Below are 56,145 nucleotides of genomic sequence, written 5' to 3'. Positions count from 1 at the left end.
GCCGCCCGCCAGTCAGGCGCAGGTGCAGGCGCTGAACGACGTGCATATCGCCGTCTGCGCCGCCCCCGGTGCCAGCGATGCCGGGCTCGGTCCGCGACTGATTGCCCCGCAGGGCATGAAACGCAGCGTACGCGGCAAGGGCGCCAACACCCGCTACGTGTGCGACATCCTGCCGGACACCGAACCTGCCCATTCGCTGCTGGTGGTGGAGGTGCGCACGCCGTCCGGGCATTCCTCCAGCTACCCGCCGCACAAGCACGACACCGACGACTTGCCGCACCAGAGCTTTCTTGAAGAAACCTATTACCACCAGATCAACCCGCCGCAGGGCTTCGTGTTCCAGCGGGTCTACACCGACGATCGCAGCCTTGATCAGGCCATGGCGGTGGAAAACGGCGATCTGGTGGTGGTGCCCAAGGGCTATCACCCGGTCAGCGTGCCCTATGGCTACGAGTCGTATTACCTGAACGTGATGGCAGGGCCCAAGCGGGTCTGGCACTTCCACAACGACCCGCAGCACAGCTGGCTGATGGACCTTTAACTTTTCGGAGAACAAACCGCATGAGCACGACCCCGGTGATTGGCCACTACCTTGACGGCCACGTTCAGGACTCAGGTAGCGAACATTTCAGTGATGTCTTTAACCCGGCGACAGGCAGCGTGCAGGCCCGCGTCGCCCTCGCCAGCCAGCGCACCGTCGATGACGCTGTCGCCTCAGCTCTCAAGGCGTTCCCGGCGTGGTCGGAGCAGTCGTCTCTGCGCCGCGCCCGGGTCATGTTCAAGTTCAAGCAATTGCTGGATGAGCACCACGACGAACTGGCGCACATCATTTGCCGCGAACACGGCAAAGTGTTCGCCGATGCCAAGGGTGAAGTCACGCGCGGGATCGAAATCGTCGAGTACGCCTGCGGGGCGCCAACGCTGCTGAAAACCGATTTCAGCGACAACATTGGCGGCGGTATCGACAACTGGAACCTGCGCCAGCCGCTGGGGGTGTGTGCGGGCGTCACGCCGTTCAACTTCCCGGTGATGGTGCCGCTGTGGATGATTCCACTGGCGTTGGTGACCGGTAACTGCTTCATCCTCAAGCCCTCGGAGCGTGATCCGTCCGCCAGCCTGTTGATGGCGCGGCTGCTGACCGAAGCGGGCCTGCCCGACGGTGTTTTCAACGTGGTGCAAGGCGACAAGCGCGCAGTGGATGCGCTGTTACAACACCCGGACGTTGAAGCCATCTCCTTTGTCGGCTCCACCCCCATTGCCGAGTACATCTACCAGCAGGGCACTGCGCGGGGCAAACGGGTGCAGGCGCTGGGCGGGGCTAAAAATCACATGATCGTGATGCCGGACGCCGACCTCGATCAGGCGGCGGACGCCCTGATGGGCGCGGCATACGGCTCGGCCGGAGAGCGCTGCATGGCGATTTCAATTGCCGTGGCGGTGGGGGAGGTGGCCGATCAGTTGATTGAAAAACTGCTGCCGCGCATCGACCGCCTCAAAGTCGGCAATGGCGCGCAGCCCGACAGCGAAATGGGCCCGCTGGTGACGGCGGAGCACCGGGCCAAGGTGGTCGGGTTTATCGATCAGGGCGTGGCCCAGGGCGCACAGCTGATCGTCGATGGTCGTGCGCTCAAGGTGCCGGGGGCCGAGCAGGGCTTCTTTGTCGGCGCCACGCTGTTCGACCGGGTCACGCCCGAGATGAGCATTTACCGGCAGGAAATCTTTGGCCCGGTACTGGGGATTGTCCGCGTGCCGGATTTCGCCAGTGCGGTGGCGTTGATCAATGCGCATGAGTTTGGCAACGGCGTGTCCTGCTTTACCAGCGATGGCGGCGTGGCGCGGGCGTTTGCGCGCACGATCAAGGTCGGCATGGTGGGGATCAATGTGCCGATTCCAGTGCCCATGGCCTGGCACTCCTTCGGTGGCTGGAAGCGCTCGCTGTTTGGCGATCACCATGCCTACGGCGAAGAAGGCATCCGCTTCTACAGCCGCTACAAAAGCGTGATGCAGCGCTGGCCGGACAGCATCGCCAAAGGCCCCGAATTCAGCATGCCAACCGCCAAATAATCATCGGTCACAGCCCTGCGGTTGCCGCAGCGGCTGTGCAAGTTCAAGGGTGCAGACATGACGACGACACGACTGACCATGGCTCAGGCGCTGGTGAAGTTTCTCGATAACCAATACGTCGAGGTGGACGGGGTCCAGAGCAAATTTGTGGCCGGGGTGTTCACGATTTTTGGCCACGGCAATGTGCTGGGGCTCGGGCAGGCGCTGGAACAGGACAGCGGCAGCTTGCTGGTGCATCAAGGGCGCAACGAACAGGGCATGGCCCACGCCGCCATCGGTTTTGCCAAGCAACACCGGCGGCGCAAGATCTACGCCTGCACTGCCTCGGTGGGCCCCGGCGCGGCCAACATGCTGACCGCTGCCGCGACGGCCACCGCCAACCGTATCCCGCTGTTGCTGCTGCCGGGGGATGTGTACGCCAGCCGTCAGCCCGACCCGGTCTTGCAACAGATCGAGCAGTTCCATGACTTGAGCATCAGCACCAACGATGCCTTTAAAGCCGTGAGCAAATACTGGGACCGCATCAACCGCCCGGAACAATTGATGAGCGCCGCCATTCACGCGATGCGTGTGCTCACCGATCCTGCCGAAACCGGGGCCGTAACCCTGGCCCTGCCGCAGGATGTTCAGGCCGAGGCCTACGATTACCCGGATTACTTTCTGCAAAAACGCGTGCACCGCATCGACCGACGCCTACCGACCGCAGCGATGCTGGCCGATGCACAGGCGATCCTGCGGCGCAAGCGCACGCCGCTGATCATCTGCGGCGGTGGCGTCAAGTACGCGGGGGCGAGTGCCGCGTTGCAAGCGTTTGCCGAGCGCTTCGGGATACCGTTCGCAGAAACTCAGGCCGGCAAAAGCGCCATCGTGTCGGCGCACCCGCTGAACATGGGCGGCATCGGCGAAACCGGGTGCCTGGCCGCCAACCTGCTGGCGCCGCAGGCTGACCTGATTATCGGCATCGGCACACGCTATACCGATTTCACCACGTCCTCCAAATCGTTGTTTCAGCACCCGGAGGTTGAATTTCTCAACCTCAACGTTAGCCCCTGCGATGCGCTCAAGCTCGATGGCGTGCAATTGATTGCCGATGCCCTCGCGGGGCTGGAAGGGCTGAGTGAGTGCCTGGCGGCCAGCGGCTACCACGCGCAATGGGGCGAGGCGCCGCATCAGGCCAGGGCGCAGTTGGAGGCCGAGGTGGAGCGTGTGTTTAAGGCCAATTATCAACAACCGGATTTCACCCCCGAAATCAGCGACCACATGGACCCGGCGGTGCTGCGCGAGTTTATCGAGCTGACAGGGTCGTGCCTGACCCAAAGCCAGGTGCTGGGTGTACTCAATCACACCCTTGATGACACAGCCGTGATCGTCGCGGCCGCTGGCAGCCTGCCCGGCGATCTGCAACGGGCCTGGCGCAGCAAGGGCGTGAACACCTATCACGTGGAGTACGGCTATTCGTGCATGGGCTATGAAGTGAACGCAGCGTTGGGGGTCAAGCTGGCCGAACCGGCGCGCGAGGTCTACGCGTTGGTGGGCGATGGTTCCTACATGATGCTGCACTCCGAGTTGGCCACCTCGATTCAGGAGCGCCAGAAAATCAACGTGGTGCTGCTCGACAACATGGCGTTCGGCTGCATTAACAACTTGCAGATGGGCAACGGCATGGACAGCTTCGGCACCGAGTTCCGCTTCCGCAACCCTGAAACGGGCAAGCTGGACGGTGGCCTGGTGCCGGTGGACTTCGCCATGAGTGCAGCGGCTTATGGCTGCAAGACCTACCGGGTGACCACCGTTGAGCAACTCCACGCCGCGCTGGCCGATGCGCGTCGGCAAACCGTGTCCACCCTCATTGATATCAAAGTGCTCCCTAAAACCATGATCCACGGCTACCTGTCGTGGTGGCGCGTGGGCGTGGCGCAAGTGTCTACCAGCGCCCGCACGGCCGACGCCGCGAAACACCTCAACCGTCAGCTCGCCCGCGTGCGGCAGTACTGATTGCAACGCTCTCTTATTACATTGACCAGGAGTCTGCACATGTCGTTGAACACTCAAGCCTTGAAGTTGGGCGTGATCGGGACGGGCGCGATTGGCCGTGATCATATTCGTCGTTGCAGCCAGACCCTGCTTGGCAGTCAGGTGGTGGCGGTCACGGACATCAATCAGCAACAGGCGGCGCAGGTGGTTGCCGAACTGGGCTTAAGTGCCGAGGTGTACCCGGACGCGCACGCGCTGATTCAGGCGGCTGATGTCGAGGCCGTGCTGGTGACGTCCTGGGGGCCGAGCCACGAAGAGTACGTGCTGGCGGCCATCCGCGCCGGCAAACCGGTGTTTTGCGAAAAGCCACTGGCGGTCACGGCTGCCGGTTGCCGCAACATCGTCGACGCGGAAATTGCCCATGGCCACCGGTTGGTGCAGGTCGGCTTCATGCGCCCGTACGACGCCGGTTATCAGGCGCTCAAGGCCGTCATCGACAGCGGGCAGATCGGCGAACCGCTGATGCTTCACTGCGCTCACCGTAACCCGCGGGTGGGTGAGCACTACACAACCGACATGGCCATCACCGACACCTTGATCCACGAACTGGACGTGCTGCGCTGGTTGCTCGACGACGATTATGTGTCGGTGCAAGTGGTCTTCCCGCGCAAAACCAGCAAAGCGCTGGCGCACCTGCGCGACCCGCAAGTGGTGCTGCTCGAAACCGCCAAGGGCACGCGCATCGATGTGGAAGTGTTTGTGAACTGCCAGTACGGCTACGACATTCAGTGCGAAGTGGTGGGCGAAACCGGTATTGCCAAACTGCCCGAGCCGTCGCACGTGCAACTGCGCAGCGAGGCCAAACTGTCGAACGCGATTCTGATGGATTGGAAAGACCGCTTCATCGCCGCTTACGACGTGGAGCTGCAAGCCTTCATTGACGGCGTGCGCGCCGGGCAGGTGAGCGGTCCTTCGGCATGGGACGGCTTTGCCGCAGCGGTGGCAGCCGATGCCTGCATCCAGGCGCAACAGAGCGGGGCGATTGTCAACGTTGAACTGCCGCCACGTCCGGCCTTTTACGGCTGATCTCAACGCCGTGGTCGCCCCTGGGCAGCGTGAGGCTGCGAGCGGTTCAACAGACGCCACCTCACGCGCCTGGACCTCGGCCACAGGCCTGTCAAGGAGTGTTCACATGCGCATCGGACTGGTTGGATTTGGCCACGCAGGTCGTTTTTTTCATGCGCCGTTGATCACCAGCCTGCCGGGGGTGACGTTGGTCGGCGTGGTCACGCGTTCGGCTGAGCGTCGCCAGCACCTGGCCAGCGCGTACCCCGGCGTGCGGGCCTATGACAGCCTGGGGCAGTTGGCTGAGGCCGGGGTTGACCTGTTGGTGATCGCCACGCCGCTGGACGGTCGGCCTGAGCAGGTGATGCAAGCCATCGAGCTGGGGCTTGCCGTGGTGAGTGAAAAACCCTTCGCCGCTGACGTGCAGCAAGCGCAACACCTGGTGGCAGCGGCGCAGCGTCACAACGTGTTGCTGAGTGTGTATCAGAATCGGCGCTGGGATTCGGACTTCCTGACCGTGCGCAAGCTGATCGAGGCCGGTGCGTTAGGAGCGGTCACGCGGTTTGAATCGTTCATTGAACGGTTTACCCCTGCGTCAGTGGGCAATGCCAGCGGCGGCGGTCTGCTGCGCGATCTGGGCAGTCATCAAGTGGATCAGGCGCTGCAACTGTTCGGCCCGGTGGTGTCGGTGTACGCCGAGAGGGCGTGCAGCCCCCAAGCCCCGCACCTGGACCACACCTTCTTCATGGCGTTGACTCACCGCAACGGCGTGCTGTCCCACCTGGGCGCCAGCGTGCTGCAAAACAGCCCGCGCCCGCGCTTTCGGGTCAGCGGCACCTCTGGTTGCTACAGCGTTGAGGGGCTGGACGGGCAGGAAGCGGCGCTGCTCGCAGGCCGCTCCCCCACAACCTGTGGCGAGGATTGGGGGGCCGAAGAGCATCGGCGCTGGGGCTGGTTTGAACAGGGCGAAGAACGCGAGCGAGTGCCGAGCGAGCATGGCGGCTGGGATCAGTTTTACCGGCAAATGATCGCCGCCGTTGAGGGGCGAGGGCCTGTGCCGGTGTTGCCGCAAGCGGCTGTGCAGGCGCTTGAGGTGCTGGATGCGGCGCGGCTGAGTGCGCAGCGGGGTGAGGTCGTGACGTTGGCCCATGATGAAAATAGAAAATAGAACGCAATAAATTCTAAAATCGATTGATATGGAAATTATTTTCCAATAGAGTCGATTTCAGCACAGTGTCACCAAGTACCGCATCTATAAAACCAACAAGAATGTGGAGACTGCCCCAAATGAAACCCAGCTTACGAATCGCTTCCCTTGCGCTCTCGATCCTGTTCGCCAGCGGCGCGGCCCTGGCCGATGTCAACATTGGCGTGAGCATGTCCCAGTTCGATGACACCTACCTGACGTACTTGCGCGAGTCGATGAACGACAAAGCCAAGACCTACCCCGAAGGAGTCAAATTGCAGTTTGAAGACGCCCGCGCCGACGTAGTCAAGCAACTGAGCCAAGTTGAAAACTTTATCAGCCAAAAGGTCGACGCGATCATCGTCAACCCGGTGGATACCGCATCCACCGAGCGTATTACCAAAGCTGCGGTTGCCGCGGGCATCCCGTTGATCTACGTCAACCGCCGCCCGGACAAAACCGATCTGCCGCAGGGCGTGGCCACAGTGGCCTCCGATGACCTGGAGGCCGGGCGCATGCAGATGCAGTACCTGGCCGACAAAATGGGCGGCAAGGGGAACATCGTGATCCTGCTCGGTGATCTGGCCAACAACTCCACCACCAACCGCACCAAGGGCGTGAAAGCAGTACTGGCCCAGTACCCCGGCATCAAGGTCGATCAGGAGCAAACCGGCATCTGGCTGCGGGACAAGGCCATGACCCTGACCAATGACTGGATCACCCAGGGCCGTGAGTTCGATGCCGTGGTGTCCAACAACGACGAAATGGCCATTGGCGCCGCGATGGCGCTCAAGCAGGCTGGCATCGCAAAAGGCAAGGTGTTGATTGCCGGTGTCGACGGTACTGAAGACGGTGTGCGGGCGGTCGAGAAGGGCGATTTAACCCTTTCGGTGTTCCAGGACGCCGCCGGGCAGGCCAACGGCTCGGTCGAGACGGCGCTGAAGATGATCAACAAAGCGCCTTACGAGCAGGCGGTCTGGGTGCCGTTCCAGCTGATTACCCAAGACAACGTCAGCACGTATAAAAAGTAGTCGTCCATTCACCCCCACAACAACAATAAGCGGCGAGGCTCAACCTTGCCCGCAGTCCCGGCCCACACCGGGGCACCTGAGGAGTACTGGCTATGCTCGCGTCAGCGACTGTTTCAAGGACCCCGGCCGTGGCGACTGCCGCCCCGGCCACCTCGGCGGAGGCGCCCTACCTGTTGGAAGTAGTGAATGTCAGCAAGGGCTTCCCTGGTGTGGTTGCCCTGGATGACGTGCAGTTGCGCGTGCGAGCGGGCACCGTGCTGGCGCTGATGGGGGAGAACGGCGCGGGCAAGTCCACGCTGATGAAAATCATCGCCGGTATCTACCAGCCCGACGCGGGGCAGTTGCGGTTGCGTGGCCAACCCGTCGCCTTTAATGGGCCGCTGGCGGCCTTGCAGGCCGGGATCGCGATGATTCATCAGGAACTCAACCTGATGCCGCACATGAGCATCGCCGAGAACATCTGGATGGGTCGCGAACAGCTCAACAGCCTGCGCATGATCGATCACCGCGAAATGTACCGCTGCACCGCGCAACTGCTGGAGCGCTTGCGCATCAATCTTGATCCGCAGGAACTGGTCGGCCACCTGAGCATTGCCGAGCGCCAGATGGTTGAAATCGCCAAGGCGGTCTCCTATGACTCGGACATCCTGATCATGGATGAGCCGACCTCGGCCATTACCGACAAAGAGGTCGACCACCTGTTTTCGATCATTGCCGACCTCAAGGCGCAGGGCAAAGGCATCATTTACATCACCCACAAAATGAATGAAGTGTTTGCCATCGCGGATGAAGTGGCGGTGTTTCGTGACGGTGCGTACATCGGTCTGCAACGCGCCGACAGCATGGACAGCGACAGCCTGATTTCGATGATGGTGGGCCGTGAGCTGACGCAGTTGTTCCCGGTGCGGGAAAACCCGCTCGGGCAATTGCTGCTCTCGGTTCGTGACTTGCGCCTGGACGGCGTGTTTCACGGTGTGTCGTTCGACCTGCATGCCGGGGAAATCCTTGGCATTGCCGGGCTCATGGGGTCGGGCCGCACCAACATCGCCGAAACCCTGTTTGGCATCACCCCGTGCGATGGCGGCGAGGTTCAGCTCGACGGTCAGGCGGTGCGCATCACCAGCCCCAATCTGGCGATTGAGAAGGGCTTCGCGCTGTTGACCGAAGACCGCAAGTTGACGGGGCTGTTTCCTTGCCTGTCGGTGCTGGAAAACATGGAAATGGCGATCCTGCCGCAATACGCCGACAACGGTTTTATCCAGCAAAAAGCCTTGCGCGCATTGTGCGAGGACATGTGTAAAAAGCTGCGGGTCAAAACCCCGTCGCTGGAGCAATGCATCGACACCCTATCGGGGGGGAACCAGCAAAAAGCCCTGCTGGCACGCTGGTTGATGACCAACCCGCGGCTGTTGATCCTCGATGAACCGACCCGCGGCATTGATGTGGGGGCCAAAGTCGAGATTTACCGGCTGATTTCATTCCTCGCCAGTGAGGGCATGGCGGTGATCATGATTTCTTCGGAGCTGCCTGAAGTGCTGGGCATGAGCGACCGGGTCATGGTCATGCATGAAGGCGAGCAGATGGGCACCCTCGATCGCGCCGACGCCACCCAGGAACGGGTCATGCAACTGGCCTCGGGCATCACGGCGATTCATTAACCATTTCAGGGCGCCGGCGGCGACTGCGCCGGTAGCTCCGCAGAGTGAGAGGGCACATGTCCATGAACGCAATAACGGATAACAAACCCGCCATGGCACCCAGCAAATCCCGGCGTCGTTTTCCGACCGAATTGAGCATCTTTCTGGTGCTGATCGGCATCGGGCTGGTGTTCGAACTGTTCGGCTGGATCGTGCGTGACCAGAGCTTTTTGATGAACTCCCAGCGCCTGGTGCTGATGATTCTGCAAGTGTCGGTGATCGGTTTGCTGGCGATTGGCGTCACCCAGGTGATCATCACCACAGGGATCGACCTGTCTTCGGGGTCGGTGCTGGCCTTGTCGGCCATGGTGGCCGCGAGCCTGGCGCAAACCTCGGATTTCAGCCGGGCCGTGTTCCCGTCACTGACCGACTTGCCGGTCTGGATTCCGGTGGTCGCGGGGCTTGGGGTCGGGCTGCTGGCCGGTGCCATCAACGGCAGCATCATCGCCATCACCGGCATACCGCCCTTTATCGCAACGCTGGGCATGATGGTGTCTGCCCGTGGGCTGGCGCGTTATTACACCGAAGGCCAACCGGTCAGCATGCTGTCTGATTCCTACACGGCCATCGGCCATGGTGCTATGCCAGTGATCATCTTTCTGGTGGTGGCGCTGATCTTCCACATTGCCCTGCGTTACACCAAATACGGCAAATACACCTATGCCATCGGTGGCAACATGCAGGCGGCGCGGACCTCGGGGATCAACGTCAAGCGTCACTTGATTATCGTCTACAGCATTGCCGGGTTGCTGGCAGGCCTGGCCGGGGTCGTGGCATCGGCACGGGCGGCCACGGGGCAGGCGGGCATGGGCATGTCCTACGAGCTGGACGCCATTGCCGCGGCGGTGATTGGCGGCACCAGCCTGGCCGGGGGCGTGGGGCGGATTACCGGCACGGTGATTGGCGCGCTGATCCTGGGCGTCATGGCCAGCGGCTTCACCTTTGTGGGGGTCGATGCCTACATTCAGGACATCATCAAGGGCCTGATCATCGTGGTGGCGGTGGTGATCGACCAGTACCGCAACAAGCGCAAACTCAAACGCTGACCGCGCTGTGTAGCTTTTTCCGATCACATCGGCCTAAAAAAACCTGAGCATCGGTGGCAATAACGCCCCTGATGCTCAGGTTTTTCGTGCATTAAAAGGGGGCGATTTCAGTGTTTGCATGGAATTTCCTGCCATCCGCGTACTCCATTAGGCCCTGGGGGACAGGTTTTTCGTCTTTTTCCAGGTTTTGCTGGACAAATAGCTGTCATTTCAGTTGCTGAGTCGATAACTCGGCCGTAGACTGCCGCCCCTCGTAAATTGAGTGCCGGGTGGCGCTTGAAATAGATAGCACCTAACTGGTTGGGATGAAGATCGGTCAGGACGCTCCCTAATTCGCCTTAATGCACGTATTTTTTATAGAGAAATCAATGACAAAGGATAAGTTGCTGGCCATGCCGGCGGATGACTACATGAATGCCGAGCAACATGCTTTTTTCACTGAGCTGTTGCAAAACATGAAGGTCGAAACCCACGAGCGGATTGAGCAGAATCGCATCGCGATCGAGAGCCTGGACACCCCGGCCGACCCTGCAGACGCCGCTTCGGTTGAAGAAGAGCGTACCTGGCTGGTCAACGCGATTGACCGTGACCAGCGCATGCTGCCTCAGCTGGAACAAGCGCTGGAGCGCATCAAGGACGACAGCTTTGGCTGGTGTGACGACAGCGGTGACGCCATTGGCCTCAAGCGCCTGTTGATCAGCCCGACCACCAAATACTGCATCGAAGCTCAAGAGCGTCACGAGCAAATCGACAAGCATCAGCGTCAGGCCTGATCCTGACGTTGCCGGGCCGCGCAAAGCGGCCCCGGTAGCGCTTTTGGCCAAGCCGCCGTTCTGGCTGGCATTCGGCATCTTCTTGTGACACCTGCGTTCACACCCGGCCAACATTGAGCTGGCTGGCGACTTTTTGCACCCTTATATTGGCTCGCGCACTGTGCGTGAGGACGACTTATAAGAGGGGCAAAGGCGTGATGAGCAATTCCAGCAACACAGGAGGCGTGTTGCGGGTCGGTGTCTTTTTTGATGGAACGGCCAATAACCAGTACAACAGCGAATCGGGGCAGGCGCGTCTGGCGCAAGGCTTGATGATAGACGCCGCCAGCAGTTACGGCAGTGTGCCCACCAATATCGCCCTTCTTCATCAGCACTACCCCGTGCAGCCCGCCTTTGAGGCGGATGGGCACAGGGTCACGTCGCTCTATATCAGCGGAATCGGAACCACGACCGGTCAGGCCGATTCGCGCTTTCCGGCGCAGACGTACGGCCGCGGCAGTACCGGGGTGGTGGGCAAGGCGCAAGAGGCCCACGCGCGTTTGCTGCACTGCCTGCTGGAGGCCGTGAAGGCTTTACCGTCCCGTGCGCTGCAGCGCCTGGAGCTGGATATTTTCGGTTTCAGTCGCGGTGCGGCGGCTGCGCGGCATTTTGCCAATGAAGTGCAGGCCACCCGGTTCGACACCCGGTTGGCGCTGGCGCCGGGGTTTAACTGCGAAATCAATTTTATCGGGCTGTTTGACACGGTCGCGGCGATGGGCGGCTTGGTGGATTTGGGCGATATCAGCGATGACGTGAATCCGGGTCTTAATCTGTATCTGGGCCCGGACAGTGCGCGTCAGGTGGTGCAAATGAGCGCGCGGGATGAGCTGCGGCGCAACTTTGCCCTCACTCGAATTGCGCCGCAGTGGCCGATGGACGTCGCCGTTCCGGGCGCGCATGCAGATGTGGGCGGCGGCTATGCGCCGTACATGCTGGAGCAAGTGTTTCTCACGCGCTGGGAGACAAACCTGGTCAGCCCGGGGACTGCCCCCATGCTGACCCGCGCGTGGAAGACCACGGAGGCACAGTTGCCGTTTTGGCAGGCCAAAGACTTGCTGGACGAGCGTGACCCGGCGGCATTGCTGGAAATCCGCACGGCATCGCATCAGCAAGGCACGCGCCGAGATCCGCTGCAGCGCGTGCAGGCAGCCATTTACATGCAGCGGCGTGTGGATGGGCATTTGTCACGGGTGTATTTACGGGTCATGCACGCTCTGGCCATTGAGCACGGTGTGCCTTTTATGGCCCTTTCAGACAGGCCCGAGATTCGTTTGCCGGAAGAGTTGCTGCCCATTGCGGACAAAATTCAAGAGCAATGGTCCAGCGGGCGTATTGCGCTGACAAGCGAGGAAGAACGGCTACTGCGACAGCGTTACATTCATCAGTCCGCGAACTGGAATGCCGCGATTGGTGAGGGGCTTGGTGCGCTGGATAAAGCGTTTTTCAACCTCCCGCAGGAGGGCGCTCGGCTGGTTTACGATCAACGCCTCCCGTCCTTGGCCTGACAACAGGCGGTATTGTTACCGTTCATGCAATTGAGCTATGCGTGGCATAGCTTTTTCCTGCGTCCTTTTGTCACTAAGATGGCCCACATCGTTAGGAGACTAACTAACTAGGTGGAGTGGCCATCATGCGTAATCAAGTTGATATCGCCGTAATGATTGGAAGCGGTGTTCCCAAGGGCATGCGCGAAGCGGGACAAAAGGCCTGCTGGGTGGTGCTGGTCAATGGAGAACAGCGCGGGACCGCGTTTTCAACGCGCGCAGAAGCGCAAGAGTGCCAGAGCGCCTGGTTGGCGCAGTTGAGCGCCAACCCCGTGGCAATGCGCCTTCAGGCGTGAGGCGATTCGTGCAGGCGGACATTCAGTTCGTCTACCACGAGTGCCCAAGGGCCGTCTTCAAGCAGCTTTTCTTTCAGAAAACTCGCTTGCGCCGGGGACCAGAAGGGGGCCTCAACCAGCTTCACGTCTTCAGCCAGAAAATGGTCTGCAATGAATTGCTCCATGGCGGTTTCATCTGAATCCAGGCCAAGTTGGTTGAAGAGGTTTTCCAGCGTGACAGGTGTCTCGTCCATGTTCATCTCCAGAAGCGTCTAAGTGAGTACAGGGTATCTGAGGCCGTAGAACCCTCAGAGTTCGACTCAATGTGCGTGTAGCACTGTAGACCATGGTGTCAAATGGAGAGGTTAACGCTGCCGATCAAGGTTTTTTCGGCCTCGAAAAGTGAACTGAGGGCGACAGAGACCGCACTGTTGAGCGAGACCACCTGGCTTTTCGCCTTCATGATGGCGGCCGTGCGAGCTTCATCATTGCGATAGCGCCCGGCTTTGACGGCGGCCATCCGAGCATTGGCCTGGCGCAGGTGCTGCTGAAGCTGTTCAAGGCGTTTTTTCAGCAGCTTGATGCGTTTTTGCAAGGTTTCTACCGGCGTGTCGCCAGCGGCTTGCGCGGCATCGGTGTCTGCCCGCAACACGAGCTCAAACCGCCCGGGTTTCGCGGCAGGTGTCACGGCGTCGTTCAGGGGCGCTGCCCGAGGGGCCGCAAGGTGAGTGGCGATAGTGACGTTAATCATCAGTGATGCCCTTGACAGAGACTCACCCGGCTATCGGCCTGGCGCCGCGTTTCTTGAGCGAAAGGCCAGGATTCAGGCGTTCAGGGCACCCGCATCCACGGCTTCTTTCAGGGCTTTGGCGGCTTCTTTGCCAGCGACTTCAGCCACATCGGCGGTTTTGAACCAACGGTCTTTCTCGACCTGATGATAGGTGATGGTTTTGAGAGGGGGTTTGGCACGCATGACAATCACTGCCTGAAACTCGCCATCGACTTCTCTGGCTTCACCGCGGATAAAAAATTCGCCAATATCAAATTCCGTCACGTGTCACTTTCCCTTGGAGGTAATGGAGCCGGGTCAACCCGGCGGCATGGGCCGGGTCGATTGTTGCGCGAGTATGGCAGTTGTTGGCGGGCAGTGGCGCAGTTAAGTCATCCAACTGACGAAAGCGCTGCCGTCACAGAGGGGCGGGCGGGCTGAAATCGGGCTGTATTTTCTCTAACTGGCTTGCCAGCGCACAGGCTTCGTAATGCGAGCACCGAAAGCCCCTGATCTGGCCTGTGTGGGCTTCTCGTACATGAAAAAAGCCGTGGCTGATCGGTATCACTTGATAGTGGCGGGATTGTGTATACCCAAAGTCGGTGTTGAGCCGGTAGAATGGCGCCCCGTCAACGGGATCAGCCACGTTCTGGAGCCCATTGGCGGATGACGGATGAAAATCTGATCTGTCCATGGAACGACTTCCTTTGATTGAATGGTTCTAGCAAAAAGTTGTTCGGATCGAGGCTGGGCACGCACGTAAACTCCAGCCGTTGGCGTTTGTCTATTTGTAAGGTTTTTTTTAAAAACGCTGCGTCAGACATTACGTCTTTAAAAGCAGGTTTCCCCCCTAAGTGCACTAGTCCGTTTCATCGTTCGAGTGCGTACCGACGCTGCATAAGCGCCGATACCGCTGGTTCGTGGTGTCAGGGCGGGAATCCATCACGTTGATTGCTTGCAGTCACTTCTGAGCCACGGCTTCAGAAGGTTTTGTCGAACGCAGATTTCACAACCGGCAAGTCAAGGCTTGCTATGGGCTGCCTGTTTTTGTTTTGGCAGTCTTACTTCATTTTTCGAGGGTTTTTCGTTGGCAGTCAGCAATCTGGAGATGCACGCGTTATTTGTGTTGGGTGACCTGCGAGCGCGTCTGGTCAAATTGTTTCAATCCCGTTTTGTGTATGTCACCGAGCAGACGGCTGAAGACACCTACATGGCCGAAATCGATACCGACGCGGCATTGGTCGTCGATGACAAGCCTGGCTTGAAGTTAAAGGTGGGGGATCATTTCAGTGCGGCGGTACTTGCCAGCCGTGAAGGCGGGAAGTTCGAACTCAAGTTCCGCGAGATCAAAATGACGATTTATGGCATTGGCGACTATGCCTATGTCACCACGCCGCAAGGCGAAGGAATTGTGTTCAAGGAAGGTCAGCGGGTGATGCTGGTGTTCGCCGCCCATGAACAACTGGCCACCGGCCTGAGCAAAACCCTGAAGGCGGTCACTGCCAAAGCGGCCAAGTGGCGCAAAGGTGAGTTGACCTTCAAGGCCAGTAAAGAGTGACAGGCTCACGCGGCGAGTTTCATCGCCAGCATCAGGAACAGGCGACCGCCAAGGCGATCGAGCTGTTGGCCTGCCAGCCCCAGATGGGCAAGGGGTGGCTTACGTGGGTCGCCGGGCAGTTGTACACGTTGCGCCCGGCAGCCTACGCAAGCATGGTGCGTCGTGAACTGGCCCGGCTGCAGGACGCGGCCTGACGATCAGGTTCAGCGCCGCTCCCTGGGCATCCCGAGGGCGCGCTCGGCAATGATATTGCGCTGAATCTCGTTGCTGCCGCCGTAGATCGTGTCGGCGCGGGTGAACAAAAACAACGATTGCAGGCGTGTCAGTTCATAAGGCGCGCCCGCCAGCAGCTCGGCCTGTGGCCCCAGCACGTCCATGGCCAGCTTGCCCAGTTCGAGGTGCCAGGTGGACCACGCCAGTTTGTAGATCGTCGCCTCGGGCCGCAGGCTCCCGTCCTGTGGGCCGGACAACATGCGCAACGAGTTGTAGCGCAACACGCGCAAGCCGCTCCAGGCGTGCGCAATGCGCTGGCGCAGCACCGGGTCTTGCGCCGCGCCATTGGCTTTGGCAATGCGCACCACCTCGTCCAGTTCATTCTGAAACTGCATCTGCTGGCCCAGGGTGGAGACGCCACGTTCGAACCCCAGCAGCGCCATGGCGATTTTCCAGCCTTCGCCGGGCTGACCGATCAGGTTGCTTGCACAGGTGCGCGCCTGGTCGAAAAACACTTCATTGAACTCACTGGTGCCGGTCAATTGCTTGATGGGCTGCACCGTGATCCCGGACTGGGCCATGGGCACCAACAAAAAGGACAGCCCGTGATGGCCCTTGCTCGCGGGTTCGGTTCGCGCCAGCACAAAACACCAGTCGGCTTCATGGGCCAGTGAGGTCCAGACCTTTTGCCCGCTGATCAACCATTCATTGCGTTGCGTGTCGAAGCTGGCGCGGGTGGTGATGTTGGCCAGATCGGAACCCGCACCGGGTTCGGAATACCCCTGACACCAAAACTGTTGACCGGCCAGAATCGGCGGTAAAAACCGCTGTTGTTGGTGCGCCGTGCCGAAGGCCGCCAACGTCGGGCCCACCAGGCCTTCGCCGATATGCCCCATGCGTCCCGGGCCACCAGCGCGTGCGTACTCTTCGTAAAAAATCACCTGCTGATTGATGCTCAACCCCTGGCCGCCGTGTTCGGTGGCCCAGCCGGCGCCTATCCAGCTGCCTTTGGCCAGCTCTTGTTCCCAGCGTTTACGTAACAGCGGGGCAAAATCTTCATCGCCCGGCCCGCCGCGAAAACGCAGGGTGCTGAATTCACCGCTCAGGTGCTGTTGCATCCACTGCGCCACGTGTTGACGAAACTGTTCGTCTTTCGCGCTGAAGCCAATATTCATGCCTGCTCCCCGAAGATCTGTCTGGCCAATTGCTCGCGATGAAACGCGGGCGCGCCCCACAGTTGTTCACTGGCGCGCGCACGCTTGAAGTACAAATGCGGGTCGTACTCCCAGGTAAACCCCACACCGCCATGCAATTGAATCGACTCGCTGGCGCACTGGAAGAAACCTTCGCTGGCGTGGATTTTGGCCGTGGCGGCGGCTTCAGCCAGTTGCCCGCGCACCTGGGGATCTGCATCAATGTTCAGACAGGCATCGGCGATACACGCGGCGTAGTAACTGGCCGAACGTGCGCATTCCACCGCGAGCATCAGGTCCGCGCAGCGGTGTTTGATGGCCTGGAAGCTGGCAATGCTACGCCCGAATTGCTGGCGCCCGCTGATGTAGGCCAGGGTCATGTCCAGCGACTGTTGGGCGCCGCCCGTTTGTTCGGCCGCCAGCCCCACGCACGCAAATTGAAGGGTTTGACACAGCAAGGCCCAGCCCTGGCCCGGCTCACTGAGTAATTGGTCATCGCTGAGTACGACGTTATCCAGGGTGATGTTCGCCAGACGCCGGGTTTGATCCAGTGTGGGCAATGCTTGCCTGATCAGGCCCGGCGTGTCGGCAGGCAGGGCAAACAGGCGTATCCCGGCTTCCCCGACGCTGCCCGGCGTGCGTGCCGCAATAATCAACAGATCGCAGTCGGCGCCGTCGATCACATTCAGGTATTGGCCACAGAGTTGGTAGCCATCTTTATGAGGGGTGGCATAGACCACGATGCTGCTGTCATCCCAGCGCTGCGTATTGGTGTAGCTCAGGCTGGCAGTGACCTCGCCGGCTGCGATCAACGGCAGCCAACGGGATTTGAGCGCTTCGTTTCGGCTCAGCAGCAAAGCCGGCAGAGCGAGGCAGCACGTGGCGTAGAACGCTGAGGGCAGCAGGCAGCGGCCCAATTGTTCCTGCAGCAGACAGACTTCGGCAAAGCCCAGCCCCAATCCGCCGTACCTTTCAGGAATCGCCAGTGCGGGCCAATACAGTTCGCGGGCGATGCGCGCCCAGGTCTGCGGGTCGTGCCCGCGCTCACTGGCCATGGCGCTGCGCACGGCTGCGGAGCTGGCGACTTGCGCCAGAAAGCGCTCGGCAGATTGTTGGATCATCCGCTGCTCATCTGTCAGGGCAAGCTGCATACCGGCTCCTCATCCTAATGCTTGAGATCAAGGCGCTAGCATGAAGTGGCCTCAGAACAGCGAACACCCTGACCCGGACTAGTCCGTTTGAAGCCTGTAACCCAATGCCATCAAGGGGCTGCGGTATCGAAGATCAATTGCACACTGCCGTAATAGTCCCCTGGCTCAAACCCCTCGGCGGGGGGCAGGGCGTCGATGCGTACCGGTACCCGTATGCCGTTATAGGCGTCGGCGGCAGACACCACGACGCTGTCGAATAACGTCAACACCTGCTCGTTGAACGTGACCCGAAGAGCAAAGGTGGTGTTGCCATTCGACAAGACGGGTTCATACCCCAGTCGGGCGGTCATGGCGCCCGCGGAACTGATCATATCGAACTGCGTACGCAGGGGCTCAAGGGTTGAACTGACCAAGTTCCAGCGCATTGGTTGTTCGCGCAGAACAAACTCGGGGTCCGCGGGGATGGCATAAAACTCGAAGGTCGGGATGGTTACGCTGACATCAAACTGGTGTTCTTCGCGGGCCGCATAAGTCACGGATGTACACAAGGACAGGGCTGTCGCGGTGAGCAGCACTGCCCGCAAGCGCGTCTGGAACATCAGGCTTTGACCTCGATAACTTTCTGCGCCCGGCCTTCCACCAGCGTGAACCGGTAATGACGTCCTGGCTGCTTGTCGAACCGCAGCGTCCGCCCCGGCAAGACGTGGGTTTTGGTAGTGGGCTTGCAGTGCAGCCTGTCGCTGGACGCGCAGTCCTTGAACTCGTCGACCACGACTACGCTGTTGCCTTGATTACGCAGCTGGTAATGGTTCGGTGTGTTTTCAATCTGCGTATCAAAGCGGGTCTCTTTGGGCCTGACAAAGAACACCGTGCCGTAGCCGGCCAATACATTCACGCCTGCCGACAAGGTTTTTTTATAGTCACGGGCCTCTTCGGATGACAGCGCAAACTCGTCTTCTTTTTCGGGCACCACGGGGATGAAACGCACGCGGAAGTAGCGCTCCTGCTCACGATCACCCATGAATAACAGCCGCGCACCTTGAGTACCGTTGGGCGGCACGATCAGGCGCGCGGGGCTGGACATCAAACCGTCGCGCACGCGTTTGTCTGTTTGGGTTTTGACCTCCACTTCCTCGGAGGAACCGTCGGCCTTGTAGAGGATTTCCTTGATCGACACCCTGACAAAAGCGGTGCTGTCGCCGCCGTTGAAGACGCGCTTCAAATACGTACTTTTATCCCCGTCCAGATAGTCATACACCATCCCGACATTGATAGTTGGCCCGGCCATACAGTTCAAGGAGATGAGCCACGCGCCCATAATTCCCGTCATTGTTTTCATCATGTTCTTATTCTCAAAAAAGTGTGCGGTTTGGGTGTTTAAACTTCGGAATCCCAGATGACGGTGACACTGCCGTTATACGTGCCCTCCTGGAATAACATCTCGGCGACGTATTGTTTGTCTATTTCGAAGTGCAAGGTTCCCGGTTTTCGATCCACGTATTGCGTGGGTTCAAATAGCTCGGTTCCGGCACCACTCAACAACAACGGCTGGTGATTAACCGACGCGCCATTGGCATGTCGCAATCCGTTGGGCAATGACACCGATACATTGATAGGTACTTCATGCTGACGGCTGTTACTCAAGCCGCAGGTATCGCCAATAATACGCTCGCAGGCCAATTGCATTTTGAAGCGTGAACTTGTATGGATCAGGAACGTTTGATCGCGTAACAGTTTTTCCGGGCGTCGCCCCAAACTCCAGAGTTGCCAACCCCCTTTGGGTTCAAGGACGATATTATTACCGCCCGGTGGTATTTCAATTTTAAGATTGTGGTCAACGGTTAATGTGAACTGGATGATCAAGGTGGGGTCGTTGGGCAGGAAGTTGTCACCCATGTCGATGTCCTGATGAGGGCCCAGCGTGTACGTACTCGTGCCGGTGTATTGACCCGCTGACATTTTTAACGGGTTTGGGGTATTGATTTCATACGAGATTTCAATGTAGTTGAGGCGTGACTTGGGAATGTCGAATTTCGCTTGTTTTGCACACTCGCCACTGACCGCAAACCCCCAGAAAAAATCAAACGATATGTCGTTAAAGGTCCAGCCAGGGCTTAACGCCTTACACGGGGCGGGCGCTACGGATAGTTTTGTTCCGAATAACAAGGCATGAGCCTCTGAGGTTGAAACCCCACCGCCAACCAGCCCCACAACGGGATCGGTCACCAATGAAGCGATGCGTATTTTGACTGTTTCCTGGTGGCCTGTAGCGCTGTTGGTTACGTTTACGTCACGCCATTGTGCAGGTGCTTTTAACATGACGCCTTGTCGTGGGTTCTCATGATTCGCGGTGATGGGGCCCGTGGCATAAATGGTGGGTACCGCTCTCAGGCTGAAAAAGTTGTTCTGCCTGCAATACCAGGAGTGATAGCGGCAGAACCCGGTATTCGGCGTCGTGTTTTCAAACACATTGTGATTGGGTTTAGACGGATCGGGTTTAAAAACAGCGGTGATATTAAGCGTGGCGGCTGCCACAGGGAGCGCACTCATGACTAACATCACGCCGAGTAGTCGAACGGATAAAAGCAGGTTCACGGGGTGTTCCTCATGGCATTAACATTAAACGGATGCATTACCCGGCACGCTTTATCGGCAGCGCGGTATTGGCCAATGTCTCGGGTGTGCAGACCAGATCACCCATCATCATGACGCTGTTCTCCAGCGGGGGGTTGGTCATGTCCACACGGAATTTGCATAACAATTGTTCACCACGACGTACTTCCAGAGTCGGCGCCTTGGCGTTCAATTCCATTGAAAAGAACCCGTCCACTTCACTGACACCCCGGCTGGCGTGATTGAAGATGTGATGACCCTTGAGCGGATTGCCCGCTTGATCGATCAGGCGGCCCAGTACTGTGACGGTTTGCATGACCTGCAGGGTTTGATAGTCCACGCCCCCTTTATTCAAGTGATAACGCTTGCGCGCGGGTTCAATGGTGGCCGCGGGAGCGTGGTTGCCTTCAAAATCGAAACTTAATGAACTGCTTTTATAAGCGGTGATGGGGACGAAGTTACGTCCGGGACGCAACGTTGTACTGCCGCCACTGAGGTCGTCAGCGCGTAACAGAATGTCTTCCACATCGCTCACCACGTCGACAATCATCCCTGAGCCTTGTCCCTGATGCTGGCTGGTCATGACCGCTTTGCCTTCGCCGACCGCGAAGGTGCTCTCCAGGTTAAGGCCGCCCGTCAAGTTGCCGTTATAGGACGAGCGTTGCACAAACCCGTCCCCGTTCAGCGTCTCGGTCTGCACGCTGGCACGACCGGCAAGGCCCAGCCCATAGGTGTCAGTGGAAACGGTGGCCGAGACACTTTGCAACGCGTGACCGGTCAAGTCCTTGCTGTAGGTGAGCGATGCATTGTTGTCGCGTCCGCCGTCACGGTCGGTGCGGCTGCCCACGCTGGCGGACCAACGCTCGCCCGGCGCGCCGAGTGCCAGGCTGAAGGTCAAGTCAAAGCCACGATTGCGGGCTGCACCGGAGCTGATGCTGGCGGGACGGTCAAATACCGAAAGTCGCCAGTTGCCGTCGCTGCCAAACCAGTGGGTGACCTGCGTCCAGCCCAGATCCAGCCCTATGCCGTCGGTATAACCCTGGCTATGGGACAACCGGGCATTCACGCTGCTTTTCGGGGTAAGGCGGTGGTTCAGGGCAAGGGATGAGTTGCTGGTCTGGCCAATGAACACCGAGCGCTGCCGAATGCGTGTGCCGTCGGGCAAGGTTTCATAGGTTTGGCGGGTGTCCAGCCAACTGCGGGTGTGGATGAACACCAGACTCCCGCTGCCGTAGTTGTAGAGACCGTTCAGGTCAATGCCGGTGCCATAGTTTTCGGTCTCATAGACATTGGCGTACAGGTTGGCGTTGTTGGAGATGGACCAATCCACCGAGGTGCCCAGTTGCAGGTCCTGTTTGACCTGACGGCCGGACACGCCCACTACCACCCGGGGATGCAGCAAATAATTGAGCGAGGCCCCGGCGGTCATCTCGCCGCTGGCTTGCTCCTCCCAATTACTCAGCAGTTTGCTTTCGCGCCCGGCGAAGACGTTGTACCGCCAGCGCTGGTCAGGGTTGCGCCAGTTATTGGGTTTGTAGATGAGTTCCGGGGTGGTGCTGGTGATTTGCCCATCCTCGATCAGCCGCACCTGCACTTCATAGATACCGCCCGGGAGTGGGCGGGTGTCGAGGCTTTGCAAGCCGGCGTTGACCATCTGGGTGTTGATCAGCAGGCCATTGCGGTAGATCTCCACGGTGGCCTGACGATTGGCCGTGACGTACACGGGATAAATACTGGGTTTGGGCTGTGTGATTGCCAGGCTGTCGGAGCTGCCGTACATCACCCCCAGTGCGGTGTCGGGGTTGGCGCCAAAAGTGCGGATCTGCCGGGTCAAACCCTCGGCGGTCGGGGTGAAATAGCCCAAGCGTAAAAAACTGCCTTCCAGCTCGCGTTGCGTAAACGCTTCATAAACAGCGTGGTAGAGCGTGCTGTCGTCAGGCCCGCCTTGGCGCGAGAGTTGCAGGTTCAAGCCCTGGGTCCAATTGCCCAGGCTGCTGCTGGCTTGCAGCGCGAAACGCCCGCCGAGGTCTTCTTCCTGGCCACCACTGAGGTTGAGCTGGTTACGCATGATCAGCCCCCGGCTACCCTGCGCGGGGAGTTCGTAGTACTGGCTGATCTGGTTTTCGCGTTCCGCGTTTTCAGTCAGCAGGGAGAGCCGTGAGTTCTCCAGGTCGTAATGCACGGCCAGTAATTGCTCCGGGCACTCGCCCGTGCAAGTGCCCAATGGCACACCTTGTTTGAGGTAAGTGGCCCAGGTGTCAAGCTCGTCGAGCGACAGTTGACTGCCTTCGTGGTCGGTGAATTCAAGCAGGGTCAGTCGATCATCGCGGGTCAGGACGATCATCGCTTCACCCACCCGTTGTTGATCGCGCTCCACCTGAACAGCCAGTGGGACATCAAACAGGTGTTCTTCGAAATCGGCAGGCAAGCCCTTGGCCTGGGCCAGCAGGCTACGTGGCGTGGTGCCGGATGCCGCGGTAGCAGCAAACGCGCAGCTGCCGAAAATCAAGGCAAGCGCTGCCGCGATGGGAGTCATCGGTAACATTCACGAGTTTCTCTGATTGCAGGCCGTTTAAGCGCCCCGCAGCGCCCGGAGAGGCTCCGGGCGCCAAGCATGATTGAAGGGTTCATGCCAGCAGGGCGACGGGTTATGGCGTGACGACGCGGGGTACGTTGTCGAAAATCACGGTGTACGACGCCGTGTAGTCGCCGACGTGTTCCTCATCGAGCGCGGTGGGGGTGATGACCAGATCAGCCCGGGTCCCTGGTGTCGAGGCCGCATCGCTTACCACTTCTTGAGGTGTAGCCGTCAGTGTCACGCCATTGAAGCTGGTCGCTAGCGCGATGTTCTGGGTTGGGTTGCCGTTAAACAGGCTGGCTGGGCCTCCTTCGATGTAGGCGTGAATGGAACCGTCGGTGTTTTTGACATTGAACGGCTGTTTCAAGCTGCTCAGGGTGCTGTTGACCGGGTTGTAGTGCAGGGTTTCATCCTTACCAAACTCAGGGTCGTGGGGCAGGACGTAGAAGGTTTTGGTCGGGATGGTCGCTTTGATATTGATCAGGCTGCTGGCTTCACCGGCTGCATGGGCAACCGTTGAACCCATTGTTAAGGCGAACAGTGAAGCAGCAACAATTTTATTCAACATGTTTGATGTCCAGTGTGAGTAAGAAAAGTGCAATAAGTCACCAGATGTTTAAACACGTCTCGGCCATTCAATAAAGCCGGGAAGTGCATAAAGCAGGGTGGGTGTTCCGAAATGATTCGGAGGGTGGTGAACTTTTAGAGCGGCCAAAGTATTAACTAAGTTATTTAAGTTTCCTATGTGGTTTTGAGTAGTACTTGTCTTTTCATATTGTGGCTTAAGTGCTATTTGATCTGTACGAATTTTCTTTTAGTGATGATGGATGTGTATTTTTATCGTATAAAGCTCATATTTTTCAGTTGGATGGCGTTTAGATATCAATTTGATATCATTGATAATGGCCGTCAGGGTGGCGTGCAACGTCAGGCGCGCGGTTTTAACCGATTTTTTTGCGTTATGTCGTAAGGGTAAATAAGTGTAATAGTTTAGGTGGTTAACTAAGCTATATCGCAGGCGGTCAAGTAAGTTATGTCTTTCTATTGCGGGATTAGAGTGGCTTGAGTTGTGTTTTAAGTTGTGTTTTATGTTGCTTTTTTTAACGCGAGGAGAGAGGGCTTATGTTCAGTCAATATACAGTTCGGCGGGGGCAGGAAAATTCGGATGGACTTGAAAGGCGCGGTGGCCGTGAGCGCGGGATTCGAAGTCCACGGGTGTTTGCTCCGGGTGATTTAAAACTGTTGTTACTGGCACTGATCGCCGAGCAGCCCTGTCACGGGTATGACCTGATCTTGCAGATTGAAGCGTTGTTTGACGGCGCTTACAGTCCCAGTCCCGGCGTCATTTACCCCACCCTGGCTCATCTGGAAGCAGGGCAACTGGTGGAAGTCAGCGTCCATGGCGACAAGAAGCAGTATCGGATTACCGATACCGGACGCGGGTCTTTAAGCCAGCAGACCGTGGCGCTCAATGGCGTCTGGATGCGGATTGACGTCAGCCGCCGCTCATTACGCGGCCAGGACCGGCCCGCGGAAATTCATCAGGCGATCCACAATTTGCGCCATGCCTTGCAGCTCCATCAGGGCCACTGGAGCCCCCAGGAAATCCAGCGGGTACACAACCTGCTCAACGACACGGCCAAAGCCATCGTAGACGGCGAATAACCGCAGGCTGTCGCAGGGCAAGCGGCCACGTGCGGCTGGCCTGCGGCAGTGCCCCGCACGTTGTTTCGGGCGGGCGGGTTTAGTCTCAACGGACGATGATCCTGACCGCGCGCGTTCGCATACTGCTCCCATGCCTTCGCCACCTCAGGAGCACATGTGAACAGCGCAATCTCTACCGCATTTCACACCAGTATCGACGCGGGCGTCGCTGAACTGGTGATCGACCGGCCGCCGGTCAACGCGCTCAACAGTCGCGAGTGGCGGGAACTGGCCAACACCCTGGATGCCCTTGGGCAAAACCCCGAGGTGCGGGTCATCGTGATTCGCGCCGAAGGACGGGGGTTTTGCGCGGGTGTCGACATCAAGGAACTGGACGCGCACCCGGAACTGATCGTTGACGTCAACGCAGGCAACTACGCCACGTTTAAAGCCGTACACCGCAACCCGGTGCCGGTCATCGTGGCGGTGCATGGTTTTGTCCTGGGCGGCGGGATCGGTATTACCGGCGCGGCCGACATCGTGCTGGCGTCTGAATGTGCCACGTTCGCCTTGCCTGAAGTCGACCGCGGCGCCATGGGCGGCGGGGCGCATTTGCAGCGTCTGTTTCCGGTGCAAAAGGTCCGCTACCTGTTTTTCACGGGCGACAAGATCGGCGCCGTCGAGGCGCAACAGTACGGTTTCATCGAGCGCGTGGTGCCCCGCGAGCAACTGCGTGAAACCGCCTTGCAGATCGCCCGCACCATCGCGAGCAAAAGCCCCGCCATGATCCGTATCGCCAAAGAGGCGCTCAACGGCATCGAAGACGGCAATCTGGAAGATAAATACCGCTGGGAGCAGGGGTTCACGCTGCAGGCCTACACCTGTGCGGACTCCGCTGAAACCCGCCGCGCGTTTGTCGAAAAACGCGACGCCACATTTTGAGGTGCTGACGATGGATCTGACGTACTCCCCGCAACAAAAAGCCTTTCGCCAGGAAGTGCGGGACTGGCTCGCCGCCCATGCGCCTAAGGCGCCGCTGGCCAGCTATGACACCCGCGAAGGTTTCGAACAGCATCGGCAATGGGAAGCCACGTTGTTTGAAAACCGGCTGTCGATGGTCATGTGGCCCACGGAGCTGGGCGGGCGGGGCTGTGACCTGATCGAGTGGCTGATTTTCGAAGAAGAGTATTACGGCGCCGGAGCGCCCATGCGCGTCAACCAGAACGGCCAGTTACTGTTGGGCCCGACCCTGATGGAGTTCGGCACCGAGGCCCAGAAAAAACGCTTTCTGCCTCGCATGGCGGCCAGTGTGGACATGTGGGCGCAAGGCTGGTCGGAGCCGAACGCCGGTTCCGACATGGCCGCGATTACCAGCAAAGCCACCCGCGACGGCGAAGGGTATGTGCTGAACGGCCAGAAAACCTGGTCCACGCGCGCCATTTTTGCCGACTGGCTGTTCGGCCTGTTTCGCAGCGACCCGGCTTCGAGCCGTCACCATGGGCTGTCATTTGTCATGGTCCCGCTCAATGCACCGGGGGTGACGGTGCGCCCGATCAAGGCACTCAACGGCAAAGACGCGTTTGCAGAAGTGTTCTTTGATGACGTGCGCATCCCGCTGGAAAACCTCATCGGCGAGGAAGGGCAGGGCTGGCATGTGGCAATGGCCACTGCCGGGTTCGAACGCGGCTTGTTGTTACGTTCCCCGGCGCGCTTTCAATACACCGCGCGAAAACTGGTGGAACTGTACCAGGCCAACCGCGCAAGCGCCGACCGCGATCCGGGTTTGGGCGAGGCCGTGTGCAAAGCCTGGATGGACGCGCAAGCCTATGCCTTGTCGGCCTATCACACGGTCGGGCGCCTGAGCCGTGGCGCGCAGATCGGCGCCGAATCGAGCACCAACAAAATCATCTGGTCGGAACTGGACCTGCGCCTGCACGAAACCGCGCTACGCATTCTGGGTGCCCAGGGTGAGCTGACCGGGCCCGCCAGCGATGGCCATGACTGGCTCGAAGGCTTCCTGTTCGCCCAGGCCGGGCCGATCTACGCCGGAACCAACGAGATCCAGCGCAACATCATTGCCGAGCGCATGCTCGGCCTGCCGAAGTGAGGGCGGGTATGGACTTTACCTTTAGCGACGACCAACTCACCTTCCGCGAAGCCATCAGCCGGTTTCTGATGACCGAAGCCGCGCCGGAAATGCTGCGCGAAATCTGGGAAACTGACGCCGGCCGCTCCCCGGACTTGCGTAACAAAATTGCCGAGCAGGGCCTGACCGCGCTGTCGGTGCCAGAAGCCTATGGCGGTTTGGGCATGGACGACGTGGCGTGGTCCCTGATGACCCAGGAACTGGGTTACTACGCGATCCCCGATTCGTTGGCCGACACGGCCTACGTGGCCTGCGCGCTGATTGCCGGGTTGCCGGCCAGCGTGTTCAAGCGCGGCGAATGGCTGGCGGGCATTGCCGACGGCAGCTTGCGGGTTGCCGTCGGCCACCCGGTTAACCCGTGGGTGGCCGACGCCGGGCATGCGGACCTGTTGCTCCTGGCCCACGACGATGAAGTGCATGCCGTGCCGCGCTCGCAGGTCGATGTGCACCACCTGACCAGCCTCGATGCCTCACGGCGTCTGGCACAGGTCTGCTGGCAACCGAGTGCCGCCACGTTGGTGGCCGAAGGCCAATTGGGCCGCACGTTATGGGCGCACACACTCAGTCGCGGCGCGTTGTCGGTGGCGGGTCAGTTGCTGGGGCTGGCCCAACGCATGCTAGACCTGTCGGTGGATTACACCGCCCAGCGCAAGCAATTCGGCAAACCCATCGGCAGCTTTCAGGCGGTCAAACATCACCTGGCCGATGTGGCCACGCAACTGGAGTTTGCCAAACCGGTGCTCTACCGCGCCGCCTATGCATTGGCGCAGGGTCAGAGCACGGCCCACGTGTGGGTCTCGCAGGCGCGCCTGGCCTGTTGCGAAGCCGCTTGGCTGGCCGCGCGTCACGGCATTCAGGTACACGGCGCCATGGGCTACACATGGGAAGTCGACCTGCAAATGTTCATGAAGCGCGCCTGGGCGCTCGACAACGCGTGGGGCGACCGCGCCCTGCATAAAGCCCGGGTGGCCGCCCATGTCCTGAGCGGCGCACCCCTGGGCCCCGGCCATACCTTCGAGGAATAAACCATGCCCCAAGCCTACATTGTGGACGCGCTGCGCACCCCGACCGGCAAGCGTAAAGGCGCGCTGGCCCATGTGCATGCCATCGACCTCGGCGCCCATGTGCTCAAGGCGCTGGTGGCGCGCAACGCGATCCCCGCCGACGAATACGATGATGTGATCTTCGGTTGCGTCGACACCATTGGATCGCAAGCCGGTGACATCGCCCGCACCAGTTGGCTGGCGGCGGGCCTGGCGATGAATGTACCGGGCACCACCATTGACCGTCAGTGCGGCTCATCGCAACAGGCCCTGCACTTTGCGGCACAGGCGGTCATGAGTGGCACCCAGGACGTGATTGCCGTGGGCGGCGTGCAAACCATGACCCAGATTCCGATTTCGTCAGCGATGCTGGCGGGACAGCCGCTGGGTTTCAGCGACCCGTTTTCCGGCAGCAAGGGTTGGCAGGCCCGGTTTGGCAATCAGCCGGTGAACCAGTTTTATGCCGCGCAGCGGATTGCCGATCATTGGCAGCTCAGCCGCCAGCAGATGGAAGCCTATGCGCTGGAAAGTCATCGTCGTGCGTTGCAGGCGCAGGCCGACGGTCGTTTTGCCGCTCAAATCGTGCCGTGTGAAGGGTTGGTGGACGACGAAACGCCCCGGCATACCAGCCTGGCCAAAATGGCCGAGCTGGAGCCGGTGTCTGCCGAGTTTCCGTCCATTACCGCGGCGGTTTCCAGCCAGACCTGTGATGCGTCGGCCGCCCTGTTGGTGGTCTCCGAAGCCGCGCTCAAACGCTACAACCTCACCCCGCGCGCGCGTATTCATCATGTATCGGTGCTGGGCGATGACCCGATCTGGCACCTCACCGCGCCGATTGCCGCCACCCGCGCCGCGCTGAAGAAAACCGGGCTGCGCATGGACGAGATCGACGTGGTGGAAATCAACGAAGCCTTCGCCTCGGTGGTGATGGCATGGGCCCGCGAACTCGATTACGACCCGGCCCGCACCAATCCCAATGGCGGCGCCATTGCCCTCGGTCACCCGTTGGGTGCCAGCGGTGCGCGGCTGATGACCAGCCTGCTTCATCAACTGGAACACAGTGGCGGCCGCTACGGCTTGCAGACCATGTGCGAAGGCGGCGGGCAGGCCAACGTGACAATTATTGAGCGTCTTTAGGAGCAGCGAGATGGCGATTTGTGAAGGACGGACCGTGATCATCACGGGGGCGGGCGGTGGTCTGGGGCGCGCCTATGCGCTGGCGTTCGCGCAAGAAGGCGCGAATGTGGTGGTCAATGACATTCGCCACGATGCCGCCGAACAGGTGGCCGGAGAAATCCGTGAGGGCGGCGGGCAGGCCATCGCCAACGCTGACGACATCACCACAGTGGCCACGGCGCAGCGCATCGTCGACGCCGCGCTGGCCGCGTTTGGCGAGGTCCACGTGCTGGTAAACAACGCCGGGATTCTGCGTGACCGCATGTTTATCAGCCTCAGTGAAGAGGATTGGGACGCCGTGATGCGGGTCCACCTGAAGGGGCATTTTTGCCTGGCCACGATTTTGGGCAAGCGCTGGCGCGATCAGGCCAAGGCCGGGCAACCGGTGGCGGCGCGCATCATCAACACCAGCTCGGGGGCCGGTTTGCAGGGCTCAGTGGGGCAATCCAATTACAGCGCGGCCAAGGGCGGGATCGCCGCATTGACGCTGGTGCAGGCGGCGGAACTGGCGCGCTACGGCGTGACGGCCAACGCCTTGGCGCCTGCAGCCCGGACTTCGATGACCGAAAGTGCGATGCCCGAGGTGGTGAAAAAGCCCGAGGACGGTGGGTTCGATGCCTGGGCGCCGGAAAACGTGGCGCCGTTGGTGGTGTGGTTGGGCAGCGCGTTGTCGGGCCATGTCACCGGGCAAATCATCGAAAGTCAGGGCGGACGCCTGTCGTTGGGCGACGGTTGGCGTACCGGGGTGACGCGCGACAAAGGGGCGCAATGGCGGCCTGAAGAAGTCGGGCACGCGCTGGATCAGATCCTTGCCGAAGCGCCCACAGCGCAACGGGTGTGGGGAAGCTGAACGATTGAAACCTGACACAAGAGAGTCACAACCATGAAACAGGCGCCTCCCTATGTTCCCGGCCATCAACTGTTGGCCGGTAAGTCCATTCTGATTACCGCCGCCGCCGGCGCAGGCATCGGCTATGCCGCCGCCAAACGCTGCGCCGAAGAAGGCTGTCGCGCCTTGATGATTTCTGACATTCATCCGCGCCGCCTCGAACAAGCCGTTGAACGCCTTAAGGCCGAAACCGGGTTGCAGGCCGTGTTCGGTCAGCTGTGCAACGTCACCGTGGAGGCCGAGGTGCAAGCCCTGGTCGCCGCCGCCGAAGACGCGCTGGGCGGTGTTGATGTGCTGATTAACAACGCCGGGCTCGGCGGTCAGGTGCGCCTGACGGACATGACCGATCAACAATGGTCATCGGTGCTGGATATCACCCTGACCGGCACCATGCGCATGACCCGCGCCATGTTGCCGCACATGGAAAAGCGCGGCGCCGGGGCCATCGTCAACAACGCTTCAGTACTGGGCTGGCGGGCTCAGAAAGAGCAGGCGCATTACGCCGCCGCCAAAGCCGGGGTCATGGCCCTGACCCGCTGCAGCGCACTGGAAGCCGCCGAAAGCGGGGTGCGGATCAATGCTGTGGCGCCGTCGATTGCCTTGCATGAGTTTTTAAAGAAAGCCTCCAGCAATGACTTACTGGAACAACTGGCCAGCCGCGAAGCCTTCGGCCGTGCCGCCGAAGTCTGGGAAGTGGCCAATGTCATGGTGTTTCTGGCCAGTGATTACGCCTCGTACATGGTCGGCGAAGTGTTGCCGGTCAGTTCGCAGCAAGCCTGAGGAGTTGCGCATGAGTACGCTGTTTACCAATGCGCAGCAGTTGCTGGCGGCGCAGGGGCAGGATTTGGGCCGCACCGACTGGCTGCTGCTGACCCAGGCGCGCATTAACCTGTTTGCCGAAGCCACGGGCGATCACCAGTGGATTCACGTCGACCCCGAGCGCGCGGCCACGGGGCCGTTCGGGGCGTGTATCGCCCACGGTTATTTGACCCTGGCGCTGGCCAATCTGTTTATGCCGCAGCTCATGCAGTTCGCCAACCTGGCCATGGGCGTGAACTACGGCAGCGACCGCTTGCGCTTCCCGGCCCCCGTCAGGGTCGGCTCTCGGGTGCGCGGGCACGGTGAAATCCTGCGCGTGGAAACCCTGGGCCAAACGCTGCAAGCGGTGGTGCGCATCAGCGTCGAAATCGAGGGCAGCGATCGCCCCGGCTGCGTGGTGGACACCATCAGCCGTTACACCTTCAACCCTCTTGAACAGTGAGCCTGTGCATGAATGCCAATGATGTCGTGATCGTTTCCACTGCCCGGACGGCGTTGAGCAAGTCGTTTCGCGGTTCCTTCAATGACACCGAGGCGCCTGTGCTCGGCGGCCATGTGGTGCGCGCGGTGGTCGAGCGGGCCGGGATCGAGCCGGGCGCCGTCGGGGACGTGATCATGGGCGCGGCGGCGCAGCAGGGCACCCAGGGCTACAACATCGGTCGTCTGTGTGCCTACACCGGCGGCTTGCCTGACACGGTGCCCGGTATGGCGATAGACCGCATGTGCGCGTCGGGGCTGATGAGCATCGGCATCGCTGCGAACGGCATCCTGGCGGGCGATCTTTCGATTGCTGTGGCCGGGGGCGTCGAGTCGCTGTCCCTGACGCAAAATAAATACAAAAACACCTACCGCGCGCAGTCCCAAGCGGTCATTGAGTGCATGCCGACGGCGTATATCCCGATGCTGGAAACAGCCGAGCTCGTGTCGCGCCGTTACGGCATCAGCCGCGAGGTGCAGGACGCCTATTCGCTGCAAAGCCAGCAACGCACGGCCGCCGCCCAAGCGGCAGGTCTGTTTGCTGACGAAATCGTACCGTTGGCGGCGCGCAAGCTGCTGTTTGATAAAGAAGGCCAGCCGGCCGGGCATCAGGACGTCATAGCCGACCGCGACGAATGCAATCGCCCGTCCACCACGCTGGCCGATCTGGCCGCGCTCAAACCGGTGTGGAAAGACGGCCACTGGGTGCAGCAGGGCGAGTTTGTGACGGCGGGCAACGCGTCGCAATTTTCTGACGGCGCCTCGGCAGTCCTGTTAATGAGCCGCGCCGAAGCCCGGCAGCGCGGGATTGAAGCGCTGGGCGTGTACCGCGGGATGGCCGTGAGCGGCTGTGCGCCGGAAGAAATGGGCATCGGGCCGGTCTACGCCATCCCCAAACTGCTTAAGCGCTTCGGGCTGACGGTCTCGGACATCGATCTGTGGGAAATCAACGAGGCCTTCGCCTGTCAGGTGGTGCACTGCCGAGACTTTCTGCACATTCCCAACGAGCGCTTGAACGTCAACGGCGGTGCCATTTCCATCGGGCATCCGTTTGGCATGTCGGGGGCGCGCATGGTGGGGCACGCCTTGCTGGAAGGCCGTCGTCGCGGCGCCCGGTTTGTCGTGGTGGCCATGTGCATTGGCGGCGGGATGGGCGCAGCGGGACTGTTCGAAATCATCTGAAACAGAGTCGTTTTTTAGGCTGGCAGGCCTCGCCGCGCGGGCTGCATGGCTGGCCATGAGGTCAGCCCGCGCCTGCGGGGCCGGGGCAGTTCGCCATTTACTGGCCATTTACGGTATAACCCCTCATTGCTTTATTTTGAGGTCAACCGGTGATGCAATCCCCGTCACAACGGCCCCTGTGGCAGATCTACCTGATTTTTCTGGCACCGATGGTGCTGTCCAACTTCCTGCAAGTTTTCTCCGGCACGCTCAATGGCATTTACATCGGACAGATGCTGGGGACTCAGGCGCTGGCCGCTGTGTCGGGCATGTTTCCGATTGTGTTCTTCTTTATTGCCCTGGTGGTGGGTTTAGGGGCTGGGGCATCGGTGTTGATCGGGCAGGCCTGGGGCGCGGGCGAGACGCTGATGGTGAAGAAAATCACCGGCGCCACGCTGACCCTGGGTTTAGTCATCGGCTTGGTGGCGGCGATGTTGGGCAGTCTGTTTGCGCGCCAGGCTTTGCAAGGCTTGGGCACGCCGGTGGATGTGCTGGACGATGCTGTGGCCTATGCGCGGATCACGATGTTGATCATGCCGCTACTGCTGGTTTTTATCCTGCTAACCCAGTTATTGCGGGGGGTCAGCGACACGGTGTCGCCGCTGCTGGCGCTGGTGGTGTCCACCGCCGTGGGGCTGTTGTTGACGCCCGCGCTTATTCTGGGCTGGGCCGGTTTGCCGCGCTTGGGCATTTTAAGTGCTGCCTACGCCGGGCTGGCCGGCAACGTGCTGGCCATGCTCTTTCTCGGGCTTCGCCTGCGCCACAAAAACAGCGTGATGGCGCCGGACCGTGAGCTGTGGTCCGCACTGCGCCTTGATCGCGCCATTTTAGGCAAGGTGTTGCGCATCGGTTTGCCGACCGGTGTGCAAATGATCGTGTTATCGCTCTCGGAATTGGTGATTTTGGCGCTGGTTAACAGTCATGGCTCACAGGCCACGGCGGCCTACGGAGCGGTGACGCAGATCGTCAACTATGTGCAGTTTCCGGCATTGTCGATTGCCATTACGGCCTCGATCCTCGGCGCGCAGGCGATTGGTGCGGGTAAACTCGAACGCATCGGGCCGATCCTGCGCACAGGCCTGATGATCAACCTGTGGTTGACCGGTGCGCTGGTGCTGCTGGGCTATGTACTCTCGCACTGGCTGCTCGGGTTGTTCATCACCGATGCCGAGGCGCGGGTACGGGCCGAACACCTGCTGCACATCATGCTCTGGAGCATCCTGTTTTTTGGTTTTCAGGCGGTGGTGGGCGGCATTATGCGCGCCAGCGGGGTGGTGCTGGTGCCAATGGGGATCACGATTTTCTGCGTGCTGGGCGTGGAACTGCCGGTGGCGTACCTGCTCGATGCGCACTATGGGCTGCAAGGTGTGTGGATGGCGTTTCCGATCACTTACCTCACCATGCTGGTCCTGCAAACCGCCTACTACCGTTTGGTGTGGCGTCACAAACAGATCCAGCGCCTGATCTGATCCCTGCCTGATGCGTGGCAGTTGCCGAGCGTAACTGCCCTGCGCGCTCATTCAAACTACTCATTCCAGACAGCTAGGCCATTTGGACGATGTGCCTGTGACTGACCAGTCCGATGATCGGGGCCAGGTTCCAGCGACCTCGCCGCTGAGTTCGCCAGAGCATCCACGACTATAAAAAGAAGAGGACTGGCCGCATGCAATTCGCCCTGCTACTGCCTCGTGTGACGAGGTCTCGACCATGCGCTCGATGATCGGTTATCTGGTGTGCCTGATCGTCGCGGCCACCATCGGCTTTACCTTCGCCCCCCGCAAAGCCCTGGACGTCGCCGCCGAGCCGCTGCGCCCGGATCGCCTGCAAATCAACGGCATGCTCTACCTCGACCAGCGCGTGCTGGCGGTGGGCGAGCGCGGGACGATTTTACTCAGCGATGATCAGGGCGTGTCCTGGCAGCCCGCGACGGTCCAGCCGCAGCGCGACCTGACCCTGACGGCCGTGGTGGCACTGGCGGATGACAACTTATTGGCCGTAGGCCATGACGGCTGGATTCTGCGCTCGGCCGATCGGGGCGCTCAGTGGCAGGAGGTGCGCCACGACAGCGAGCTGGGTGAGCCGCTGCTCGGCATCTGGAGCGCTGGCGGCACGCACGTGCTGGCATTTGGCAGCTTCGGCAAGTTTTATCAGTCCGACGACGAAGGCCGCACCTGGCAAACCGCCGAATTGAGCGTGGACAGTGCCCACCTCAATGGCATGGACGGCGGGCCGGACGGTCGGCGCATGCTGGTGGGCGAACAGGGGTTGGTGATGCGCACCGACGATGCGGGCCAGCATTGGCAAACCCTGGCACCGTTCTACAACGGCTCGCTGTTTGGCGTGGTGCGCTTGAGCGCGCAACGCTGGGTGGCTTACGGCATGCGCGGCCATGTTTTTGTGACGCAGGATTTCGGTCACTCCTGGCAACAGGTGGCCGTGGGTAACAGCCTGCCGCTGTATGGGCATGCGTTATTGCCCAATGGAGAGGGTGTGCTGATCGTCGGCGCAGGCAGTTCGATGGTGCGCCTTGATGGCCAGGGCCAATTGGTCAGCGCCACACGTCTGTCGGGGCTGGGGACATTGACCTCGGCCGTGCTGGTGGGGGCCAACCGCCTGTTGGTGGGCGGCGAACGCGGAGTATTCCAGGGCACGGACAGCAGCGTTGCTGCGCGAGCTCAATGAGAGGCGCTAAATGAACGTTGCCAAGTCCACTGTCACGCGCATGGTCGAGCGCACCGCCGACCTGCTGATCCACTGGCGCAAAGCCCTGTTGGCGCTGTTTGTATTGCTGACGCTGGCGTTGGGGTACAGCGCCACGCACACCCGGCTCGATCCGGGGTTTAACAAGCAAATTCCGGTGCGCAATGAATACATGGTCAATTTCCTCAATTTCAGCCAGTACTTCACCGGCGCCAACCGCTTTTTGGTCAGCGTGCGCTGGAAGGGTGAGGGCGACATTTACAACCGCGAGTTTCTTGAAACCCTGAACAAAGTCACCGATGACGTGTTCTTCATCAATGGCGTCAGCCGCGCCAGTGTCACGTCGCTGTTCACCGCCAACGTGCGTTACATCGAAATCACCGAAGACGGTTTTTTCGGTGACGTGGTGGTGCCGCCGCGCTTTACCGGGTCGGACGATGACCTGAGCCAGGTGCGCAGCAATGTGGCGCGTTCGGGGCAAATCGGCAGGTTGGTGGCCAACGACCTCAGGTCGTCGATGGTCCGCGCCGACTTGCAAGACCTCGACCCCAAGACGGGCCAGTCGGTGTCGTATGCCGAGGTCGCTCAACGCCTGGAAGACATTCGCGGCAAATACAGCAATGACAACATTGAGATCAATATCGTCGGTTTCGCCAAGCTGGTGGGGGACGTGGTCGAGGGCCTGAACACGGTGATCGGCTTCTTTGTGATTGCCTTTGTCATCACCGGCCTGTTGCTGTGGCTGTATTCGCGCTCGTGGCGCCTGACGCTGGTGGCGCTGGTGGTGGCTCTGTTGCCGGTGGTCTGGCTGCTGGGCTTGCTGCCGCTGTTGGGGCTGGGGATCGACCCGATGTCGATTCTGGTGCCGTTCCTGATTTTCTCGATTGGCGTGTCCCACGCCGTGCAAATGACCAACGCCTGGAAACAGGACGTGTTGGCCGGAAGTTCGGCGGTTCAGGCGGCCCACAGCGCGTTTTGCAAGATTTTCATCCCCGGCTCCCTGGCGTTGCTGATGAATGCCTTGGGCTTTGGCGTGATCATGCTGATCGACATTCCCATCGTTCACGAGCTGGGGGTGACGGCTTGTATCGGCGTGATGTTGATGATCATCACCAACAAACTGATGCTGCCGATCATCCTGTCGTACCTGAGCCTTGAGCGCAGTGCGCTGCGCCAGGGCCTGCAGGCCCGTGGCAAACATGCGCTGTGGTGGCGGCTGTCGGCCCTGGCCGAACCGCGCCCGGCGATGGCGGTGTTTGCGGTGAGCCTGATGCTATTGGGCATCGGCGCCTATAAAGCCCGGGACCTGGCGGTAGGCGATATCGGCCTCGGCGCGCCGGAACTGCGGGCGGATTCGCGCTACAACCAGGACAACCAGAAGATCATCAGCAGTTATTCCATCGGTCTGGACGTGATGTCGGTGTTCGTGCAGGTCAAGGGCATTGACGAAGGGTGCCTGGCGCCCGAAGTGATGCGCGCTGTGGAGTCGTTTGACTTCCAGATTCGCAGCGTGCCGGGCGTGCAGTCGGTGCAGAGCGTGGCGGGCATGAGTAAAAACGTGATTGCCGGTAATAACGAAGGCAACCCGCGTTGGTCGGCGATCCCCGGTTCCGAGCGCGGCTTGAGCCAGGGCGCCCGCGCGTACATGCCGGACGACGGTTTGGTGACCGAAGGCTGCCAGCGCATGCAGATCCTGGTGTTTCTGACCGACCACGAGGGCGCCACTGTGAGCCATGTGGTCGACGAAACCAAACGCATCATCGCCAGCGTGCAGGGCCCACACGTCGAGTTCTTGCTGGCGGGGGGCAATGTCGGGGTGATGGCGGCCTCCAACGACGCGGTCAAGCAGGCCGAAGTGGTGATGCTGGCGGCGCTGTTTGGCTCGGTGGCGCTGTTTTGCTGGCTGACGTTCGGCTCGTTCCGCGCGGTATTGTGCATTCTGGTGCCGCTGGCGATTGTGGCTATTCTGTGTAATGCGCTGATGGCCACGCTGGGCATCGGCCTGAAAGTCGCCACCTTGCCGGTGATGGCACTGGGGGTCGGGGTCGATTACGGCATTTACCTGTATGAGCGCATCCAGCATGAAATGGCCGACGGCAAGGACCTGCGCACCGCCTTTTATGAAGCCATGTGCCAGCGCGGAACGGCGGCGGTGTTCACGGCACTGACCATGTCCATCGGCGTGTGTACCTGGGCGTTTGCCCCCTTGAAGTTCCAGGCCGACATGGGCGTGCTGTTGTCGTTCATGTTTCTGGTCAACGTGCTGGGCGCGATCTTCCTGCTTCCGGCGCTGGCGGCCTGGTTCAACCTCGGACGGCCGCTGGTGAAGGTCAAACAGCGTGCCAAAGAAGGCGCGTGCGGGCATTACCCGCTCAAACCCAGCGTCGCTGCCAAAGACATCACAAATCGATGAAACAAAGCCTATGGCGTGATTGCACAGTGTTCGGCGTTGACCCCACACTGAGCCGGCTTTGCAAGGTGTTACGGATTACCTGACAGGCGCTCGCGCGCGTGTCGACTGGCAACAATAACAATAAAAAAGGGCAGGTCTCGAACCGCGCCCATTGCGAGGAAACGTCCATGGATACAGTGACCCTGAACCCGCAGACCCTGGCCGACCTGGGGCTCGAATTGAACGATTACGATCATATGGTCGGCAGCTTTTATGACGGCGCCCTGGACCCCAAAGTCATGGGCCGCACCTTGTGCGCCGTGCGCATGATGTTCAAGGCCAACTACGCCACGCTGATCCTGCGCGTGCCGGACCAGCCTGACCTCGGCCTGATGATCGTGGCGGGGGACATTGAAGGCGAAGGCGAGCTCACGTATCAGACCTACCCGCAAACCAACACACCGTTTACCGGTCAGGCGCTGGATCAGGTATTCACGGTCGAAGACTTGATGAGCGAGGCCGACTGGGTGGCGTCGGCGTATTTCAAGGCGTACTGCGGGCCGCAAAACGTGTACCACGTGATGGGGGCCGATATCTCAACGCCCGATGGCGGCAAACTGCGTTTTCGCATCACCCGGCCTAAATCTTCCCCCGCGTTTTCAGCCTCTGAACGCGCGTTGTGCAGCATGTTTTTGCCGCATTTGCGCCGCGCCCTGCACATGCACAACCTGCTGGACCGCAGCGAGTCCATCAGCGAGCTGTATTCCCAGGCCATCAGCCGCTTGTCCGTGGCCACCATCGTGCTGGATGAGACCGGCAAAGTGCTGCGCCTGAACCCGGTTGCCGAAGAAATTCTCAGCAGCGCTGATGGCCTGAAGCTGGTGGGCGGGCGTCTGGAGGCCACCTACCCGAGTGACAACCGCGAGTTGCAGCGGCTCGTCAAACACGCGTTCAGCGCTGAAGTGCGCGAGGGCGGGGTCACCGCGGACGCCATGTCCGTCACCCGGCCATCGGGTCAGGTCAGCCTTGGGGTGGTGGTCGAGGCGATCCCGTCGCTGGAATGGGCCGAGGGCAAAAGCAAGCCCGCCGCTGTGGTGTACATCCGCGACGCTGTGGGCAAGTCGCTGGCCAGCGAAGTGGTGACCAAGCAACTGTTCAACCTGACCAAGGCCGAAACGGCACTGGCGATGGAGTTGGCCAATGGTTTGTCGCTGGAAGAAGCCGCCGAAAACCTCAACATCCGGCGCAACACTGCCCGGGCTCACCTGCGCTCGATCTTTTCCAAGACCGGCGTGCGACGCCAGACCGAACTGGTGAGGATTCTGCTGAACAGCGTGGTCGCGCTGGGAAAGCCCAAGTGCGCCTTGCGAACGCCTGAAAAGGTGCTGGTGCCCGCCCCGCAATTGGCCCCGAAACCGCCCCGGCCCCTTCGCCAGACGGCCTAAGCGGCTGATATTCGCGAGCTGACGGCGAGGTGTGATATCGCCGTCGGCTCAATGCCCATCAGGCCGCCAAGGGCCTGCACTTAACGAGGAAAACCCTATGCCAGTTACAGCTGTCAGCGGTTCTGCATCCGGGATCGGCGCGGCCGTGTGTGAGGTGTTGCGCGCAGCCGGTCATCGCATCATCGGGATTGATCGCGCCCAGGCCGACGTGATCGCCGACTTGTCCAGCACAGCAGGCAGGCAAGGCGCGGTGGCGCAGGTGTTGGAGCAGTGCGAGGGCGTGCTGGACGGGCTGGTGTGTTGCGCCGGGCTGGGGGTGACCGCGTCGTCTAGCAGCCTGGTGCTGGCGGTCAATTATTTTGGCGTCAGTGAGTTGCTTGACGGGTTGGCCGAGGCGCTGTCAAAAGGCACGCAACCGGCCGCGCTGGTGATCGGTTCGGTGGCTGCAACCCACGCCGGCGCTGAGCAACAACCGATGGTGGCCGCCCTGTTGGCAGGGGAGGAAGCGCAGGCGCTGGCGTTGGCCGATGCCCTGGCTCAGCCGCACATCGCGTATGCGGGCTCCAAATACGCCGTCACCTGCGATGCGCGGCGCAAAGCGGTGCAATGGGCCGCCCAGGGCATCCGCCTGAATGTGATCGCCCCCGGCGCTGTCGAGACGCCGCTGCACCAAGCCGCCAAGGACGATGCCCGCTTCGGTCAGGCTGTGCGCGACTTTGTGGCGCCGCTGGGGCGTGCGGGCGACCCAGCCGAAATCGCGCAGGCCGTGGCCTTTTTGCAATCGCCGCAGGCCAGTTTCATCACCGGCAGCGTGCTGTTTGTCGATGGCGGGATGGATGCCAAGGCGCGTCCACAACGGTTTTAAACCCAAGGAATTGCCATGAATAAAGTCGCATTTGTGACCGGTGCCAGCCGTGGCATCGGGCGTGAAACCGCGTTGGCGTTTGCCCGTGCCGGGTTTGATTTGGCCATCAGCGCCCGCAGCGTGGAAGAAGGTGAGCGCCACACCCATGGGTTGTCAAACCCCGACGGCACGCCGTTGCCGGGCAGTCTGAACGGCACCGCCGAGGCGATCCGCGCGCTGGGTCGCAAGGCGCTGGTGGTCCCCATGGATTTGCTCGACAGCGCGTCGGTACTGGCTGCCAGCAAGGCGGTGTTTGCTGAATACGGCCGGGTGGATGTGCTGATCAATAACGCCATTTATCAGGGCAGCGATTTGAACGCAGCCTTTATGGCGCTGGACCCGACGACCCTTGAACGGGTGTTTCAAGGGTATGTGATGACGCCCTTTTTGCTGACCCGCGCCGTGGTCGACGGGATGCTGGAGCAGGGCGGCGGGGTGGTGATTAACGTGACCTCCGGTGCAGGCGAAAGCGACCCGCCCGTGGCGGCGGGCAAGGGCGGTTGGGGCTATGCCTATGGCGCGGGCAAGGCGGTGGTCTCAAGGCTGTCGGGGATTTTATCGGTGGAGCTGGGGGAGCAGGGCATCCGCGCCTATACGCTCAATCCGGGGGTGGTCACCACAGACGCCTTGCGGGCCACCATTGGCGACAAGGGTGTGATCGCCCTGCGGGCGGGGTCAGCGCCGCCCCAGGTGCCCGCGGCGGTGATGCTGTGGCTGGCCACCGATCCTGCGGCGGTGGATCATCAGCGCAAGACCATTCATTGCCAGCCTTTTGCACGTGAGCACGCGATTGTGCAGTGGTAGCCAAAGGTTGAGCCGGGGTGAGGGGCGGCTTCTAGTCCATCTGAACGATGAACCCGCGCCTGCCCTGGTTGAAGATCATCGGGCAGGTCCCGTGGCCTTTAACCGGAGGAATAATAAAAATGACTAAGCTCGCAGAAATCCACGTCGAAAATGCCCTGTCGCCGCGCTTCGGACGGGGGTGGCATTGCTTGGGTGAAGCGGACGAGTTCCGTGATGGCAAGCTGCATACGTTGAACATTTTCGGCACCCGGCTACTGGCTTTTTCCACTGCGTCAGGGGCGATCAGCGTGCTCGACGCGCACTGCCCGCACATGGGCGCGGACTTGTCCCAAGGCACGATTGAGAACGACCGCATCGTCTGCCCGTTCCATCATTGGCAATACGACGCCAGCGGCAAGTGCGTGGAAATCCCTTACTGCAAGCGCATCCCGCCCAAAGCCAAAACCCGCGCCTGGCAAACCTGTGAAGTCAACAAGCTGCTGTTCGTGTGGAACAACCCCGAAGGCAAGCCGCCCGCCGAAGACGTGGTGATCCCCCACTTGCCCGAGATGGACAGTGACGAGTGGCTGCACAGCTGGCACATGGACAAACTGATCATCAACACCCAGCCACGCGAGCTGGTCGATAACCTGGTGGACGCACAGCATTTCGGCCCAGTACACGGCACACCGACCAAGTACTTTCACAACGTTTTTCAGGGCCATATCGCCCAGCAGATTTTCCATGGCGACTCCGAGCGCCTGGGCGGTGATCTGGTCGCCGAATCGGCGTACTACGGCCCGGCCACGCACTTTACCCGCATGCGCGCCATGTTCGACGGTCAAGAGATCAAGTCCATCCTGCTCAACTGTCACGTGCCGATCGGCCCCAACAGTTTCGAATTGCGCTTTGGCTGCATGGTGAAAAAAGTGCCGGGCTGGAGTGACGCGCAAAACGAAGCGCTGGCCATCGATTACGTGCAGCGCAACCGCGACTCGTTCTATCAGGACGTGGACATCTGGACCCACAAGATTCGCGTCAACAACCCGGTGCTGGCGGAAGGCGACGGCCCCGTGTACCAGCTGCGCGAGTGGTATCAGCAGTTCTTCACCGATGAGGCCAGCATCCCGGCCAGCATGGCCGAGTGCCGCGAGTTCACCACGGTGGATAATCGCTGATCAACGCTGGCTTTTTGATCCACGCTGCTTAAGATGGCCCACAGTTAAACACCATCAGGCTTGGATCAAGGCCAATGTTGAACAAAGACACCATCGCCATTCAGTTGGTGCGCGAAGCGCTGTTGCAAAGCTGCGCTTCGCCGCTCGTCATGCAGGATGTGTTGCGCACCGTGGGGGTTGATCCGGCGCTGCTGGAAGACGCCGAAGGCCGCGTGCCTGCCCACACCTATGCGCGCATGTGGCGCTTGCTGGCGCAGCGTCTGGACGATGAATTTTTTGGCATGGACCCGCGCAAGCTGCGCGCCGGAAGCCTGGCGTTCATGTGCCGTGCGGCCATGGCACAGCCCACGCTGGTGCAGGGCCTGGAGCTGGTGCTGGGCTTTTTGTCGTTGATGCTCGAACGCCTGCCCGCCACGTTGGTGCGGCGCCAGAGCCTGGCCGAGATTGTCTTGCACGAGCCTGACGACAACCCGGCGCGGGCCTTCACCTACTTTACGTACTGGATGATTGTGCACGGGGTGGCGTGCTGGCTGGTCGGGCGGCGGATTCCGATCCTGGCCATCGAGCTGCGGTGTGCGCCGCCTGAGCATGGCGACGATTACGCGGTGATGTTTTCAGAGAATTTGCGTTTCGGGCGCCCGCGCACGCGGATGATTTTCGCGGCCGATTGCCTGGATGCGCCGATCAAGCGCACTGAGGGCGAACTGCAGCGTTTTTTGGCGCAGGCACCGGCCAATATTCTGGTCAAGTACCGCGACCCGCAAAGCCTGGCCAGTCAGATCAAGCACAGTTTGCGACAACTGCCTGCTGCGCAGTGGCCTGAGACTGAAGGCCTGGCGCACACGCTGTGCATGTCAGCCTCGACGTTACGCCGCCGTCTGGCCGAAGAAGGGCAGACGTATCAGGGGCTCAAGGACGGGGTACGCAAGGAGTTGGCCATCGGCTGGCTGGCCGAGCCTGAATTGAGTTTTGCCGACATCGCCTCCCACCTCGGGTTTGCCGACACCAGTTCGTTCTACAAAGCGTTTCGCAAATGGTCGGGGACCAACCCGGGGCATTACCGCAGCCTGATTCTGGGCGTCAATTGAACAGGCTTGCCGCAGTGACCGCGGCAGGCCTGTTCAACACGGTCAGTTGGCGGTCGAGCCGAGACCGGCCGTGGTCCGGGTTCGTCCTTCCAGCCGACGTTTCAGCCCTCGGGGTTCGATGATCAGTCTTGAGCCGCTGGCCGCGTTGGCCCGCGCCCACTCCTCCAGCAGTTCCAGGCAGGCATGGTCGATGTAACTGAGGTTGCCCAGTGGCACGTGCACGATCGAACCCGCAGGCACCCGGCCCAGGGTGCGCGTCAGCGCGGGGACTTTGAGGAAGGTCGCCGCGCCTGACAAGCGCAGCTCCATCTCATGCGGGGCCGATAACGGGGTGAGGCTGATTTTCAGGCGCGCCGCTTTCCAGGCCAGCTTGACCAGCGTCAGGGCAAAGCCCACCAGCACGCCCGTCAGCAAGTCGGTGAAGATGATCGCCAGTGCCGTGGCGGCATAGGTCAACATCGGCATGCGGCCATAACGGGCCAGGCCGCGAAAGGCTTTGACGTCCACCAGCTTGATCCCGGTATAGACCAGCACACCCGCGAGGCTTGCCACCGGGATGCGTTGCAGCACGCTGGACAGCAACACCACGAACGCCAGTAGCCATGCGCCGTGCAACATGGCCGACAGCCGCGTGGTGGCGCCGGCCTGAACGTTGGCCGAACTGCGCACGATCACCCCGGTCATCGGCAATGCCCCGAACAGGCCGCACAGCATGTTGCCGACGCCCTGAGCGCTGAGCTCCTTGTCAAAATCCGAGCGCTGGCCGTTGTGCATGCGATCCACTGCTGCTGCCGATAACAGGGTTTCGGCACTGGCAATGAAGGCGACCGTGAAGGCAGCCAGTAGCAGGGTCGGGTCAGCCAGATTGAGCAGGTCGGCGGGGCGCAGCCAGTCGATGGCATCGGCCAGGTTGTCCGGCACCTCGACCCGTTTGACCGACAGCTCCAGTAGCAGGCTGATCCCGGTGGTCAGGCCGACGCCCAGCAACGCGCCGGGAACAAATCGCAAACGCTGCGGGCGGCATTTGTCCCACAACGCCATCACCACAATGGTCCCCAGCCCCAACGCTCCGGCTTGCCAACCGAGGCCGCCGCCCAGCGTCGGCAGCGCTGCCAGCAACGCGTGCGGAAAGCCCGTCAGGTTCGCCAGCCCTGAGGGCTGCGGCGCGCCGTCGAGCATCACATGCAGTTGGGATAACACGATCAACACGCCAATCCCGGCGAGCATGCCATACACCACGGCCGGGGCGGTGACGCGGAACCAGCAGCCCAGCCGCAAACGCCCGGCCAGTAATTGCAAGAGGCCAGCCAGGAGCAGGATCGGCCCCAGCATGGCCATGCCGTGTTGGCGCACGATTTCAAAGACCAGCACCGCCAACCCGGCGGCCGGGCCGCTGACCTGTAACGGCGAGCCCGCCATCCAGCCCACCACCAGCCCGCCGATGATGCCGGTAATCAAGCCTTTGGCGGGCGGCATGCCGGAGGCGATGGCAATGCCCATGCACAGAGGCAGGGCGACCAGAAACACCACCACCGAGGCCATCAACTCGCGGGGCAAGTTTTTTCTCAAGTGTTCAGCACGCATGGAAATGCTCCCAAAACAGGTTCAAGCCAGCGCCACGTTCGGCTGCATGACGGGCAGCCGGGACGAGGCGCGGTCAATGTCGGTCAGAAGCGCGCTTTGGGCGTCGCAGAAGGGATGTTGTGCACGTCGTTCAAGGGCCTGAAAGCCGCTTGTTCGGCGTCGTAGGCGCTGATGTCGCTGGTTTCGATGTTGTAGATCCAGCCATGGATAAATAACTGGCCATTGGCCAGACGGGAGGCCACGGACGGGTGCGTACGCAGGTGCTGCAGCTGGGCAATCACGTTTTCTTCGGTCAGGCGGTGCATGCTGTCGGTTTCGCTGGCGCAGGCGCAGTTCTCTTGAACCATGGTCTTGGCCACTTCGGCATGGCGCAGCCAGGCTTTGACGGTGGGCATGGCTTCAAGGCTGTCGGGGTTGAGCACACCGCGCATCGCGCCGCAGTCCGAGTGCCCGCACACGATGATGTGCTGCACCCCCAGCACCAGATTGGCGTATTCAATGGCCGTGGACACGCCGCCGTTCATCTGACCGTAGGGCGGCACGACATTGCCGACATTGCGCGTGACAAACAAATCGCCGGGCGCGCTTTGCGTGATGAGTTCGGGGACGATGCGCGAATCGGCGCAGGCGATGAACATGGCGCGGGGACGTTGGGCGGTGGCCAGCTTTTTGAACAGGTCTTTCTGTTGCGGAAAGATGTCGTGATGAAAATGCAAAAAACCTTCGACGATGTGCTGCAGCGCTGCTTCGGGGGTGGCAGTGGCTGCAGCTATCGACTGATTATCCTTGGTACTCATCATTCATCCTCTTTTGGCAAAGCGAAGAGATTTCTGGTGGAGGCCAGAAACGGGCCGTCATTGACCCGAATGAAAAAAAGTACCGGTTGAAGCTTAACTAAAACTGAATTAACCGCTCTGGAACAAGGCTTTCATGATGGCATTAAGCAATGGCCGGGACGGTGCAGGGTGCGCTGATTCAGAGCAGCCACATGCCCACCAGCCCACTGAGGATGCCCACCAGCATGGTCATCACGGCCACACTGACGAGCACGCGGGTGTCGAAATCCTTGCGCAGCATCAACAGCGACGGCAGGCTCACGCTGGGCAGGGTCATCAGCAAGGCCACAGCAGGCGCGGTGCCCATGCCCAGTGCCATCATCGTTTGCACAATCGGGATTTCCGCCGCAGTGGGGATCACGAACAGCGTGCCGACAATCGCCAGGGGGACGAGCCACAGCAGGCTGTCGCTCATGGCGCCATCGACGTGCGGGAACAGCCACACGCGGGCCGCGCCCAGCAGCAAGACGGCCAGCAAATACACCGGAATGGTATTCCAGAACAATTGCCACAACGTGCGCGCCCAGCGCACCAAGAACGGGTCTTGATTGCCCTGGCTGGCATCGGAGATCGCGTCCAGCGCCGCGTCAGGAATGCTCTCCGGGCGTGAGATGCGCTGGGCAATCAGCGAGACGCCTATCACCAGCACCAACCCGGCCACCAGGCGTAATGCACTGAACCCCCAGCCCAGTACAAAGCCCATGAACACCAGCGTTGCCGGGTTCAGTACCGGGTTGGCAATCCAGAAGGCGAGGGCGGCGCCCACCGACACCTTCTGTCGGCGCATGCCGGCGGCAACCGGGGCCGCGCAACAGGTGCACATCATGCCCGGCAGGGCGAACAGCCCGCCGCGCAGGGTCGAACCCAGACCGGCCTTGCCGAACAGGCGCAGCAACCAGTCGCGCGGGATCAGCACTTGAATCAGCGAGCCGAGAATCACTGCCAGAACGGCGGCTTTCCAGATCGCCAGAAAATACACCTGGGCATACGCCAGTGCCGCGGCGAGGGGCTCGCCCTGGTTATCGTTGAGGATCGAGGCGCCAATGCTGTGGTTGTCTGCCGCCAAAAAGGCTTTGGCGTAGTAGGGCGACCACTTGACGTAATACAGGCCAATGCCTGCTATCAGCAGGAACAGCAGGGGCTTGCACCAGAATGACCAGCCCCGTGTAGGTTTGACTGAGGAAACACTGGACATAAACAGTTACCGGACATGAGGAAATTGCGGCGCATCATACGCCAATCCGGAGGCTGATTTATCTGCAAGGGGTGTCAGACCGCGCAAGCTGGCGCGATCTGTAGTGAAGCCTCACAAGGTTCTGATGGCGTTGCTGATTGCCCGCGCGCACTGGACGATGGCCGAGCCCATCTTGAGCTCTGCGTCTTCCATGCTCCAGCGGCTGCTGGGCGCCACCACGTGGACGGCTGCCACTGGCAGGCCATGGCTGCCGTACACCGGCGCGGCAAGGGTCATGTCCCCCAGGAACATTTCTTCCTTATTGGTGGCGTAGCCCTTGCTCCGGGCCGCTTGTATGCGTTCGAAAATAGCCGCCGGATCGGTCAGCGTGTGCTGGGTGAAAGGCCGAATATCGCTGGCTTGCAGGGCCGCGTGCACGTCTTCGTCAGGCAGTCCGCTGAGGTAGGCCCGTCCGCCGCCACTGAGGTACATGGGGATGCGGCTGCCAATCGGCATATGAATGGGGATGAATTTGGGCGCCACAAAACGCGCGACATACACCATGGACACGCCGTCAGGCTCGGTCAGGTTGACGGTTTCGCCAGTGAGTTGGTTGAGTTCCGCCAAGTAAGGATTTGCAACGTCAACGAGTGTGTCCGCGGCTAAATAGTTGTAGCCGATTTCCATAACTTTGGGCGTTAACTGGAAGCGGCGGCTTTGCGGATGCTTGCGGATATAGCCCAGCTCTTCGAGCGTGTGCACCATTCGCTGGGCGGAGCTTTTGCTAATGCCCGCAACCTGCGCAATATCAGCCAGGTTCATGGTTCGCCGTGCTGCGCCAAAGCCGCGCAATACCGCGAGGCCCTTCTCCAACGACTGATTGAAAAGGGGGTTATTGTGTTCGCTCATGACGCTTCCTTGGCGTTTATGTACGTTATAAATATCGATATCCGATACTTATAAATCTCTTTACGATTTAGGTAAATTGTTTATAGTCGATGCCGGCTTTTAACACCAGAGGGTGCGGAGGCTGTTTCAAGGCGTTATCAGGATAATAAAAGCGACCACAGGGAGATTCGCCATGCAGAAAAAATTTCAAGTGCTCACGCTCGTGTGTGCAATCGCCGCGGGCATGATGGGATCTGCCAGCGTACTGGCTACACCGACCTATCGCGTCGGGGCTACCGCCACAGGCATTCCGTTTACCTTCGTTGACATCAAAAGCGGGCATACCCAGGGCATGATGGTCGACGCGATTGAAGCCATCGGCAAAGCGGGCGGTTTCGAGACGGATATTCAACAAAGCGTCTTTTCTGCGCTGATTCCTTCATTGACGTCCAACAAGATCGACCTGATCTCGGCCGCCATGCTCAAAACCCCTGAGCGCGAGAAGGTCGTGCAGTACTCCGACCCGATTTACAGCTACGGTGAAGGGCTGATCCTTCAGGAAAAAGACCCTAAAACCTACACCAGCATGGCTGACCTGAAAGGGGAAATCGTCGGTGCCCAAGTGGGATCGGTCTTTATTGATGCCTTGAACAGGCATGGCGGTTTCAAGGAAGTGCGCAGCTACGACTCGGTGGCCGACATGATGCGCGACCTGCGGTTGGGCCGGATCAAGGCTGCATTCGGCGACCGTCCCATCGTGGCGTATCAAATGGCCACCAACCCCAAGCAGACCAAGGGGCTGAAACTGTCGGACACCTATAAGTCGGTCGTGGTGGGCGATGTGTGCATCGTGATGCGCCAGAACGACCCCGAAACACTTGCGCAAGTGAACAAGGGCATCGCCGCGATCAAGGCTGATGGCTCGCTGGACCGCATCATTGAGCAGTGGAAACTGAACTGATGATTCCTCGGCCCGCACGCTGCTGCGGGCCGTTTCATGTGTTGTTTCGCAGGTAACTTATGTTTCTCCAGGACGCGTTGGACTTCCTCCCGCTGTTGTTGAAAGGGGCGGTCGTTACTGTGCAAGTCACTGCGGGATCGTTCGTGCTGAGTTCGCTGATCGGTCTTGTATTCGCTTTGATGATGGTTTCCAAAATCCGCGCGGTGGCGTTGTTCGCCATAGGCGTGGTCAACGTGATTCGCGGTTTGCCCATCATCGTTCAGCTGTTTTATATCTATTTCGTATTGCCCGACTTCGGCATCCAGCTCAGCGCCATGCAGGCGGGTGTGATTGGTCTGGGCATCGCATACTCGGCCTATCAGGCCGAAAACTTCCGCGCCGGCATCCAGGCCATTGACCACGGCCAGATCGAAGCCGCCGAATCCATCGGCATGCGCGGCATGATGATCATGCGCCGCGTGGTATTGCCCCAGGCGTTCCGCATCGCCTTGCCGCCCTACGGCAATACGCTGGTGATGATGCTCAAGGACTCCTCGCTGGTGTCCACCATCACCGTGGCCGAGATGACCCGCCAAGGTCAGTTGATCGCCTCTTCGACGTTCGAAAACATGACGGTGTACACCTTGGTGGCCTTGCTTTACCTGTCAATGAGCCTGCCGTTGTCCTTCGGTTTGCGTCGCCTGGAAGCACGCTTCGCGACGCGGAGAACCTCATGATTGAACTCAAGGGTGTGTACAAGCATTTCGGCAGCGTCCCGGTGCTTGAAGGGGTGGATCTGCAAGTCGGGCAAGGCGAAGTGGTGTGCCTGATCGGCCCTTCGGGGTCGGGCAAATCGACGCTGTTGCGGTGCATCAACGGCCTGGAAAGTTACAACCGGGGCGAGATCCTGGTCAGCGGCCAACGCGTGGACCGCAACGACAAGAGCATCCATCAGTTACGCACGCGTGTGGCCATGGTGTTTCAGCGTTTTAATCTGTTCCCGCACCGCACGGCGCTCGAAAACGTGATGGAAGGGCCGATTTACGTGCTCAAGCAACACCCGCAAGCGGCGCGCAAGCAGGCCACGGCGCTGCTCGAAAAAGTCGGTCTGGCCCACCGCATGGACGCCTACCCGGACGCCTTGTCCGGCGGGCAGCAGCAACGCGTGGCGATTGCCCGCGCGCTGGCCATGAACCCGCAAGCCATTTTGTTCGATGAGCCGACCTCGGCCCTCGACCCGGAACTGGTGGGTGAAGTGCTCACGGTCATGCGGCGTCTGGCCGACGAGGGCATGACCATGATCGTCGTCACCCATGAGATGGGATTTGCCCGGGATGTCGCGGACAAAGTGTGTTTCTTGCACAGCGGCCACATTGTCGAGGCCGGGCCTGCCAAAACAGTGCTGAGCGCCCCGCAACACCCGCGTACCCAGGATTTTCTGCGACGTCTGCTGAACCAGACGGACGAGGTTACCTCATGAAATCTGCTTCCAGCGGTCAGTTGCCGCCTTCGCTGTGGTCAGCCACGGCCCGGCCCGGCGCCATGACGCCGCCGCTCAGTGAAAACAAACGCGTGGACGTGGCCATTGTCGGGGCCGGATACACCGGGCTGGTCACGGCATTAAGGCTGGCCGAAGCAGGCATCAGCGTGTGCGTGCTGGACGCTGGCGAACCCGGGTGGGGGGCATCGGGTCGCAACGGCGGGCAAGTGATTCCGGGCCTCAAGTACGACCCCGATCAGTTGCTCCAGCGTTACGGCGAGACGCGCGGCGAGCGCATCATCGAGGCCTGCGGAGGGGCTGCCGATGAAGTCTTTGCCTTGATTCGCGAGTACAGCATCGCCTGCGAAGCCAGCCGTAAAGGCTGGATCCAGCCCGCCGTGTCCGCCGTATCCATGAAAGCGCTTGAACACCGGGCCCGGCAATGGCAGCAACGAGGGATTGCCGCCGAGATTCTGGACCGTGATGCGGTATGCCAGCGTCTGGGTACGCACAATTATCTGGGCGGCTGGGTCGACCCGCGCGCGGGCAGTTTGCATCCGCTGAACTATGCCCGCGGGTTGGCCAAGTCAGCGTTGGGCCGTGGCGTCACCATTCACAGCCAAAGCCGGGTGACCGATTTGCGGCGTGTGGGGCAACAATGGCAATTGACCACTGCCCAAGGCAACACGGTCAGCGCCGATAGGGTGGTGCTGGCCACCAACGGGTACACCGACAACCTGTGGCCGGGCTTGCGCCAGACCGTACTGGCGGCCAACAGCTTCATCATCGCCACCCGTCCGCTGCCCCCTGACTTGCGCAAGACCATCTTGCCGGGAGGTGAAGTGTGTTCGGATGCGCGTCGCCTGTTGCTGTACTTCAAGATGGATGCCCAGGGCCGCTTGTTGCTGGGCGGTCGCGGGCCGTTTGCGGAGCCGACCCGGGCCGGGGACTGGACGCATCTGGAACGCTCAATGGTGATGCTGTTCCCGCAACTGGCCGGGGTGGCCGTCGAATACCGCTGGAGCGGGCGCATTGCGTTGAATCAGAGTGTGTTGCCGCAGCTGCATGAACCTCAGCCGGGACTGTCGATACTGATGGGCTACAACGGCCGCGGGATTGCCATGTCGACCCTGTTGGGCAAGCATCTGGCGGCGCGCGTGGCGGGAACCGACAGTGACTTCCCGTTCCCGGTCACGCCCATTCGCAGCATCCCGTTCCACAGCCTGCAACGCTTGTACGTTGCCGCCGGGATCACCTACTACCGAATGCTCGATGCCCTGAACTGAACTGCGCAACGGCAAGCAATTGCTTGCCGTTGCCTGGGCGTCAATCGTCGGTTTTGATGGTGGCCACGTCGTCAGCCTTGATCCTGATGTGCTTGCCGGCAATGTCCACGAACTCGTAGAAGCCGTCGTTGGTTTTGGTTTTTGGCAGGTCTTTGGTCAGGTATTGCGTGCCGTTTTGCAGGGTCACCACGCTCGGCGAGGCGCACCCGGCCAGCCCCAGCATTGCCACCATCACCAACGGTACAGCGATCACATTGATCTTCATGCAAGCTCCTCGAGCATTCAAATGTAAGGATTAAACGCACGGGCTTTTATGCAAAAGCCAGTGTCGGAAAATAACTGCTGCCTCTGACAACGTTTTATGCCGAGAGTGCGCCAGGTAGTCAGCATTACCGCTGATACATTCATAAGGGCCGACGCGCCGCAGCACGCCGCTGTCGATTTTGTCCCTGACCATAAAATCCCAGCCCAGCCCGACGCCCATGCCTTGCATGATTGCCTGATAGGCCAGCGTCACTTGGTTGAACAGCGGGCTGTCGGGCGAGGGGGTGTGCTCAATCGCGAAATGCCGGAACCAGTCGCGCCAGTCCATGCAGTTCCAGCCGGATGAATCCAGCTCGATCAGGGGCAGCGTTTGCACATCAGACGGTGCGCCAATGTCTGCCACAGGCAAGTCAGCGCTGACCACCGGGTACACGCATTCGGCAAACAAGAGATGGGCATCCAGTGATGACCACTTGCCATTACCGTACAAGATCGAGAAATCGTAATCCGCTGTACTCGACTCGTCCAGACCATTATTGGCGTGGATGTTGACCGTGATCCCGGGGTGAGCGGTGTTGAACGCCAGTAGACGCGGAAAGAGCCAGAACTGTGCCACAGCGTGGGTACACTGCACCGTCACGGCAGTAGGCGCATGTTCCACCTTGATCCGGTTGACACTGTGTTGCAGTCGCTCAAGCATCGCGCTGACTTCTGCAAACAGGCCGGCGCCCGCGCGGGTCAGGCTGATACCCCGGGCTTGACGCTCGAACAACGAGAGTCCGAGGGCATCTTCAAGGGTGCGAATCTGTTTGCTGACGGCGCTTTGGGTCAGGCACAGCTCGGTTGCGGCGCGGGTAAAGCTGCCATTACGGGCAACCGCCTCGAACGTGATCAGCGTGTCGAGCGGTGGCAAGTGTTTCAGGTAGCGGCTCACGGGTGTTCCTGTGGGGCAGACTCTGCGGGTGGGCTGCAAGTGTGTTGGATTATTCCCATAAGGAATGCCTGAATGCCAAATGCTCTTTAGTCACTCAAGCGTGGAATGCCTATTCTTGCAGCCTCTTTCAGGTTGTGAGCATACGTAATGAAGCGCGGGATAGTCTATGCCGGCATGGCAGGTGCCGTGTGGGGGTGGGTGTTTTTGGTGCCGGTGCTGTTACCGGAGTTCAGTCCGCTGCTCCTCAGTTGTGCCCGTTTTATCCTGTACGGCGCAGTGTCGGCACTGTTGATACTGCCCAACGCCAAGCGCTTGCTGACCCAACTGACCCTGCGCGACGTAATGACACTGGTGAAGCTCGCCCTGTTGGGCAACCTGATTTATTACATGCTGCTGGCCGCCGCCGTGCAGTGGGTGGGGATCGCCGTGGCGTCACTGATCATCGGCGTATTGCCGTTGACCATCAGTTGGCTGGGCCGCAGCGATGCGGGGGCCGTGCCGCTGACTCGCCTGATCTGGCCGTTGCTGCTGGTGCTGGCCGGGATGCTGTGCATCAACCTTGAGGCCTTGTCTGGCGCCGATGTCGGGCAACCGTTGGCTGAAAAAATACTGGGCATTGCCTGTGCCATGGGCGCACTGGTGTGCTGGACGGGATTTGCCACAGCCAACGCGCGGTACTTGAAACACAGTTCATTCACCAGCAGTGAATGGTCGAGCTTGTGGGGCGTGACCACGGGTGTGCTGGGGCTTTTGATCTGGGCCGTCGCCCATGCGCTGTCGCTGGAGGCTGCGCACGCCGACGTCAGTGACGCCCGCTGGCAGGGGTTCTGGGCGATCAATCTGGCGTGTGCGGTCGTCGGCTCATGGTTCGGCAACCGGCTGTGGAATGCGGCTTCGCGGCGGCTGCCGCTGACCTTGAGCGGCCAGTTGATCGTGTTTGAAACACTGTTCGCGCTGTTTTATGGCTTTGTCTATGTGCAGCGCTGGCCGACGTTGCTGGAATCACTGGCCGTGATCCTGCTGTTAAGTGGCGTCAGTTGGGCCGTACGCCGTCATGCGTCCGCCCGCCAGGCACTGGCCTGATCAGCTCGGGCAGGCTTTGGCGCCGTTGTTCAGCCCTTGTTTATCGACGCGGCTGAGCAGGGTGGCTTTGCCGTTGTGCCAGGTCAGGGTCAGTACATACAGGGAGTCGAAATCGCTGTCGGCCCAGTCTTCGGTCAGCGAGACTTTTTTTCCGGTGGCCTTGCCCGCGACCGTGTTAATCAGCTCGGGTAGGTAGCCATGGGACCAGGCGGTGTAGACGGTCGAGTTGTGGTACTTGTCGTCTGTCAGCTCGTTGGCCAGTTGCCGTGTATCGTTGGCCGAAAACTCCAGATTGATGGGCAAGCCCAGTTTGATGGCGCTGGGGTTGATGGTCATCATCGGCCGCACATAGCTGTAGGCGTCATCCTCGGCGCCTTCTTCGACCTGACGCGACGGGTTGGCGGCGAACACGTAATCCGCCTTGCCATATTTCTGCGGCAGCAACGTCGCCAGATCAATGGCGCGGTTCAGGCCCTGGCAGGTCAGTTGCCCCAGACCGTCAGCCGGTTTTTCAGCGTGGCGCATGAACACCAGGGTCTGAACCCCATCGGCCGGTTGGGCGAAAGCGTCTTCGACGTGGGAGCTAAGGCTGACAGTGCCCGCGATCAGCAGCAGCGGGACAGCGGCTAACGCGAAGCGGTTTTTTTTCCAGTCGATCGGGAACATGAAGGTCTTCTGTATCAAATCGGGCGAGTGCGCTCCTTGTCGTACAAACACCGAAGTGCCCGTCATCCTTGAACAAAGTGTTCATTAGACGCGCATTTTGAAATTGGTTCGCTCTCACTTTAGTTGCAGACGTTTCTGAATGCTTCCAGGGATTAAACTGACGAGTACTGGTAAGGCGGTGTTCAATTGGCCATCATTGAACGGCCTTCATCCTTAAGAGGTTGTGCCGATGTTACCTGCTCCGCTCAGACCCCCGATCAACCCCGTACACCTGCGCGTGCGAGCCTGGCGAGGGCGGGTCGGCTTGGGGTTGGTGGCGAGCCTTTCGGTGCTGGCTGGCATGACCGATGCCATCGGGTTTCTGGCCACGGGCGATTTCGTGTCGTTCATGAGCGGTAACACCACGCGCCTGGCGGTGGCGATCAGTCAGGGGGATGCGAGCCTGGTGTTGCGCCTGTTCTTTGCCGTGCTGGCGTTCATCGCAGGCAACACGCTGGGCATTTTGCTCGGGCGTTGGGGCGGACGCCGCGCCTTGCCCTTGATGCTGGTCATTGCCGGGCTGTTGTGTGCCGCCGGGCTGGTGCCATTTGCGTCGCAGGTGCCGGCCTTGCTGGCGGCCATACTGGCGATGGGCATGCTTAATGCGGCTGTGGAGCAGGTCAACGGGTTGCCGGTGGGGCTGACGTACGTGACCGGGGCGCTGTCGCGTTTCGGCCGCGGTCTGGGGCGCTGGCTGCTGGGCGAGCGCAAGAGCGGCTGGCGCGTGCAACTGGTGCCCTGGAGCGGCATGTTGCTAGGCGCGGTGTTGGGCGCCTGGCTGGAGGCTCGGTTCGGCGTCAGGGCGATGTTATTCAGCGCGGGGTTTGCCTGCGTGCTCGGTGTGATCTCCTTGCGCATCCCGCGCCGCTGGCAGCGCGATTACATGCCGCGTTAAGCCCCTGTTTGTCTGCGACTGCGCGACGGGTAGACTGGCGCCACGCACGGGCCTGCCCCAATCAATAAACAGGAGTTGTTGTGTCCCAGTCTGTCGATGACCATTCGCCCCTCGAGTCATTCTCTCTTGAAAGCCCGGCGCCCCTGTACGCGCGGGTCAAACAGGCCATCGTGCAGAAAATCCGCTCCGGTGCCTGGCTCCCCAATACGAAGTTGCCGTCCGAAAGCGAGTTGCTCCAGCAATTGGGCGTGAGCCGCATGACCATCAACCGTGCCTTGCGCGAGCTGACCATCGAAGGCCTGCTGGTGCGCATGCAAGGCGTGGGGACGTTTGTGGCGATGCCCAAGGGCACGGCGGCACTGTTCGAAATTCACAATATCGCGCAGGAAATCGCTGATCGCGGCCATGTACACCGCAGCGACGTGATGGTGCTTGAAGAGGTCCCGGCCAAGGCCAGCCCGACCTTGCCCTTCGCCCTGGACGGTATCGAGCGGCTGTTTCATTCGGTGATCGTGCATTACGAAAACGAGGTGCCGGTGCAAATCGAGGAGCGTTTCGTCAATGCGCAGATTGCGCCTCTTTATCTGCAGCAGGACTTCACCCGCACCACGGCCTACGCCTACTTGATGGACCTTGCGCCGCTGACCGGGGGCGAGCATGTGGTGGAAGCCATTCATGCCACCTCGGCGGAGTGCCGTTTGCTAGGCATCAAACGAAACGAAGCGTGCCTGATGATTCGCCGCCGCACCTGGTCGGCCCAAGGCGTGGTGGGGTGCGCGCGACTGGTGTATCCGGGCTCGCGCTATCGGTTGCAAGGGCAGTGTGGGCACTGAGTGGGCACTGAGTGGGCGTTGGCGCGGGCGGGCGTGTTACCCGCGTTACTTATGGTGCAGTTCCGTTACCTTTTTGCCGGTCTGCGCACCAAGTTGCGGCAACTTTTCACGTGCTTTCGCTAAGAACGAGCTGAGTCCTGAAAATCTGAATTTTTATAACATCTTGATTTAAATAATATTTTCCTATTGTCATGGCACGCGTCTCAGAAGGCGCGCTGCATGTTGGCCCTTCACTTGCATTCACTTGTACATACAGGTTGGTATAAGTGCGCAGTTGCCGCACTGCACCTCATGTCGTTGATGCCATTTGATGAAGGATTACTGCATGACAACTGCTCACACCCGTCACCGCGACGGTGAAATCCGCGCCGCCCGTGGCACCCGTCTTACGGCTAAAAGCTGGATGACCGAAGCCCCGCTGCGGATGTTGATGAACAACCTTGACCCGCAAGTGGCCGAGAACCCGACCGAGCTGGTGGTGTATGGCGGCATTGGCCGGGCAGCACGCAACTGGGACTGCTACGACAAAATTGTCGAAAGCCTCACTCACCTCAATGACGACGAGACCT

General features: G+C 60.5%; 55 protein-coding genes and 1 pseudogene (1 of these 56 only partly in view). 39 read left to right on the top strand and 17 right to left on the bottom strand.

The window, feature by feature from the left end; genetic code table 11:
- The 11 genes from iolB to TU74_RS08800 form a co-directional block, all read left to right on the top strand.
- A protein-coding gene (iolB, locus tag TU74_RS08850) for a 5-deoxy-glucuronate isomerase (protein ID WP_048376090.1) crosses the window boundary here: on the top strand, positions 1-541 show its 3' portion. 269 nt of this gene lie to the left of the window's left edge; 541 of the gene's 810 nt are visible here — the last part of the coding sequence; the start codon falls outside the window, past its left edge; the stop codon is at positions 539-541.
- Positions 542-561: 20 nt separating this feature from the next.
- Positions 562-2,064: a CoA-acylating methylmalonate-semialdehyde dehydrogenase gene (locus tag TU74_RS08845; protein WP_048376088.1), complete on the top strand. Its 1,503-nt coding sequence runs from the start codon at positions 562-564 to the stop codon at positions 2,062-2,064.
- A gap of 57 nt (positions 2,065-2,121) precedes the next feature.
- Positions 2,122-4,059 carry a 3D-(3,5/4)-trihydroxycyclohexane-1,2-dione acylhydrolase (decyclizing) gene (gene iolD, locus TU74_RS08840; protein ID WP_048376086.1) on the top strand — a complete coding sequence of 646 codons (1,938 nt, stop codon included), beginning with the start codon at positions 2,122-2,124 and terminating at the stop codon, positions 4,057-4,059.
- 39 nt (positions 4,060-4,098) lie between these two features.
- Positions 4,099-5,124: a bifunctional inositol 2-dehydrogenase/D-chiro-inositol 1-dehydrogenase gene (iolG, locus tag TU74_RS08835; protein ID WP_047291366.1), complete on the top strand. Its 1,026-nt coding sequence runs from the start codon at positions 4,099-4,101 to the stop codon at positions 5,122-5,124.
- Between the two features lie 106 nt (positions 5,125-5,230).
- Positions 5,231-6,271 (top strand): Gfo/Idh/MocA family protein, encoded by a 1,041-nt coding sequence (locus tag TU74_RS08830; protein WP_048376084.1) that lies wholly within the window; start codon positions 5,231-5,233, stop codon positions 6,269-6,271.
- Positions 6,272-6,390: 119 nt separating this feature from the next.
- Entirely contained in the window at positions 6,391-7,320 is a 930-nt protein-coding gene (locus TU74_RS08825; protein WP_048376082.1) for a sugar ABC transporter substrate-binding protein, read from the top strand.
- Between the two features lie 92 nt (positions 7,321-7,412).
- Positions 7,413-8,978 (top strand): sugar ABC transporter ATP-binding protein, encoded by a 1,566-nt coding sequence (locus tag TU74_RS08820; protein ID WP_048376080.1) that lies wholly within the window; start codon positions 7,413-7,415, stop codon positions 8,976-8,978.
- Between the two features lie 62 nt (positions 8,979-9,040).
- The gene (locus tag TU74_RS08815; protein ID WP_047274971.1) at positions 9,041-10,063 is read left to right on the top strand and encodes an ABC transporter permease; all 1,023 of its coding nucleotides are present in this window, start codon (positions 9,041-9,043) and stop codon (positions 10,061-10,063) included.
- 368 nt (positions 10,064-10,431) lie between these two features.
- A complete protein-coding gene (locus TU74_RS08810; protein WP_047274833.1) occupies positions 10,432-10,836 on the top strand; it encodes a TraR/DksA family transcriptional regulator in 405 nt (134 codons plus the stop codon).
- 197 nt (positions 10,837-11,033) lie between these two features.
- Positions 11,034-12,380 carry a phospholipase effector Tle1 domain-containing protein gene (locus tag TU74_RS08805; protein ID WP_048376078.1) on the top strand — a complete coding sequence of 449 codons (1,347 nt, stop codon included), beginning with the start codon at positions 11,034-11,036 and terminating at the stop codon, positions 12,378-12,380.
- Between the two features lie 125 nt (positions 12,381-12,505).
- The gene (locus TU74_RS08800) at positions 12,506-12,715 is read left to right on the top strand and encodes a hypothetical protein (protein ID WP_047274830.1); all 210 of its coding nucleotides are present in this window, start codon (positions 12,506-12,508) and stop codon (positions 12,713-12,715) included.
- Here the strand turns inward: TU74_RS08800 and TU74_RS08795 are convergent.
- The 3 genes from TU74_RS08795 to TU74_RS08785 form a co-directional block, all read right to left on the bottom strand.
- Complete coding sequence (locus TU74_RS08795) at positions 12,706-12,948, bottom strand: DUF2789 domain-containing protein (protein ID WP_047291374.1); 243 nt, start codon at positions 12,946-12,948, stop codon at positions 12,706-12,708. The two genes, TU74_RS08800 and TU74_RS08795, sit on opposite strands and share 10 nt — an antisense overlap.
- Positions 12,949-13,046: 98 nt before the next feature.
- Complete coding sequence (locus TU74_RS08790) at positions 13,047-13,445, bottom strand: hypothetical protein (protein WP_048376076.1); 399 nt, start codon at positions 13,443-13,445, stop codon at positions 13,047-13,049.
- Positions 13,446-13,517: 72 nt separating this feature from the next.
- Entirely contained in the window at positions 13,518-13,748 is a 231-nt protein-coding gene (locus TU74_RS08785; protein ID WP_047274826.1) for a hypothetical protein, read from the bottom strand.
- 205 nt (positions 13,749-13,953) lie between these two features.
- On the opposite strand from TU74_RS08785, the gene TU74_RS24130 reads away from it, so the two are divergent.
- From TU74_RS24130 to TU74_RS08770, 3 genes are all read left to right on the top strand, one after another.
- Positions 13,954-14,133: a hypothetical protein gene (locus tag TU74_RS24130; RefSeq protein ID WP_139048366.1), complete on the top strand. Its 180-nt coding sequence runs from the start codon at positions 13,954-13,956 to the stop codon at positions 14,131-14,133.
- A 417-nt stretch (positions 14,134-14,550) separates the two neighbouring features.
- Complete coding sequence (locus tag TU74_RS08775; RefSeq protein WP_047291377.1) at positions 14,551-15,021, top strand: hypothetical protein; 471 nt, start codon at positions 14,551-14,553, stop codon at positions 15,019-15,021.
- Positions 15,018-15,215, top strand: coding sequence for a hypothetical protein (locus TU74_RS08770; RefSeq protein WP_047291379.1), 198 nt, complete (start codon positions 15,018-15,020; stop codon positions 15,213-15,215). Before TU74_RS08775 ends, TU74_RS08770 begins: the two co-directional genes overlap by 4 nt.
- Positions 15,216-15,224: 9 nt before the next feature.
- On the opposite strand, the gene TU74_RS08765 is transcribed toward TU74_RS08770, so the two are convergent.
- The 7 genes from TU74_RS08765 to TU74_RS08735 all read right to left on the bottom strand — a co-directional run bounded on the left by TU74_RS08765 (position 15,225) and on the right by TU74_RS08735 (position 23,337).
- Complete coding sequence (locus TU74_RS08765; RefSeq protein ID WP_047291381.1) at positions 15,225-16,409, bottom strand: acyl-CoA dehydrogenase family protein; 1,185 nt, start codon at positions 16,407-16,409, stop codon at positions 15,225-15,227.
- Positions 16,406-17,578 (bottom strand): acyl-CoA dehydrogenase family protein, encoded by a 1,173-nt coding sequence (locus TU74_RS08760; protein WP_048376074.1) that lies wholly within the window; start codon positions 17,576-17,578, stop codon positions 16,406-16,408. Before TU74_RS08760 ends, TU74_RS08765 begins: the two co-directional genes overlap by 4 nt.
- A 110-nt stretch (positions 17,579-17,688) precedes the next feature.
- Positions 17,689-18,177, bottom strand: a complete 489-nt coding sequence (locus TU74_RS08755; protein WP_047277152.1) for a hypothetical protein — start codon at positions 18,175-18,177, stop codon at positions 17,689-17,691.
- Positions 18,177-18,917: a pilus assembly protein gene (locus tag TU74_RS08750; protein ID WP_047291560.1), complete on the bottom strand. Its 741-nt coding sequence runs from the start codon at positions 18,915-18,917 to the stop codon at positions 18,177-18,179. The genes TU74_RS08755 and TU74_RS08750 overlap by 1 nt, the downstream gene beginning before the upstream one ends.
- A gap of 38 nt (positions 18,918-18,955) precedes the next feature.
- Entirely contained in the window at positions 18,956-20,173 is a 1,218-nt protein-coding gene (locus TU74_RS08745) for a hypothetical protein (protein ID WP_241485552.1), read from the bottom strand.
- 37 nt (positions 20,174-20,210) lie between these two features.
- Complete coding sequence (locus tag TU74_RS08740; protein WP_048376072.1) at positions 20,211-22,736, bottom strand: TcfC E-set like domain-containing protein; 2,526 nt, start codon at positions 22,734-22,736, stop codon at positions 20,211-20,213.
- A gap of 103 nt (positions 22,737-22,839) precedes the next feature.
- Positions 22,840-23,337, bottom strand: a complete 498-nt coding sequence (locus tag TU74_RS08735; protein ID WP_048376070.1) for a CS1 type fimbrial major subunit — start codon at positions 23,335-23,337, stop codon at positions 22,840-22,842.
- 554 nt (positions 23,338-23,891) lie between these two features.
- Here TU74_RS08735 and TU74_RS08730 point away from each other — a divergent pair.
- The 17 genes from TU74_RS08730 to TU74_RS08650 all read left to right on the top strand — a co-directional run bounded on the left by TU74_RS08730 (position 23,892) and on the right by TU74_RS08650 (position 42,674).
- On the top strand, positions 23,892-24,434 hold the full coding sequence (locus tag TU74_RS08730) for a PadR family transcriptional regulator (RefSeq protein ID WP_047277146.1): 543 nt from the start codon (positions 23,892-23,894) through the stop codon (positions 24,432-24,434).
- Positions 24,435-24,602: 168 nt separating this feature from the next.
- A complete protein-coding gene (locus TU74_RS08725) occupies positions 24,603-25,355 on the top strand; it encodes an enoyl-CoA hydratase family protein (protein WP_047274965.1) in 753 nt (250 codons plus the stop codon).
- Positions 25,356-25,365: 10 nt separating this feature from the next.
- Positions 25,366-26,520, top strand: coding sequence for an acyl-CoA dehydrogenase family protein (locus TU74_RS08720; RefSeq protein ID WP_048376068.1), 1,155 nt, complete (start codon positions 25,366-25,368; stop codon positions 26,518-26,520).
- 8 nt (positions 26,521-26,528) lie between these two features.
- Positions 26,529-27,584, top strand: coding sequence for an acyl-CoA dehydrogenase family protein (locus tag TU74_RS08715; protein ID WP_048376066.1), 1,056 nt, complete (start codon positions 26,529-26,531; stop codon positions 27,582-27,584).
- A 3-nt stretch (positions 27,585-27,587) separates the two neighbouring features.
- The gene (locus TU74_RS08710; RefSeq protein ID WP_047280566.1) at positions 27,588-28,739 is read left to right on the top strand and encodes an acetyl-CoA C-acetyltransferase; all 1,152 of its coding nucleotides are present in this window, start codon (positions 27,588-27,590) and stop codon (positions 28,737-28,739) included.
- A gap of 10 nt (positions 28,740-28,749) precedes the next feature.
- Complete coding sequence (locus tag TU74_RS08705) at positions 28,750-29,628, top strand: SDR family oxidoreductase (protein ID WP_047274802.1); 879 nt, start codon at positions 28,750-28,752, stop codon at positions 29,626-29,628.
- Positions 29,629-29,661: 33 nt separating this feature from the next.
- The gene (locus tag TU74_RS08700) at positions 29,662-30,447 is read left to right on the top strand and encodes an SDR family oxidoreductase (RefSeq protein ID WP_048376063.1); all 786 of its coding nucleotides are present in this window, start codon (positions 29,662-29,664) and stop codon (positions 30,445-30,447) included.
- A gap of 10 nt (positions 30,448-30,457) precedes the next feature.
- On the top strand, positions 30,458-30,928 hold the full coding sequence (locus TU74_RS08695) for a MaoC family dehydratase (protein ID WP_047274798.1): 471 nt from the start codon (positions 30,458-30,460) through the stop codon (positions 30,926-30,928).
- A gap of 8 nt (positions 30,929-30,936) precedes the next feature.
- Positions 30,937-32,145 (top strand): acetyl-CoA C-acyltransferase, encoded by a 1,209-nt coding sequence (locus TU74_RS08690; protein ID WP_047291399.1) that lies wholly within the window; start codon positions 30,937-30,939, stop codon positions 32,143-32,145.
- A 152-nt stretch (positions 32,146-32,297) separates the two neighbouring features.
- Positions 32,298-33,653, top strand: a complete 1,356-nt coding sequence (locus TU74_RS08685; protein ID WP_047291401.1) for an MATE family efflux transporter — start codon at positions 32,298-32,300, stop codon at positions 33,651-33,653.
- Positions 33,654-33,891: 238 nt separating this feature from the next.
- Positions 33,892-34,866 (top strand): WD40/YVTN/BNR-like repeat-containing protein, encoded by a 975-nt coding sequence (locus TU74_RS08680; RefSeq protein ID WP_048376061.1) that lies wholly within the window; start codon positions 33,892-33,894, stop codon positions 34,864-34,866.
- A 10-nt stretch (positions 34,867-34,876) separates the two neighbouring features.
- Positions 34,877-37,297: an efflux RND transporter permease subunit gene (locus tag TU74_RS08675; protein ID WP_048376059.1), complete on the top strand. Its 2,421-nt coding sequence runs from the start codon at positions 34,877-34,879 to the stop codon at positions 37,295-37,297.
- 167 nt (positions 37,298-37,464) lie between these two features.
- Positions 37,465-38,721, top strand: coding sequence for a helix-turn-helix transcriptional regulator (locus TU74_RS08670; RefSeq protein ID WP_047291404.1), 1,257 nt, complete (start codon positions 37,465-37,467; stop codon positions 38,719-38,721).
- A 97-nt stretch (positions 38,722-38,818) separates the two neighbouring features.
- Positions 38,819-39,586 (top strand): SDR family oxidoreductase, encoded by a 768-nt coding sequence (locus tag TU74_RS08665; RefSeq protein WP_048376057.1) that lies wholly within the window; start codon positions 38,819-38,821, stop codon positions 39,584-39,586.
- 15 nt (positions 39,587-39,601) lie between these two features.
- Positions 39,602-40,429 (top strand): SDR family NAD(P)-dependent oxidoreductase, encoded by an 828-nt coding sequence (locus TU74_RS08660; RefSeq protein ID WP_047291406.1) that lies wholly within the window; start codon positions 39,602-39,604, stop codon positions 40,427-40,429.
- 119 nt (positions 40,430-40,548) lie between these two features.
- A complete protein-coding gene (locus tag TU74_RS08655) occupies positions 40,549-41,586 on the top strand; it encodes a 3-ketosteroid-9-alpha-monooxygenase, oxygenase component (RefSeq protein ID WP_047274783.1) in 1,038 nt (345 codons plus the stop codon).
- Between the two features lie 74 nt (positions 41,587-41,660).
- Positions 41,661-42,674, top strand: coding sequence for an AraC family transcriptional regulator (locus tag TU74_RS08650; RefSeq protein ID WP_047280574.1), 1,014 nt, complete (start codon positions 41,661-41,663; stop codon positions 42,672-42,674).
- Positions 42,675-42,716: 42 nt separating this feature from the next.
- Here TU74_RS08650 and TU74_RS08645 read toward each other — a convergent pair whose 3' ends face one another.
- The 4 genes from TU74_RS08645 to TU74_RS08630 all read right to left on the bottom strand — a co-directional run bounded on the left by TU74_RS08645 (position 42,717) and on the right by TU74_RS08630 (position 47,177).
- Positions 42,717-44,258 carry a SulP family inorganic anion transporter gene (locus tag TU74_RS08645; protein WP_048376055.1) on the bottom strand — a complete coding sequence of 514 codons (1,542 nt, stop codon included), beginning with the start codon at positions 44,256-44,258 and terminating at the stop codon, positions 42,717-42,719.
- Between the two features lie 83 nt (positions 44,259-44,341).
- Positions 44,342-45,055: a carbonic anhydrase gene (locus TU74_RS08640; RefSeq protein ID WP_047274963.1), complete on the bottom strand. Its 714-nt coding sequence runs from the start codon at positions 45,053-45,055 to the stop codon at positions 44,342-44,344.
- Positions 45,056-45,233: 178 nt separating this feature from the next.
- Positions 45,234-46,289, bottom strand: coding sequence for a permease (locus TU74_RS08635; protein ID WP_047274777.1), 1,056 nt, complete (start codon positions 46,287-46,289; stop codon positions 45,234-45,236).
- Between the two features lie 111 nt (positions 46,290-46,400).
- Positions 46,401-47,177 (bottom strand): IclR family transcriptional regulator, encoded by a 777-nt coding sequence (locus TU74_RS08630; RefSeq protein ID WP_047274775.1) that lies wholly within the window; start codon positions 47,175-47,177, stop codon positions 46,401-46,403.
- Positions 47,178-47,349: 172 nt separating this feature from the next.
- On the opposite strand from TU74_RS08630, the gene TU74_RS08625 reads away from it, so the two are divergent.
- The 4 genes from TU74_RS08625 to TU74_RS08610 are packed head-to-tail and all read left to right on the top strand — an operon-like array spanning position 47,350 to position 50,862.
- Entirely contained in the window at positions 47,350-48,117 is a 768-nt protein-coding gene (locus TU74_RS08625) for an ABC transporter substrate-binding protein (protein ID WP_047291409.1), read from the top strand.
- A 59-nt stretch (positions 48,118-48,176) separates the two neighbouring features.
- A complete protein-coding gene (locus TU74_RS08620; protein WP_047274771.1) occupies positions 48,177-48,833 on the top strand; it encodes an amino acid ABC transporter permease in 657 nt (218 codons plus the stop codon).
- Positions 48,830-49,576: an amino acid ABC transporter ATP-binding protein gene (locus TU74_RS08615; RefSeq protein ID WP_048376052.1), complete on the top strand. Its 747-nt coding sequence runs from the start codon at positions 48,830-48,832 to the stop codon at positions 49,574-49,576. Before TU74_RS08620 ends, TU74_RS08615 begins: the two co-directional genes overlap by 4 nt.
- Positions 49,573-50,862 carry an NAD(P)/FAD-dependent oxidoreductase gene (locus TU74_RS08610; protein WP_048376050.1) on the top strand — a complete coding sequence of 430 codons (1,290 nt, stop codon included), beginning with the start codon at positions 49,573-49,575 and terminating at the stop codon, positions 50,860-50,862. Before TU74_RS08615 ends, TU74_RS08610 begins: the two co-directional genes overlap by 4 nt.
- Positions 50,863-50,902: 40 nt before the next feature.
- Here the strand turns inward: TU74_RS08610 and TU74_RS08605 are convergent, their stop codons facing one another.
- Together TU74_RS08605 and TU74_RS08600 are read right to left on the bottom strand one after the other, a co-directional pair.
- Entirely contained in the window at positions 50,903-51,127 is a 225-nt protein-coding gene (locus TU74_RS08605; RefSeq protein ID WP_047274766.1) for a YgdI/YgdR family lipoprotein, read from the bottom strand.
- 30 nt (positions 51,128-51,157) lie between these two features.
- Entirely contained in the window at positions 51,158-52,060 is a 903-nt protein-coding gene (locus TU74_RS08600) for a LysR substrate-binding domain-containing protein (RefSeq protein ID WP_048376048.1), read from the bottom strand.
- Between the two features lie 147 nt (positions 52,061-52,207).
- On the opposite strand from TU74_RS08600, the gene TU74_RS08595 reads away from it, so the two are divergent.
- A complete protein-coding gene (locus tag TU74_RS08595) occupies positions 52,208-53,143 on the top strand; it encodes a DMT family transporter (protein WP_048376045.1) in 936 nt (311 codons plus the stop codon).
- On the opposite strand, the gene TU74_RS08590 is transcribed toward TU74_RS08595, so the two are convergent.
- The gene (locus tag TU74_RS08590; protein ID WP_047274763.1) at positions 53,144-53,809 is read right to left on the bottom strand and encodes a histidine phosphatase family protein; all 666 of its coding nucleotides are present in this window, start codon (positions 53,807-53,809) and stop codon (positions 53,144-53,146) included.
- A gap of 229 nt (positions 53,810-54,038) precedes the next feature.
- On the opposite strand from TU74_RS08590, the gene TU74_RS08585 reads away from it, so the two are divergent.
- The 3 genes and pseudogenes from TU74_RS08585 to TU74_RS08575 all read left to right on the top strand — a co-directional run.
- Complete coding sequence (locus tag TU74_RS08585; protein ID WP_047274762.1) at positions 54,039-54,743, top strand: YoaK family protein; 705 nt, start codon at positions 54,039-54,041, stop codon at positions 54,741-54,743.
- 80 nt (positions 54,744-54,823) lie between these two features.
- Positions 54,824-55,576: a histidine utilization repressor gene (gene hutC / locus TU74_RS08580; protein ID WP_047282457.1), complete on the top strand. Its 753-nt coding sequence runs from the start codon at positions 54,824-54,826 to the stop codon at positions 55,574-55,576.
- 325 nt (positions 55,577-55,901) lie between these two features.
- Positions 55,902-56,145: pseudogene (locus TU74_RS08575) on the top strand (urocanate hydratase); the annotation flags it as partial.

It is taken from the genome of Pseudomonas lundensis (assembly GCF_001042985.1).
GTDB lineage: Bacteria > Pseudomonadota > Gammaproteobacteria > Pseudomonadales > Pseudomonadaceae > Aquipseudomonas > Aquipseudomonas lundensis.
The sequence above is the reverse complement of the archived record's forward strand: the minus strand, read 5'-3'. Positions and strand labels throughout refer to the sequence as shown.

What these genes read in the sequence shown, in the direction of transcription:
- TU74_RS08845 (WP_048376088.1), top strand. Translation starts at nt 562, where the DNA reads ATGAGCACGACCCCGGTGATTGGCCACTACCTTGACGGCCACGTTCAG.
- iolD (WP_048376086.1), top strand. Translation starts at nt 2,122, where the DNA reads ATGACGACGACACGACTGACCATGGCTCAGGCGCTGGTGAAGTTTCTC.
- iolG (WP_047291366.1), top strand. Translation starts at nt 4,099, where the DNA reads ATGTCGTTGAACACTCAAGCCTTGAAGTTGGGCGTGATCGGGACGGGC.
- TU74_RS08830 (WP_048376084.1), top strand. Translation starts at nt 5,231, where the DNA reads ATGCGCATCGGACTGGTTGGATTTGGCCACGCAGGTCGTTTTTTTCAT.
- TU74_RS08825 (WP_048376082.1), top strand. Translation starts at nt 6,391, where the DNA reads ATGAAACCCAGCTTACGAATCGCTTCCCTTGCGCTCTCGATCCTGTTC.
- TU74_RS08820 (WP_048376080.1), top strand. Translation starts at nt 7,413, where the DNA reads ATGCTCGCGTCAGCGACTGTTTCAAGGACCCCGGCCGTGGCGACTGCC.
- TU74_RS08815 (WP_047274971.1), top strand. Translation starts at nt 9,041, where the DNA reads ATGAACGCAATAACGGATAACAAACCCGCCATGGCACCCAGCAAATCC.
- TU74_RS08810 (WP_047274833.1), top strand. Translation starts at nt 10,432, where the DNA reads ATGACAAAGGATAAGTTGCTGGCCATGCCGGCGGATGACTACATGAAT.
- TU74_RS08805 (WP_048376078.1), top strand. Translation starts at nt 11,034, where the DNA reads ATGAGCAATTCCAGCAACACAGGAGGCGTGTTGCGGGTCGGTGTCTTT.
- TU74_RS08800 (WP_047274830.1), top strand. Translation starts at nt 12,506, where the DNA reads ATGCGTAATCAAGTTGATATCGCCGTAATGATTGGAAGCGGTGTTCCC.
- TU74_RS08795 (WP_047291374.1), bottom strand. Translation starts at nt 12,948, where the DNA reads ATGGACGAGACACCTGTCACGCTGGAAAACCTCTTCAACCAACTTGGC.
- TU74_RS08790 (WP_048376076.1), bottom strand. Translation starts at nt 13,445, where the DNA reads ATGATTAACGTCACTATCGCCACTCACCTTGCGGCCCCTCGGGCAGCG.
- TU74_RS24130 (WP_139048366.1), top strand. Translation starts at nt 13,954, where the DNA reads ATGCGAGCACCGAAAGCCCCTGATCTGGCCTGTGTGGGCTTCTCGTAC.
- TU74_RS08765 (WP_047291381.1), bottom strand. Translation starts at nt 16,409, where the DNA reads ATGAATATTGGCTTCAGCGCGAAAGACGAACAGTTTCGTCAACACGTG.
- TU74_RS08760 (WP_048376074.1), bottom strand. Translation starts at nt 17,578, where the DNA reads ATGCAGCTTGCCCTGACAGATGAGCAGCGGATGATCCAACAATCTGCC.
- TU74_RS08755 (WP_047277152.1), bottom strand. Translation starts at nt 18,177, where the DNA reads ATGTTCCAGACGCGCTTGCGGGCAGTGCTGCTCACCGCGACAGCCCTG.
- TU74_RS08750 (WP_047291560.1), bottom strand. Translation starts at nt 18,917, where the DNA reads ATGAAAACAATGACGGGAATTATGGGCGCGTGGCTCATCTCCTTGAAC.
- TU74_RS08740 (WP_048376072.1), bottom strand. Translation starts at nt 22,736, where the DNA reads ATGTTACCGATGACTCCCATCGCGGCAGCGCTTGCCTTGATTTTCGGC.
- TU74_RS08735 (WP_048376070.1), bottom strand. Translation starts at nt 23,337, where the DNA reads ATGTTGAATAAAATTGTTGCTGCTTCACTGTTCGCCTTAACAATGGGT.
- TU74_RS08730 (WP_047277146.1), top strand. Translation starts at nt 23,892, where the DNA reads ATGTTCAGTCAATATACAGTTCGGCGGGGGCAGGAAAATTCGGATGGA.
- TU74_RS08720 (WP_048376068.1), top strand. Translation starts at nt 25,366, where the DNA reads ATGGATCTGACGTACTCCCCGCAACAAAAAGCCTTTCGCCAGGAAGTG.
- TU74_RS08715 (WP_048376066.1), top strand. Translation starts at nt 26,529, where the DNA reads ATGGACTTTACCTTTAGCGACGACCAACTCACCTTCCGCGAAGCCATC.
- TU74_RS08710 (WP_047280566.1), top strand. Translation starts at nt 27,588, where the DNA reads ATGCCCCAAGCCTACATTGTGGACGCGCTGCGCACCCCGACCGGCAAG.
- TU74_RS08705 (WP_047274802.1), top strand. Translation starts at nt 28,750, where the DNA reads ATGGCGATTTGTGAAGGACGGACCGTGATCATCACGGGGGCGGGCGGT.
- TU74_RS08700 (WP_048376063.1), top strand. Translation starts at nt 29,662, where the DNA reads ATGAAACAGGCGCCTCCCTATGTTCCCGGCCATCAACTGTTGGCCGGT.
- TU74_RS08695 (WP_047274798.1), top strand. Translation starts at nt 30,458, where the DNA reads ATGAGTACGCTGTTTACCAATGCGCAGCAGTTGCTGGCGGCGCAGGGG.
- TU74_RS08690 (WP_047291399.1), top strand. Translation starts at nt 30,937, where the DNA reads ATGAATGCCAATGATGTCGTGATCGTTTCCACTGCCCGGACGGCGTTG.
- TU74_RS08685 (WP_047291401.1), top strand. Translation starts at nt 32,298, where the DNA reads ATGCAATCCCCGTCACAACGGCCCCTGTGGCAGATCTACCTGATTTTT.
- TU74_RS08680 (WP_048376061.1), top strand. Translation starts at nt 33,892, where the DNA reads ATGCGCTCGATGATCGGTTATCTGGTGTGCCTGATCGTCGCGGCCACC.
- TU74_RS08675 (WP_048376059.1), top strand. Translation starts at nt 34,877, where the DNA reads ATGAACGTTGCCAAGTCCACTGTCACGCGCATGGTCGAGCGCACCGCC.
- TU74_RS08670 (WP_047291404.1), top strand. Translation starts at nt 37,465, where the DNA reads ATGGATACAGTGACCCTGAACCCGCAGACCCTGGCCGACCTGGGGCTC.
- TU74_RS08665 (WP_048376057.1), top strand. Translation starts at nt 38,819, where the DNA reads ATGCCAGTTACAGCTGTCAGCGGTTCTGCATCCGGGATCGGCGCGGCC.
- TU74_RS08660 (WP_047291406.1), top strand. Translation starts at nt 39,602, where the DNA reads ATGAATAAAGTCGCATTTGTGACCGGTGCCAGCCGTGGCATCGGGCGT.
- TU74_RS08655 (WP_047274783.1), top strand. Translation starts at nt 40,549, where the DNA reads ATGACTAAGCTCGCAGAAATCCACGTCGAAAATGCCCTGTCGCCGCGC.
- TU74_RS08650 (WP_047280574.1), top strand. Translation starts at nt 41,661, where the DNA reads ATGTTGAACAAAGACACCATCGCCATTCAGTTGGTGCGCGAAGCGCTG.
- TU74_RS08645 (WP_048376055.1), bottom strand. Translation starts at nt 44,258, where the DNA reads ATGCGTGCTGAACACTTGAGAAAAAACTTGCCCCGCGAGTTGATGGCC.
- TU74_RS08640 (WP_047274963.1), bottom strand. Translation starts at nt 45,055, where the DNA reads ATGAGTACCAAGGATAATCAGTCGATAGCTGCAGCCACTGCCACCCCC.
- TU74_RS08635 (WP_047274777.1), bottom strand. Translation starts at nt 46,289, where the DNA reads ATGTCCAGTGTTTCCTCAGTCAAACCTACACGGGGCTGGTCATTCTGG.
- TU74_RS08630 (WP_047274775.1), bottom strand. Translation starts at nt 47,177, where the DNA reads ATGAGCGAACACAATAACCCCCTTTTCAATCAGTCGTTGGAGAAGGGC.
- TU74_RS08625 (WP_047291409.1), top strand. Translation starts at nt 47,350, where the DNA reads ATGCAGAAAAAATTTCAAGTGCTCACGCTCGTGTGTGCAATCGCCGCG.
- TU74_RS08620 (WP_047274771.1), top strand. Translation starts at nt 48,177, where the DNA reads ATGTTTCTCCAGGACGCGTTGGACTTCCTCCCGCTGTTGTTGAAAGGG.
- TU74_RS08615 (WP_048376052.1), top strand. Translation starts at nt 48,830, where the DNA reads ATGATTGAACTCAAGGGTGTGTACAAGCATTTCGGCAGCGTCCCGGTG.
- TU74_RS08610 (WP_048376050.1), top strand. Translation starts at nt 49,573, where the DNA reads ATGAAATCTGCTTCCAGCGGTCAGTTGCCGCCTTCGCTGTGGTCAGCC.
- TU74_RS08605 (WP_047274766.1), bottom strand. Translation starts at nt 51,127, where the DNA reads ATGAAGATCAATGTGATCGCTGTACCGTTGGTGATGGTGGCAATGCTG.
- TU74_RS08595 (WP_048376045.1), top strand. Translation starts at nt 52,208, where the DNA reads ATGAAGCGCGGGATAGTCTATGCCGGCATGGCAGGTGCCGTGTGGGGG.
- TU74_RS08590 (WP_047274763.1), bottom strand. Translation starts at nt 53,809, where the DNA reads ATGTTCCCGATCGACTGGAAAAAAAACCGCTTCGCGTTAGCCGCTGTC.
- TU74_RS08585 (WP_047274762.1), top strand. Translation starts at nt 54,039, where the DNA reads ATGTTACCTGCTCCGCTCAGACCCCCGATCAACCCCGTACACCTGCGC.